The sequence below is a fragment of the Pseudoalteromonas sp. XI10 genome (assembly GCF_001469895.1).
Taxonomy (GTDB): Bacteria; Pseudomonadota; Gammaproteobacteria; order Enterobacterales; family Alteromonadaceae; genus Pseudoalteromonas.
The window spans coordinates 1-57,671 of the sequence record NZ_LOPY01000038.1; the positions used below are offsets into that span (position 1 = coordinate 1).

Here is a 57,671-nt window from a genome sequence, read left to right on the forward strand (position 1 = left end):
TATCGGCGGATTTACGCAGCTTTTATAAGCACCAGAGCGGGTCATTAGCTCAGTTGGTAGAGCAGTGGACTTTTAATCCATTGGTCGATGGTTCGAGTCCATCATGACCCACCATTCTTTTTGAATGGTCACATCGGCGGATTTACGCAATTCAACATCCAGAGCGGGTCATTAGCTCAGTTGGTAGAGCAGTGGACTTTTAATCCATTGGTCGATGGTTCGAGTCCATCATGACCCACCATTCTTTTTGAGTGGTCACATCGGCGGATTTACGCAGCTTTTTATAAGTAACAGAGCGGGTCATTAGCTCAGTTGGTAGAGCAGTGGACTTTTAATCCATTGGTCGATGGTTCGAGTCCATCATGACCCACCATTCTTTTTGAATGGTCACATCGGCGGATTTACGCAATTCAATATCTAGAGCGGGTCATTAGCTCAGTTGGTAGAGCAGTGGACTTTTAATCCATTGGTCGATGGTTCGAGTCCATCATGACCCACCATTCCTGATTTATCTTTTCTTTCTAAGTTATCCTTTATTTATCTTAACAGCTCACAGCAATACTGTTCTTTAGCTTAAGATTCTCGTATAATTCGCGCCATGAATGCACTGTGGACTAAGTGGTCGAGAAATGAGTCTAGCTGAACAAATTATGCCTGAAGATTATATCTTCCCTCCAAAGCCAGCTCCGTTATCAAAAGACGAGCAAGCTGAGTATAAGGCACGTATCAAACAATTATTAAAAGACAAGAACGCAGTTCTTGTTGCCCATTATTACACTGATCCTGAAATTCAAGCACTAGCTGAAGAAACAGGCGGTTGTGTTGCTGACTCGCTAGAAATGGCGCGTTTTGGCGCTAAGCACGACGCAGATGTAATTGTGGTAGCCGGTGTTCGCTTTATGGGCGAAACAGCAAAAATCCTAACGCCAAATAAAACAGTTGTTATGCCAACGCTTGCTGCAACGTGTTCATTAGACGTAGGTTGCCCAATTGAAGAATTCTCAGCGTTTTGTGATCAGCACCCTGATCGCAAGGTAGTCGTGTATGCAAATACATCAACAGCTGTTAAAGCGCGTGCAGATTGGATTGTTACTTCTTCATGTGCCCTAGAAATCGTTGAGCACCTTGATGAGCAAGGTGAAAAAATCATTTGGGGTCCAGATAAACACTTAGGTTCTTACATTCAAAAGAACACAGGTGCAGACATGATCATGTGGAATGGCGCCTGTATCGTTCATGACGAGTTTAAAACCAAAGCACTTAAGGATATGAAAGCCTTACACCCAGATGCGGCTGTATTGGTTCACCCAGAGTCTCCTGCGGAGATTGTAGCCTTAGCTGATGCGGTTGGTTCAACAAGCCAACTAATCAAAGCAGCGCAAACAATGGACAACAAAAAGTTCATTGTTGCGACTGACCGTGGCATTTTCTACAAAATGCAGCAGTTATGCCCAGAGAAAGAATTCTTTGAAGCCCCAACAGCGGGTGAAGGCGCAACATGTAAAAGCTGCGCACATTGCCCGTGGATGGCAATGAATGGCTTAAAAGCGATTGAAGAAGCACTGACAGACCCAGAAGGTAAAGAAGTGTTTGTTGATATGGACTTACGCGAAGGCGCATTAAAGTCGCTTAACCGTATGTTAGATTTCTCAGCAACGCTTCAACGTTAAGAACAAATTGTCTATATACAAAAGGCAAGGTGTTCACCTTGCCTTTTTTGTTTGATTACTAATCACTTAACTGCACTATTTTAAAAAGCCCTTGCGTCTGTAGGGTTGTTTTCATACTATAACGCCGCGCTTTACTCTAAGCGCCTTAGGTGACGTGTCCGAGTGGCTGAAGGAGCACGCCTGGAAAGTGTGTATACGGCAACGTATCGAGAGTTCGAATCTCTCCGTCACCGCCATTTCTTAAATTTACCCTACCATCGCAAAGTGCTTTTCAAGATTACATTTAGCGCGCATTGCTATGTGGCTACTGACTTTCCTAGCAAGTTCTATTACTAATAATTCAAGTTGTTCACGGCTATAACCTAGTAATACACAGCGTTTAAGTTGCTCGCTAACTAAGCTGCTGGCATCGTCTAGCGCAAATAAAGCGCCTAAAGAGGCAAGCTCAAATACCTTGTTGTTTTGCTGCTCTATGCCAAAAGGTAGTTGGCCAAATGTGAGCGCGGTTTTTAGTTGCTGCTCTGTCCGTTTAATAAGCAACGTATTTGAACCTTGAATATCATCAAGTGAGTTTAAAATCTCTAGTGCTAGCAATGCTTTTGGCACCCCAGAATACACACTAATATGCGGTAAAATATCACACAACTCTTGCATTGAAACGCCATCATTCAATGCGTGCTGACATGCTCGTTTTAACAAAGGCTTGTCATGAACGGTGACCAAAGCAGCGATCGCGACAAACACAAATAAATCCGTGTTGTTATGGTTCATAATTTCTCTTTTGATTTTAGATATTGAATGTATTGAGGTTTTGTAGCATTGGCTGATTGCAAAGAGCATGCAATCGAAAAATTGAAAATACATTATGGTTGATGATGACAGTTTCTGCTTGCCATAAATGATTTAATTTTTGCCTAAAATAACGAACTGTTACCTAAAATGGTCCTAACCTCAAATTACGGTGATACACTTAATTGAGTATTTCTTAGAGGTAATCTAAATGCGTCAGGCATTAATAAAAGCGGTTAAAGCGATAGCGATTGCAGACGGTAATTTTGAAACGGCGATTCCTGAGTTATTGGTGTTCAGACGAAGCGAAGTTTCATTACCGATGGCCTGCGTGTATGAGTTAGGGCTGGGTATTAGCTTGCAAGGTGCAAAGCGAGTTGTGTTGGGTGAACATAGTTATGATTATACAGACGGCCAATCATTGGTGACCTCAGTCGATGTGCCCGTAGCTTCACAAATAACGCGTGCTAGTAAAGAGCAGCCATTTTACGGCATTTATTTACGTTTAGATGCCCATGAAATCAGCCATATTGTTGCTGAAATGGATTTTGCTGGGCAAGACAAGTTCCCTAAACACCAAGCTATGTCGGTGGTTGATACTGACAATGGCTTGCTTGACGCTTTACTTAGGCTTTTAGAACTCGACAAAGAGCCTCAATTAAAAGCTAACCTTGCGCCACTTATTAAAAAAGAAATCATATTGCGCTTGTTAAATAGTCCGCACAGCCCTTATTTAAGGCAAATTGTGATGTCTGGCTCTGCCCATCAAAAAATCGCCAAAACCTTATGTTGGTTAAAAGAAAACTACACGAGTCATTTTTCAATTGATGATTTAGCCCGTGATGCGCACATGAGCCCGTCGACATTCAGGCTACATTTTCGTGATGTGGTAAAGATGAGCCCATTGCAATACGTAAAAAACTTACGGTTGCAGGCGGCAAGGCAATTAATGCTGAATGAGCGAATTGATGTGGGCTCTGCGGCTTTAAAAGTGGGTTACGAGAGTCCATCCCAGTTTAGCCGCGAGTACACACGCTTTTTTGGTAAGCCACCGATAAAAGATATTTCGGCACTGCGGTTACAACAAATCGCATAAAAAAGGGAGCGCTTGGCTCCCTTACATTTAAAATCGTCTTTTTGGCATTCTCAGTTGTGAGTCAAACTCATCGGGGAATAAAATTGTGCCGTCGTCTTGGTCTGTTGGGAATACAGCAATGAGTAAGTCATCTTGCTCAAGGCCCGGTGTCCAGCGACTTAACCAGTCTTTTACAGGGATGGCTTTTGGTGTGCAGTCTTGCCATTCACCGGTTGCCCAGCTTTGGGCAAATTCGCGGCTAGGCCATACAGGCACGCAGTCGTCGTCTTCGTTAGAGAGCATGACGCAGCCATGTTCATCATTGAGGATCCACACTTGTTTAAACTCTTGAACCGTTTCAAACATATAAGCGAGTCGTTTCTTAGCGCCTAAGGCGAGTACAGCATCAAATTCAGTTTCAACACGTTTAGCAGTTGCATTATTCATGACAGGCTCACTCTTTTAGTTATACACAGCTACACCTTAATCATAAGGTGATAAATTAATATGACAAGTAAAGTTAATAGCTAAATTAATTTACTAATGCGGCAAATAGATCGTCAGCAAGTTGTTGCAGAGATTTAGGGTCTTGATTTGTCAGCGCATAGGTACGAATACCGTATATGCCCATGACTAAAAAGCGCGCCAACTGTTGCGCTGACTTGCTACTTGAAAATTCGTTGTTATCTAGCGCTTTTTGAAGCTGCTCAGCGAGGGCATGCTCATAAGCGTTTAAGTTACCACGCAGTACAGTGCAAATCTGAGGGTCGTTGCCTTCAACCTCAGAAATACTCTTTGTAAGTAAGCACACTTTAGCTACTTCACCTTCAATACACTCATCAACAATTACAGTTAAGTAATGTTTGAGGGTCGATAAAATTGATTGTTGGTCATTAAAAAGGGCAGTAAATTGTTGGTTTCTATCTTTTTGATATTGCTCGGTGGCGGCTAAAAACAAGCCTTTTTTGTTGCCATAAGCCGCGTAAATAGAACCCGGGTGAAGGTGAGTTACTTCTTTTAATTTTTGCATACTGGTCTTCGCATAGCCATATTGCATAAAGGCATGCATGGCTTGGCGAAGTACAAATTCAGTATCAAATTCAGCAGTTCTCATTAAAGCTCCTCACGGTATATAATACCAATCCGCAATAATACTTAGTCATTTTGAGGGATTAAACCTGTCGCTACCCGCGTTAAAAATTTCTGATTTACGACTGCATGGATGCAGAAGGTAGAGCAATGCAGGAGCAATTGCCGAGCACAACTAAATAACGAAATTTTTGCCTTGTTATCAACGAAGTTTTCTTGCCTCAAAATAGACCACTTAATTAAGCGAATTTGTATAAACGAAGTTTACGTAATCTTGAACGATTATTCAAAATAAACCTTGAAGTGTGTATGTTTCGCCCTTATCTTGAATGTATGTTCAAGATAAGGATAAAACCATGACAACCGATTTACTTTCTCCGTTTAAATTAAACGACAGCATTGAGCTGCAAAACCGAGTATTAATGGCACCACTTACGCGCTGTATGAGCGACGATAACCTAGTACCTACACAAGCAATGGTTGATTATTATGCACGCCGTGCTGATGCGGGCTTAATTATTAGCGAAGCAACGATTATCCGCCCAGATGCCCAAGGTTATCCAAATACGCCGGGTTTATTTACTAGTGAACAAATTCAAGGTTGGAAGAAAGTGACCGATGCTGTGCATGCTAAAGGCGGCAAAATGTTTGCTCAGCTTTGGCATGTTGGTCGTGTTGCTCATCCTCACTTTTTTGGTGGTGATGTACTGGCACCATCAGCAATTGGTATTGAAGGTTCGGTACCAAGAATGCGTGAATTAACTTACGTTACTCCAAAAGCGGCAACCATTGAAGACATTCAAGGTTTAATTGCTGACTACGCAAAAGCGGCGGAAAACGCAATTGAAGCGGGTTTTGACGGGGTAGAAATTCATGGTGCGAATGGTTACTTAATTGATCAATTTTTACACTTTGCTGCCAACCAACGTGAAGATCAATACGGTCAAACACCAGAAAACATGTCGCGTTTTGCTCTTGAAGTCGTTGATGCAGTAGTGGCAGCAATTGGTGCAAATAAAACTGCATTACGTTTATCGCCAGGCGCGTATTTTAATATGACTGAAAGTGACGGTGATAAAGCGGTATTTGATTATCTATTAACAGCGCTTGAAACGCGTAACCTTGCGTACTTACATGTTGGTATTTTTGATGACAGCATGCGCTTTGCAAGCTTAGGTGATAAGTCGGCGTCTGAATATATGCGCGGTGCATACAAAGGTACCTTAGTCGGGGTAGGCAGCTATAGCTTTGAGACAGCTAATCAAGCTATCGATAATAACCAATTTGACTTAATTGCGATTGGTCGCCCATTCATTGCGAACCCAGATTACATAAGTAAAGTTAAAAATGGTGAAGCGTTAACACCATACAGCGACGAAATGCTGGCTGAATTGATTTAAGTAAACCTAATAATATTGTTCAACCAACAAGCGCCTAGTTAATTTAACTGGGCGTTTTTTCTAATACTTTCTTATTTATTAAACAGTTAAGTCTTAAATCTGCCATGAAAATGCATTAATTGTTTAATTGTTGTGTCAAAAATTTTGACCCTAAATGTCATACGCGCTCTGCATACTGTGCCCGCTTTTAAATACGTAACCTTGGAAAAACAATGAGCACAGTAACTAAAAAAACAAAGCTAAGCCTTGTAGTCGCAACGCTTTTAGCAACATCGGCAAATGCAAACACGAATAACGAAATTGAAGAAATTACCGTTGTTGCAAAGCCAACCAGTTATGCAAATAACGTTATTGAACCTGCCATGCTTGAGCAACAAAGTTCAGTATCAAGCGTGTTAGCCGTAATTGATAACCTACCGGGTATTAGCATCAACGAAGGTGATGCGTTTGGTGGTGACGATTGGTCAACCACCATTACTATGCGTGGCTTTAGTATTGATGGTAATCAACAGCAATTAGGTATGACGATTGATGGTATTCCTAATGGTGGTTCTAACTATGGTGGCGGTGCAAAAGCAAACCGTTACTTAGACAGCGAAAACTTAGCAACGGTTGAAGTAGGGCAAGGTACGTCTGATATTGCCTCTGCATCACTCGAAGCATTAGGCGGTACTTTCAATTTTGTGAGTGCACAACCAAGTACCGAGCAAAGCACTACGTTTGCTTATACAACGGGCGATCATAACGCTAGCCGCTACTTTGTGAAGCACGAAACAGGCACTGTGTTTGATAATACGCAAGCCTATATTAGTTATTCACAAACAGACACTAGTCGCTGGGTTGGTGATGGTAGCAATGGTGGTAAAGACAACCAACACATCGAAGCGAAGTTTGTATCAGACTTTAGTGACTTAACTGTAACAGGTCGTGTTTCGTATGATGATGTTCACGAAATTAACTATAACAGCATCAGTATTAGCGAGTTTGAACAAAACCCTGATTGGGATCGTTTAACTTGGAATTGGACTGGCGTGCCGCATTTTGATCAAATGTTTGCTGAGGGCTGGGGTACACTGCGTGAAAATACTCTTGCGTATGTAAAGTTTGATTACGCATTAGGTGCCACTTCAAACTTAAGCTTGTCGCCTTACTATCATAAAAACTCGGGTCGTGGCGATTGGATCCCGCCTTATTTAACGTCACCGGTTGATGGCGATGGTAACCCAACAACAATTGGCGGCGAAAACGCTGGCAGCTACGGCTTTACAGATAGCGACGGTAACCCACTTGCACCTGCTGCAGGTTGTACGGCAAGTTTAGAGTGGCCATGGTCTTCAGGCCCTGGCTTAAACCCAGCCTGTTACCCAGATGATGCTATTCCAGTTATGTCGTATCGTCATACTCACTATAAAAAAGACCGCTTAGGTATGACTGGTGAGTATCAAGTAACCCTTGGCAACCATGACATAGAAGCCGGTTTTTGGTTTGAACAAACAGACCGTGATGAGTCACGTGACTGGCATAAAGTTATTGATGCCCGTATTTATCATCACTTTGACCATACGCCGTATTGGACACAGTACAAAAACACCTTCGAAACAGATACATTCAAGTGGTACGTACAAGACTCAATTAGTTTAGGCGAATTCACACTTAATTTAGGTGCTAAACAGTACCTTGTTGAGCTGCAGCGTTATAACCATTTTGAAGATGAATACTCAGATAAAATCGACAGTGATTCAGACGTACTATTCAGCGGTGGTGTGCTTTATCAGCTATCTGCAAGCACAGAACTATTCACCAGCTACAGCGAAAATTTTGCGGCAATTAAAGATGGTGTACTTGAACGTGATTCATCAACACTGACCGAAATTGAACCAGAAACAGCGGAAAACATCGACCTAGGTGTGCGTTACAGCGATGACCGCTTAAGCCTAACGGCAACAGCTTACAGCATTGAGTTTGATAACCGCATTACCTTTATTGCTCCAGGTAGTGATACCGATGGTATTGATTACACCATTGGCACGAACGGTTCTTACATCAACGTTGGTGGTATTGAGTCAACGGGTGTGGAGCTTTCAGCAAGCTATATGCTGACTGACAAATGGAATCTTTACACATCGTATACCTACAATAACTCTGAGTATCAATCGAACGATCCAAGTGCTTACAACAGCGAGGGTGAGTTACTTGAAGATGCATCAGCCAGTTTTAAAGCGGGTGATGAAGTGATTGACTCAGCACAAGATTTATTTGTGGTATCGGCAGACTACTACAGCGGTGATTTCCGCTTTGGTTTATCGGCTAAATACACAGGTGAGCGTTTAGGGGCATGGACTGATGAGCAAACCCGTTCGCGTAATGAGGTTGATGGTTACACCTTGGTTGATTTAAACATTGGTTATAACACCAGTCTTGATTCAGGCGTGTTTAAATCAATCGACCTTGCATTTGTGGTGAATAACCTGTTTGATAAATCATATCTCGCAGGTGGCACAGGTAATGGCTCTACCTACTTTATTGGTGCACCACGTACCGCAGCTTTAACACTTACAGCGCAGTTTTAAGTAATAAGCTAACGTTTAAATAGCCCATCGTTGATGGGCTTTTTTGCAGGTGAAATATGAAAAAATTAATTTTAGCCACGGCGGTGGTAGCAGCATCACTATTAAGCTTAAACAGTAAAGCTGCCGACAATGTAGTGCTCGTGACCCTTGACGGCCTTCGCTGGCAAGAAGTGTTCTCTGGTGCAGATAAAAACCTAATCTATAACACTGATTTTGTTGCAGATACAGATGAGCTAAAGGCGCTTTTTTGGCGAGATGACCAAGCACAGCGTACTCAAGCGTTAATGCCATTTTTTAGCGAGACATTGGCAAAGCAAGGCGTTTTGATTGGCGATAGAACTCAAGGCTCATTGATGTCGGTAAGCAACCCGTGGTATTTCTCATACCCAGGATACAGTGAAATTTTAACCGGCATGGTAGATGAAAATATCGATAGTAACGATAAAGTGCCTAACCCGAATAAAACCATTTTAGAGAGTTTAAATTCTCAGCCAGAGTTTAAAGGTAAAACCGCGCTTTTTGGTAGCTGGGATGTGTTTCCCTATATTGTAAATCGTGAGCGCAGTGGAGTGTTTGTTAATGCTGGCTTTGAAGCTTTTGATGCTGTGAAGTCAGAGGAAGTGACTCTGCTAAACCAAATGCAAAGCGAGATCCCAAGTCCTTGGCACAATGTTCGCCTCGACAGCTTTACCTACCGATTTGCCAAACAATATCTATTAAATAAACAGCCGCGTTTACTTGTTATTAGCTTGGGTGAAACCGATGACTTTGCTCATAACGGTAAATACGATGCCTATTTAAAATCGGCTAAACAAAGTGATGCGTTTATTCGTGACCTTTGGCAAACAATTCAACAAACACCGGGCTATAAAGACAACACTACAATGATCATTACCACCGATCATGGCCGTGGCAGTCATGCTGATGATTGGCAGCATCATAGTTCTAAGCGTGCTTTAGCTCGTTCAGAGCAAGGTAAGAAACGTTTTCCAAACGGCATTGTTGGCTCTGAGCATATTTGGTTAGCGGCGATAGGCCCAGATATAAAAGCAAAGGGCTTAATAAAGACCAAAAATGAGCTTAAACAAGCGCAAGTGGCTGCAACTGTGTTGAGCGTTTTAGGCATCAACAGCCAGCAAGTTAACCCGAAGATGGCAGCGCCGATTAAGGAGATTTTAAAATGAGTTTAACGCTTAGTTTTTTTAGAAGCGCCTTATCTGGACTAATGCTGGTTAGTTGTGCGAGTGCGATTGCCGCACCGAGTAAAATTTTGTTTGGCTCATGTGGTCATCAAGACAAAGCTATTCCCATTTTTGATGCTATCAACAAAGAGCAAGCCGATTTATTTATGTTCCTTGGCGATAACATTTATGGAGATACCGAAGATATGTCGGTACTTGCCGATAAATATCAACGTTTAGGGCAAAAGCCGGGCTTTAAAACATTACGTGCAAATACACCTATAATAGCCATGTGGGATGACCATGATTATGGCGAAAATGACGCTGGCAGCGAATACCCAAAAAAACAGCAATCACGAAAAATCATGCTCGACTTTTGGCAAGAGCCAGCGGATTCTGCTCGCAGAACTCGTGAAGATGGTATTTACACTTCGTACACGTACGGTGAAGGTGAGCAAACAGTAAAAGTCATCATGCCTGATCTGCGTTTTAATCGTGCACCGTTGAATCACGTATCAGCGATGACCTATCAACTTGAGCGAAAACCTGCAAAACAAGGGCCTTATAGTCCAACAACCGATAAAAACGCCTCTATGCTTGGCGAAAGCCAATGGCAATGGCTCGAACAAGAGCTTAAGTCAGATGAAAAGATAAAAATCATTGCCTCAAGCTTGCAGCTATTAGCTGATTTTACGGGCTGGGAGTCATGGGCTAATTATCCGGCTGATCGTGAGCGTTTATTTGCGCTTATTAAAAAGCATAAAGTAAATGGTGTGATTATTGTCAGTGGTGATACTCACTGGGGTGAGCTGTCTAAGTATCAACAAAACCTAGATTATCCACTTTACGAAATGACCAGCTCTGGGCTTACAGAAAAGTGGAAAGATGTTAGCCCTAATAAACACCGTGTGGGTGATTACACTCATGAGGTTAACTACGGCGATTTAACAATCGATTGGCAAAAAGCAGACCCTACCATTCGTATTGCGCTTAAAGGTATCAAGGGTGATGAGATAATGCACACCGAGTTCGCGTTATCTACGATAAGCCCATACCAGTAAATATTGCCTGCTGTGCATATCCTTAACATATGCCCGCAGTTCATGCCCGTAAACATGTTATAAGCCTTGTTTGCGGGTATTTCTCTCTATCCCATCTAATTAAAATATCTTACACTGTGTCAATTAGTTAGTTTCAAGCAAGGACAGTGTAAAGTGCTGAATATAATTCAATCAAATCGCATGGAAGCACTGCAAGCGCGGTTTCACGCTCTTCTTAAAGTTAATCCATTAACGAGTCCCTTTAAAAAAGAAATTGTGCTTGTGCAGTCACCGGGCATGTCGCAGTGGCTAAAAATAGGTTTAAGTGAACACTTAGGGATTGCCGCTCAGGTTGATTTTCCACTGCCTTCGAGTTTTATATGGCAGCTTTATCAACAATTATTGCCTGATGTACCTAGTGAATCACCGTATAACAAAGCTAACCTTGCTTGGAAGCTGTTTGCTATTTTACCAAACTGCATTGATGAGCCGCTGTACTTACCGCTGAAAACCTATTTAGATGGTGATAGCGAAGGGCAAAAAACCTTTGCCTTGTGCGAGAAAATTGCTGACGTTTATGACCAATATTTAATGTATCGCCCCAATTGGATTGCCACTTGGGAGCAGGGCATCGATGAGCTTGATGATGTTGATGTGGGCATTGCGCCATGGCAGCCAGATCTCTGGCGTAAGCTGGTGGCGCACAGTAAAGAACTTGGGCAAAGCCAATATCACCGTGCCAACATGCAAGACAAACTCCTTGCAGCCCTTGAAAAAATGGACGCAAGCCAATTACCTGAGCGTATTAGTTTATTTGGTATTTCTGCAATTGCGAGCAGCCAGCTTGAAGTATTTCAGGCCATTGCGAAAAAAACGCAGGTGTTTTTGTTTTTCTTTAACCCAAGTGAACATTACTGGGGCGACACACTCGATGAAAAAACAGCAGCCAAGATTGCTGCTAAATATGCTAAACGCCCGCAGTTGCAAGCGCTTCAAGACAGCGCTAAAAACCCTGATCACGAGTACTTTTTTATTGGTAACCCGTTACTCTCGTCATGGGGTAAATTAGGCCGAGACTATTTTGAGCAGTTACTGCAACTAGATGCGCAGTGGCTTGACGGATTCGATAACGAGTTTGATCAAAGCTTGTTATCGCAAATACAGTCTGAAATTTACCAATTAGCCTTCAAGGGTGAGTCATTAACGCCTGATAAAGAATGGTTTATTAATGACGAAGGCAAATTGCCGATTCAGGCTAATGACACCAGTATTGTGCTGAGTGATTGTCACACGCCACTTCGTGAAGTAGAACGATTACATGATTACTTACTCAATTTATTCAATGAAAATAAAGAGCTAACACCGAAAGATATTATTGTAATGATGCCGGATGTTGGCACATACAGCCCGTATATTGAGGCGGTGTTTGGTGGTGCCGAAGGGCGACGTTTTATTCCTTATGCGTTAGCCGATTTAGCGATAGAGCAAGAAAAACCAGTACTTAGCTCGTTTGCTAGTTTAACCGATTTACCTTACTCACGCTTTGGTGTGTCTGACATTCTTGATTTACTGCAAGTCACACAAATTGCCGAGAAGTTTAACCTCGAAGCCCATGAATATGAGCAAATTGGTTTTTGGCTTGAACGCGTTGGCGTTAAATGGGGCTTAGATGCCGCCCACAAAGACAGTTTTGGCTTACCCGCAATAGATTTAAACACTTGGCAACATGGCCTAAACCGCTTGTTACTTGGCGTTGCACAACGTGATGAACAATTGCCGTTTTCGGGAATTTACAGTGCCGATGAAGTTGAGGGCATGGCATTAAATACCTTAAATAAACTCATTGAATTTATTGATGTACTGGCCCGTTATAAAGCCAAGCTGCAAGCTGATGCACCACTTAACGAAAAAGCAGAAATTCTAAAAGAATTATTAAACGATGTGTACAGCGATGAAGGCGAACAAAGCTGGGATTTATTAGTGCTGCAAAAAGTGCTCGATACACTGATTAAGCATTATGACAATGGCGATTACCAACAAGCTGTTTCGCAGCGCATTGTTAGTTACCTTGTAAAACAAGGTATTCAAGAAAAAGGCGTAGGACAGCGCTTTTTAGTGGGGCAAGTTAACTTTTGTACGCTGATGCCAATGCGTGCAGTGCCATTTAAAGTGGTGTGCATGCTAGGTTTAAATGATGCGGATTATCCGCGTACAGTTCAGCCAATTGGTTTTGACTTAGTGCCTTTCTCAAAACGCCAAAAAGGCGACCGCTCTCGTAAGCTCGACGACCGTTACCTGTTTTTAGAAGCGATTTTAAGTGCCCGTGAGAATTTATACATCAGTTATATTGGCCGTTCTTGTTTTGATAACCAACCAAGAATGCCCTCAACTTTAGTGAGCGAGCTGCTGGAATACATAGCCCGTAGTTTTGAGTTTGCTGATCAAGACACTCACTTAAAGCTACCAGAGGCGCTGATTAATTATCAGCACTTACAGCCATTTAACTCGGCTTATTATCTAACAGAGAAAACGGATGACGAGCAAAAAGCAAACAAACCGTTAGCCACACAATTACACAGCTATAACCCTGTGTGGATGCCAACTCAAGCTGTTAACCCTGAGCCACAGCAAGCTCTTAGTGTTAAGCCAGAAAGTAGTGTTGAGTTAACTCAGTTTATTCGCAGTATTTGCCAGCCGCACGAGAGCTTTTATCAGCAAAGTTTGGGTTTACGCTTACCGCAATTTAACGATATCGCTAAAGATGAAGAGCCATTTAGTTTAGATGCATTACGCCGCTACTTTTACCTTGACGAAATTCTCGAAGCGAGCATTCAAGAGCTACCGCTTAACAAAGCGCAAATAATGCAGCGCGGTGAATTACCTCAAGCCCATGTCGGCGATCTTGTGTTTGAAAGTATGCAGCACCGAGTTGATGCGCTTGCAGGGCAAGTAAAAGCGCATATTCAAGGTGATGAAGCATTACCCGTTGAAGTAAATATTAAAATTGCCAACACCACTTTAGAAGGTTGGTTAAATCATATTTATGGTCAAAAACAGGTGTTTTATCGCACCGCCAGTATTAAAGCAAAAGATGTTATTCGCGGCTTTGTGCATCATTTAGCAGCTCAAATAATGGGCCAGCCTGTTGAAACCCTTATTCTTGGTTTAGACAAGCAAATTAGTTTTTCACCCTTGTCAGAAGACGATGCCCGTAGCTATTTAAATGATTGGTTTTCGCTTTATGAAACGCTTTTAACTCGCCCTGTAGCGTTTTTCCCGGTCAGTGGTTACGAGTACATAAAAACAGACAAAGACATGGTTAAAGCAAATAATAAGTTCGCACCGCAATACATAGGCATAGGTGAAGGTGAAAACCCGTATATTCGTTTAACCATAAAGAGCCTTAAAGACTGTGAAGAAGAGTTTATAAAATGGAGCGAGCTGCTGTTATCGCCAATTGTTGAATTAGCACAGGAGGCAGATCATGCAAACGCTTAATCCAATGAGTATGGCGCTGTGTGGGCAAAGCCTTATTGAAGCCAGTGCCGGTACAGGTAAAACCTACACCATCACAGGTTTGTATTTACGGTATTTGTTGGGCTTACAAAAAGCGACCGGTGAAGATGAACAATTAAATACGCCGCTGAGTGTTGAGCAAATACTGGTGGTGACCTTTACTGAGGCCGCAACTCAAGAAATTAAAGACCGTGTAAGGGCGCGTATAATCAATGCCAGAGATGCTCTGCTTGGTAAAAAGCCTGATGATGAGCTGATTGAGCAAATAATTAACGAGGTAACTGACAAACACGCCGCATTTGATTTGCTAGACGCTGCGGCAAAGTCGATGGATGAAGCCGCTATATTCACTATTCATGGCTTTTGTCAGCGAATGCTGAAACAACATGCCTTTGAATCCGGCGTGGCGTTTAACTTAGAGTTTATTTTAGATGAGCGTGAGCTCATTCAAGAAACCCTTAATGACTTTTGGCGTGCCTTTGTTTACCCACAATCAAAAGAGCGCACCCAAGCAATTACCGATATTTTCCCAGTGCCTGCATCACTGTATTCACAGGTGGTGAGTTTACTCAATAAACAAGGGGCAACAATTACCCCTGAGTATGACCTTGACGAAATATGGCAAGCGCGCGACAACTTTGTGGCAAAAGTACCGGCATTTAAAGCGGCGTGCCGTGAGACTGAGTTTATTAATGCCGTAAAAGCATCTGATTTAAGTGGCTCAAAAACTCCAGGTCGAAAAAACAGCCTTGCTGCGCTTGAAGAGTATATAAACAATGATGAGCTATTTTTTGTATTTGGTACCAGTAAATACTCGTTTGAAGTGTGGAGCACAGAAAATTTAAGCGACCCTGCAAATTATAAGAAAAACGGCAGCTTGCTTAGTCATGAAATGCTGGCTCGGTTTGATGAAATGGCGCAACTTAGTAGCCTTATCAATAACGGGTTGAATATTGCGATAGTGCAATATGCTGCTAAATGGGTGGCAAATGCATTAGTTAAACGTAAGCAAGAACAAGGCGTGATCACCCCTGATGACTTATTAAGTAACTTGCATCAGGCACTTTTAAGTGAGCAAGGCCAAGCATTAAGTGAAAAAATTGCCGCCTTGTTTCCAGTTGCCATGATTGACGAATTCCAAGATACCGACCCAATCCAATATGGTATTTTTAGCCGCATTTATGGCATTAAAAACACCACCCTTGCCATGATAGGCGACCCAAAACAGGCTATTTATGGTTTCCGTGGTGCAGATATTTTTACTTATATTGGCGCAAAACAAGCCGTTTCAGATGATAAGCAATACACTCTAGATACCAACTATCGCTCAAGTGAAGGGGTTGTTGATAGTGTAAACCGTTTATTTGCTAAAAATGACAATAGCTTTATTTACAACGATGCGATCCCATTTCAAAAGGTTAATGCCAAAGGTAAACAGCAAGACAAAGCGTTTTTAATAAACGGTGAAATGCCAAGTGCGTTTGAATTTTCGGTTTTTGTTGATGAGTACGCCGAAGCGAACAACAAGGCAACCAGCAAAGGGGTGGCTCAACAAGCATTGGCTTTGCAGTATACGAAAAAAATTACTGAGCTACTAAAGCAAGCTAATGCAGGCCATGCAACTATTGCAGGAAAACCACTTACTGCCGCCGATATCTGTGTGTTAGTGCGTGACCGAAACGAAGCACAGCTTATGAAAACAGCACTGGCAGAAGCCGCCATTGCCAGCGTGTATTTGTCCCGTGATAGTGTGTTTAACCAAGAGCTTAGTCATCATTTACTGAACTTTTTAACGGCATTGCATGGACAGTATGATGAGTCATTACTGCGTGGTGTACTAGCAGGGCCATTGTTTTGTTTAAGCTACAACCGTATTTATGAGCTTCACGAAAACGAAAGTGCATGGCAAGAACATCTAAACTTTTTTGCTCAGCTTGCCCACATTTGGCATAAACAAGGCGCAATGGCGATGCTCGAGCGTTTATTAAGCCATAATCAGCTCGCAGCACGTTGGCAAGGCTTAGGCTACAACGTTGAACGCTGGCTCACCGATTTCCGTCATTTAGGTGAAATCTTACAGCAAAAGCAAATTGAGCTTGAGGGCACCCATCGATTGCTGCGTTGGTTTGCACAAAAAGTTAGTCAACAAGATGGCGAAGCGGTGCAAGTACGCCTAGAAAGCGATGCAAATTTGGTGAAAATTGTCACTATGCACGCCTCAAAAGGCTTAGAGTACCCGATTGTATTCATGCCGTTTGCCTGTGGCTACCGTGAAAGCAAAGAAGCCCTTTACCATAAAGACGGTAAGCTTATTTATGACCTTGCTAAAAGTGACGACGCAATGCAAAAAGCAGAGCAAGAGCGCTTAGCTGAAGATTTACGATTACTTTATGTGGCATTGACACGTGCCGTGCATTTTTGTTCTGTGGGGATGTATAACATTGCCCAAGGTCGTAGCGCTCGCCCAGGTATTCAAAGTACCAGCATTGGCCACGTATTATTTGCAGGGTTAGAGATTAAATCGGGCGATGAATGGCGCGCGTTGTTACAACAATTTTGTGAAGGCTCTGCGCACATGCACTATGAGGCGTTTAGCCAAGCAGGTGAACTTGAAAAGTTAACATTTGCTGGTGCAGACAGTGAGCAAGCCTATCAAGTTAATACTGTTAAAGCAGACATTCAGCGTGATTGGCGCTCAACCAGCTTTAGTAGCTTAACGCTGAAAAAGCATACTGATCAAATAGAGCTTGGCCGCAGTGATGAAGACCACGAAAAAGATGAGTTTTTAGCCCAAAATGCCAATGCTTTAACACCTTACAGCTTCCCTAAAGGCGCAAAGCCAGGTAGTTGTTTGCATGAAATATTTGAGCAATTAGACTTTACCGACCCTTATGCGTTAAAGCGTCCAGCCATGGAGCAAGACGACCACGCCCTTGATAAAGTGATCAAAACGTTATTCGAAAAATACCATATTGACGATAGCTGGCAGGAAATGACCGAGCAGTGGATCCTTGCTGCACTGAATTGCCCATTAAACGATAAAGGGCTTAGTTTATCAGTACTTGAGCCTGATACCTGTTTGGTCGAAATGGAATTTAATTTACCGCTGTTATCGCTCTCAAGCGATAAGCTTAACCAAGTTTTAGTTAAACATTTCAATTTACCCGGGCAGCTTGATTTTAGTGAGGTGCAAGGCTTACTGAAAGGCTTTATCGATTTAATATTTTGCTGGCAGGGTAAGTATTTTATTCTTGATTATAAATCGAACTTTTTAGGCAATAGTGCGGCTGACTACCAACATGAGCAACTAGAGCAAGCCATGACCAGTCATCAGTATCATTTACAGTATTTGATATATACCGTGGCATTGCACCGCTTATTAAAACAACGTATTCAAGATTACGATAGCGATACGCATTTAGGCGGTGTTTACTACACCTTCTTACGTGGTATGAGTGAAGGGCAAGGGGTGTATTTCAATCAGCTAACAAAACAGCAAATAACTGAGCTTGATAGCTTATTCGCACAAGGAGCCATGCTATGAGTCAAATGACATTCGGCTTTGATGACCATGAGCCAAACGAGCCAATGAATAAGCAACCAGAACAACCAGCACAACATGCCCAAAGCGATTCAGTGTTGCCTGCTACAGAGGTTAAAACGCAGCCTTTACTGAGTTATTTGCTTGAGGCAAAACGTATTCGCTTAGTTGATGTGAAACTAGCAGAGCTATTGACTGGCACAGAAACAGTAGCCGGTTCACAAACACTGATAGAGAATAACGATGCAGCGCAAAATGAGGTTTTTTACCTGATTTTATTGCTTGCGGCTGCGCAGCAAAGTCAGCACAGTTGTTTAGAGCTGGTGAATATAAACTGGCAAAACCCGTTTGAAATTAAACAGCAAAGCCTAGCTGATGCCAGCATTGCAGCCCCTGATGTTTTAACCCCGTTTGATATGGAATTTGGCCTTGCTGAAGCCGTTAATAAACTAATGAATGCTGAGTGTGTAGGGGACGACAAACCACTGCTATTGTTTGCGAATAAACTTTATTTTGCCCGATTGGCAGAGTACGAAACCACACTGGCCTCGCGTTTACATCATTTAGCAACGAAAGAACTCGCACTTGATGAAGCCGCATTAACGTCATTACTTGAGGTGTATTTTCCTAGCAGTGAACATACAACCAACCCAAGCGATCCCATTAAAACATTAAACTGGCAAAAAGTAGCCTGTGCGATTGCTGCAACAAAAGGCTTTAGTGTGATCACTGGCGGCCCGGGTACAGGTAAAACCACCACTGTAACTAAGCTATTGGCCATATTACAATCTTTGTATGCTAGTGCGCCGCTAACAATTAAGCTGGTTGCACCGACAGGTAAAGCGGCAGCGCGTTTAACCGAGTCGATTTTAGGGGCAAAGCAAAAGCTTAGTATGATCCCTGATAATATCGCCCCACTTATTCCTGACAGCGCGCAAACGATTCACCGTTTACTGGGCGTTATTCCGCATACCAATAAGTTTCGCCATAACAAGCGTAATCCGCTGCATTTAGATGTACTGATCATTGATGAGGCATCGATGGTAGATTTATCGCTTATGGCAAAACTAATCGAGGCATTACCGAGCCATGCAAGACTTATTTTACTGGGTGATAAAGACCAATTAGCCTCGGTTGATACGGGCAGTATTCTCAGCGACCTATGCCAAGGGTTAGAGCTTGGCAAAATGCCTGATTACAGCAGTGAAAGAGCAGCGCAGCTTAATCGCGTTTGTTTTAATAATCAGAGCGAAATACCCGCGGCGAGCAGTCATTTTGTACTTAACGATTGTATTGCGTTTTTACAGCAAAGTTATCGTTTTGATGGCAGCAGCGGCATTGGTCAATTAGCACAAGCTGTAAATACCAATAACAGTGGCTTACTAGGCTACGTTGAGCAAACGATTAATCAAGGTGGCTTTAAAGACCTTAAACTTAATTACAGCGTAATTAGTAAACCGATTGAGCAATTTGTGCAACAAGCGGCGTTGCAATATCACGATTATTTGCAGCTTATCCAGCAAGGGGCAAGTGTTGCCAGTGTGCATAAAGCATTTGCGCATTATCAGTTGTTAGCTGCAGTCAGAGAGGGAGATTATGGTGTAAATAGCCTTAATCAGCGTATTGAAAAAGCACTGGCTCAACAAGGTTTAATCTCGCCATATCAAAGGCATTACGTGGGTATGCCAATTATGATCAGCCAAAACGACTACCAGCTAAAACTGTTTAATGGCGACATAGGTATTTTAATGCACGATGAGCAAGGTCAGTTAAAAGCCATGTTTGTTGATGAACAAGAAAATATTCGTGCCTTTTCGCCCGCACGTTTACCTGCTCACGACAAAGTGTATGCCATGACAATTCATAAGTCGCAAGGCTCTGAATTTGCTTACACAGCGATGATTTTACCGCCAATAAAACAGGCTAATCAGGGCATTAACAGACAATTGGTTTACACGGGGATCACCCGCGCGAAAACCACATTTGAGCTGGTGGCCGATAAAAATGTATTGCTCATGGCGATGAATAAATCTGTTACTCGTGCATCGGGTTTATACGATAGGTTAAAACATGAGGCTAGTTAAAGTAACGAGTGACCAACTCAACGAGTTAATGGGTTGGTTTAACTCCGAGGCTGAACTGCGTATTTGGTCTGGGCCATTTTTTAATTACCCATTTGATACGCAAAGCTTTAAGAATGATTTAAACCTAGATGCGCTGAGCTCCTTCGCGTTGATTAATGACGAAGGCCAGATGTTAGGGTTTGGTCAATACTATTTACGTGAAGGTCGTTGCCATTTAGGGCGGCTAGTTATCGCGCCAAGTGAACGTGGTAAAGGTCTTGCAAAAGTGTTGATAAATTTACTAGGAGAGCAGGGCAAACAGCAATTGAACTGCGCTAGCTTGTCGTTGTTTGTGTATAGCCACAATACCCTTGCTAAAACAGCCTATGAAAAACTGGGTTTTATACAAACCCAGTATCCAGCGGACATGCCACTCGATGGCTGTATTTATATGACTTGCTAAGGGCGCTTAAAGCTGCTTTTACGAAACAGATTAGGTTGCCAGCCAAAGTGTATGGCGCCTAATCTTAAACATACCGTCACAGCAAATGCGCCAAGAATGCACCAAATATAACTCACCTCAAGGGTGAATAAAGCCGCGTAAGTTAACCCGCCAGATAAGCAAGCGGTTGAATAAAGTTCTTCGCCCATTACTAAAGGCACTTCTCGGCAGATCACATCACGCATCAGGCCACCAAAAATACCTGTGGTCATGCCCATAGTGATAGCCACAACCATATCAGCCCCTTCAATCAGTGCCTTTTCGATACCAATAATGTTGAAAATCGCCATCCCTACGGCATCAACTAACAACATGCTGTAGTTACTTAAATCGGGTAAGTGACGAATAGATAAAATAGAGGCGAATATGGCTATGTAAGTTGCGTACAAATAATCTGGTTGTGCTATCCAAAATACTGGTTTGTTGAGCAATATGTCTCGAAGTGTGCCACCACCCAGAGCTGTGACTGTGGCAACAACCACCACACCAAAACCACCGACACTTTTTTCATGGCCCAGCAAGGTGCCAGAAATAGCAAAAAACGCTACACCGATAATGCTTAAAAAATGAAAGTATTCTGATGTCATGGGGCTTCCTTACCTGTTTATAGTAATCTAACCCTAGCAAAATGAACTTTATTGATGCTTAACAGCTAAGAAAATAGGGCGGGTAGTGATGTCACCCGCCGGTAAGAAAAATTTTATTATTTTAGGTAATCAACCACTAATTGCGTCATTGCATTTACGCCAAGCTGTAAAGCTTTTTCGTCTGCAAAAAAATGTGGTGAATGGTTACTTGGTGCTGTAACCGCATCTTGACCTTTTGGTGTAACACCTAAGAAAAAGAACATACCTGGTGTTTCTAAGGCGTAGTAACTAAAGTCTTCGGCACCTGTGATAAGTGGCGTTGTGATCAGGTTTTCTTTGCCAACCACACTAGCAAGAGTTGGTGTCATTTTCTTGGTTAATTCAACATCGTTCACTGTTACTGGGTAACCATGATCAATGTGAACATGGGCTTCTGCGCCACCTGATTCAGCTACCATCTCAGCGGTTTTAGCTAAACGTTTTTTAATGTCAGCACGCATTTCTTGGTCAAAAGTACGAATTGTGCCAACCATTTCAACTTGATCAGGGATGATGTTGTTACGCACACCGCCATTAATGGCACCAAATGAAACCACAGAAGGTGCTTTAGTTACATCAACTTGGCGTGAGGCAATGGTTTGTGTTGCCATAATAATTTGTGATGACGCCACTATTGGGTCAACCCCATTCCAAGGGCGTGAGCCGTGAGTTTGGCGACCTTTTACTGTGATTGTAAATTTGTCGGCGCTGGCCATTAGCGGCCCTTCACGAAAACCAATTTGTCCGGTATTAAGTGAGCTGGTTACGTGTAAACCAAATACGGCTTCTGGCTTTTCTTTAAATAAGCCTTCTTTAAGCATCAGCTCAGCACCACCTTCTTCGCCATCAGGAGCACCTTCTTCAGCAGGTTGGAAGACAAACAGAATATCACCCGCTAGCTGGTCTTTAATTTTTACTAAAGACTCAGCTGCTGCCATTAAAATAGCCACATGGTTATCATGACCACAGGCATGCATTACGCCAACGGTATTGCCTTTGTACTCTGTTGTTTGAGTTGACGCGAAAGGTAAGTCTACTTGCTCTTTAACAGGTAGTGCATCCATATCTGCACGTAGCGCAATAAGCGGACCTTTTTTGCCCCCTTTAAGTTTGGCAACCACACCGGTATGAGCCACACCTGTTTGAACCTCAAGGCCTAACGAACGTAAATGCTTAGCCACGTATTTGGCTGTTTCAAACTCACGGTTACTAAGCTCTGGGTATTGGTGTAAATGACGGCGCCATTTAATAACTTTTTCGCTGACACTTTTATTGGCAGATTTAAGTTCAGTATTAATGTCACTCGCAAATGCAGGGGTAGAAATAGCACTGAGAAGTAGGCTGGTCGAAAGTAGTTTGTTTAACATCCCGTATCCTTTTATTATTTGTATGCACACTACAACAATGTAAAGGATAAACACTTGAATGAACAAGACCTTTCGGTAATTAACCAAGACAAATGGTTTAAAAATCGCACACAATTATTTAGGGACAAGCTAGTAAAAAATGCTAAATTAATCACCTTAAATGCGGGTGATGCATTGTTTTTGCGTGGTGATGAAAATACCGGTCTGTATTGTGTTATTAATGGCGTGCTTAGAGTTTCTGGGGTTAATAGCCAAGGCAAAGAAGCCGTGCTCAGTTTTGTAACCAGTGCTATGTGGTTTGGTGAAGTTGCTCTGTTTGATGGTGGTAAGCGGACCCACGATGTGTATGCTCAAACTGCGGTACGACTTTTACACGTACCTGAGCGGGCATTAACTCAGTTATTACAAAAGCATCCTGCTTATTGGCATGATTTTGGTCTGCTGCTTACCAATAAAGTGCGAAACCTGTTTGACTCATTAGAAGATCACGCACTCCTTACAGCAAAGCAAAAGGTGAGTAAGCGTTTATGCATGCTTTATCAATCGTCACACCAAAGCTGTTTGCCGCTTACCCAGCAACAACTTGCCGATATGACCTATTTAACACGGCAAACCATTAATCAAATATTACAATCTCTGCAAGCTGATTCAATTATTAATCTTAAATATCAATCGATTGAAATTATTGATATCGATAAATTGCAATCTCAATGCTAGCTTGGAACTAAAATTGCTACAAGGTTGTAATCAAGCTTAAATGGAAGACAACTTGTGGTAATTACATTTCATAATCAATATAACCCTTATCACGCTTCGACTGATGCTAAGCTGTCGCAAACGGCTCGCACTGAGGGTGTGAAAGCCATGCATACGCCAGCATCTTCAGCACAACAACTTTTACAAAAGCAGTCTGAGCCCAGCTCTTTTTTAGCACAAGCTCAAGAAGCTTTGGTTTATCAGCGGCTCGGGGTTGATAAAGAGAAAGTTGATGAAATAAAAGCGAAAATAGAGAAGCTTGCTGAACAAATGCAACAACAAGGTGCCGATACTAAAGCACTGCAAGAAAAAATGAATGAGCTGCAAGCGATGCTCGATGAAGAGTATCAAAAAGGTCGCGAACGCATGGATATGCGACCAGAAGCTGAAAAAGGCAAAGTTATTGATGCGCTGGTTTAATGTGTGAGATTAAGCTAGCAACTTTAAATGTCGGCTAGTTGACATTCTTGTTGGTGAATTTTCTGCTAATCTGAATTTTGAACACAGTTTTGGCAGGAAAAACAATGAAAACATTAAAACAACAACTGACAAATTACGCCCTCTATCACCGTTCTAAACGCAATATTTACACTCACTTTATTGGCATTCCATTAATTGTGTTTGCAATTATTTGTTTATTGCAACGCATCACGCTTATCTCAGAGCCTGCCGTTATCTCTTTAGCAAACGTGGTGATTGCACTCACCTGTCTTTATTACTTAATGCTTAGCTTATCTATGGGGTTAATTATGGCTGTATGCTTAAGTTTGTTAAGCATAGCTGCTGAGCCTGTGGTGTCGCTTTCAACAGAGTTATGGCTAGCTGTGAGCATTGGCAGTTTCGTTGTTGGTTGGGTGTTTCAGTTTATTGGTCACTATTTTGAAGGTAAAAAGCCAGCCTTTGTTGATGATTTAATTGGTTTGGTCATAGGGCCGTTATTTGTATTAGCAGAGTTCTTGATTATGCTTGGCTTTTATAAAGATATTGCTGATCATATCGAACAACATGCTGGGCCTAACAAAGCATAACAACAATAATAAGGAACACACATGCAATTAAATGGTAAAACAGTTTGGGTTACTGGGGCATCTTCTGGAATTGGTGAGGCACTTTGTGAGCAATTGGCGGCAAAAGGGGCTACGCTGGTACTGTCTGCCCGCAATGAGGAAAAACTCAACGCTCTTAATACAAGACTCGGCGGTAATCATCATGTGGTCGCTCTTGATTTGGCAAAGCCCGAAGCCTTGCTTGAAGATATGCCAGCAGTGATTGAGCGAATTGGCCGCATTGATGTGCTTATTAATAACGGTGGGGTGTCGCAGCGTAGTCTATTTTTAGAAAACGAATTTACGGTTTATCGCCAACTGATGGAAGTAAATTACTTTGGTTTAATTGCTTTAACTAAGGCGGTCGTACCACAGATGGTGAAGCAAGGTATGGGCATGGTGGTATCAATTAGCAGTGTAGCGGGTAAAGTCGGTTCAAAGTTCAGAACTGGGTATTCGGGTTCTAAGTATGCGGTTGTCGGCTTTATGGATTGCTTAAGAGCAGAATTGGCCGATAAGAATGTGAATTGCCTGACTATTTGCCCGGGTTCAATTAAAACAGCCATTGCGCATAATTCGTTAGATGGCCAAGGTAAACCGCAAAATAAGCCAGAGGAATCAATCGAAAACGGTATGGATGTGGCAAAAGCGGCTGTAAAAATGATTAAAGCCATTGAAGCCGAGAAAGATGAAGTTGTTATTGGTGAAGGAATAAGTGGTTTAGCACCGACTATCAAGCGTTTTTTCCCGGGCTTTTTTAATCGCCTCACAGCAAAAATGAACTACAGATAATTTATAGTCATTTGTTAGCGAATGATTCTCAGTAAACAATGCGCAGCTTAGGTTGCGCATTTTTTGTACCAAATGGTCGGATTATTATCACTTTAATCGATAAAAGGCACTAGTTTGCTATGGTTAAACGGGGATGGATTAGCATACAATGGGGTAAAAGTAGTCCAAACAAGAGAGAACAACAATGGCCGCATTTGGTACTGTATTTATGCCACAAATGATCCAAGCACGTTTTGCTGATAACTCATGGAGTGAAAGCGCGCTGGTCCCATCTGATAAAATCGAATTACATGCGGGTGCTCACGTATTACATTACTCAAGCACCTGTTTTGAAGGATTAAAAGCATTTCGTCACGAAGATGGCTCGGTCTATATCTTTCGTATGGATGCTAACATTGCTCGTATGAAACAAAGCTCTAAGTTACTAAACTTACCTGACTTTGACGAAAGCATGCTTGAGCAAATGATCAAAGACATTGTAAAAGAGTACGCAGACGAAACACCAACACCGCCGGGTTCAATGTATATTCGCCCAACTCACATTGGTACAGAAGCGGCAATCGGTAAAGCGGCTGCACCGTCAATGAGTTCCTTGCTTTATGTATTGCTTTCGCCAGTAGGTGATTATTTCTCAGGCGGTGCTACAGCATTACGTGTATTACTTGAAGAAGACGGCATGCGCTGTGCACCACACATGGGTATGGTTAAAAGTGGTGGTAACTATGCAAGTGCATTAGGTCCAATCTTAGAAGCTCGTTCAGAGCATCAAGCAGACCAAATTTTATTCTGCCCTGGTGGTGATGTACAAGAAACTGGTGCTGCAAACTTCATTCTAATTGATGGTGATGAAATCATCACAAAAGCACTTGATAGCACATTCTTACACGGTGTGACGCGTAATAGTATTTTAACGATTGCTAAAGATTTAGGTATGACAGTATCTGAGCGTAACTTTACTGTGTCTGAGTTACTAGAAAGAGCCGCTAAACCAGGTACTGAAGCTGCGTTATCAGGTACCGCTGCGGTACTTACCTCGGTTGGCACACTTATTCATAACGACCAAGAGTTTAAAGTGGGGTCGGGTGAACCAGGTGAGAAAGTTGCTAAATTACGCCAAGCATTGAATGATATTCAATGGGGTAAATCAGCAGATACTCATGGCTGGTTAACAAAAGTATAATCGCTGAGCAAATACATGCTTTGAAGAGCCACGTTACTACGTGGCTTTTTTGTTTTTACATTGGTTTACAGCACTTCCTGTGTTTAACCGCAAATTACTAGACATTCTAATGCTTTAATTTTACTTTCATTTTATTAACAATAACTAAAAGTAAATTTATTATGATCAAGAAAACACTAGCATGTGCAATTGTTGTTGCATTGGCGGGCTGCGGTGAATCTACCCCAACAAAAACAGAACAAACAGTAAAAACTGCAGAGGTTAAAGCTGCTGTGAATTATCCAGAAACTAAAAAAGGCAATGTTGTTGATGAATATTTCGGTGAGAAAGTAGCCGATCCGTATCGTTGGTTAGAAGACGATATGAGCGACGAAACAGCTCAGTGGGTGAAAGCCGAAAATGACGTTACCTTTTCTTATCTAAAAAATATTCCTTATCGCGATGAGCTGAAAACTACGCTTGAAAAGCTGATGAACTATGAAAAAGTCACAGCGCCATTTAAAGAGGGTGAGTACACTTATTTTTATAAAAACGATGGTCTGCAAAATCAGTACGTAGTTTATCGTAAAAAAGGCGACTCAGAAGCTGAGGTGTTCTTAGATCCAAATACTTTTAGCAGCGACGGCACAACCTCAATGTCGGGCTTAACATTCACAGAGGACGGCACGCTAGCGGCCTATCAAATCTCTGAAGGCGGCAGTGACTGGCGTAAAATTATCATTATTGATACAGCGACTAAACAACCAATTGAAGAAGCATTAGTCGATGTAAAATTCAGCGGTATCTCTTGGCTTGGCAATGAAGGATTCTATTATTCGAGCTACGATAAGCCAAAGGGTAGTGAGCTGTCTGCAAAAACAGATCAACATAAAGTTTACTACCATAAGTTAGGCAAGGCACAAGCAGATGACCAATTAGTTTATGGTGGCACAGAGGCTCAGAAACATCGTTATATTGGTGCTGATGTAACCCGTGATAATCGTTATTTAATAATTGCTGCAAGTACTTCAACTTCAGGTAATAAACTGTTTATCAAAGATTTAACTAAGCCTGACAGCGAGCTAGTGACTATTTTAGATAACACTGATTCAGATACCTCAATTATTGATAATGACGGCTCGAAACTGTATTTAGTGACTAACTTAAACGCGCCAAATAAACGTGTAGTGACTGTTGATGCCGCTGATCCAAGCCCTGAAAATTGGCAAGATTTAATCCCAGAAACTGACAATGTGCTTAGCCTTTCAAAAGGTGGTGACTACTTCTTTGCTAAGTATATGGTTGATGCGATTTCACAAGTAAAACAATACGATAAATCAGGTAAATTGGTGCGTGACATCAGCCTGCCAGGTGTGGGTACTGCATATGGCTTTAGCGGTAAGCACGATGCACAAACGCTGTATTACTCATTTACTAATTACACTACACCAGGCAATACCTATTCGTTCGATGTTGAATCAGGTAAGTCTGATGTGTACCGCAAGTCGGGCGCTAAATTTAATAGCGAAGAATACATCTCTGAACAAGTGTTCTATACATCAAAAGATGGCACCAAAGTTCCGATGATTATTTCGTACAAAAAGGGCACCGAACTTAACGGTAAAAATCCGACTATTTTATATGGTTATGGTGGATTTAACGTGAGCCTAACACCAAGCTACAGCCCTACAATTGCGGCATGGCTTGAGCACGGTGGTATCTATGCTGTTGCTAATATTCGTGGTGGTGGCGAATACGGTAAAGAATGGCATGTAAATGGTACACAGCTTAAGAAGCAAAATGTATTTGATGACTTTATTGCTGCGGCTGAGTACTTAAACGAAAAACAATACAGCTCACCTGATTACCTAGCGGTACGTGGTGGCTCAAATGGTGGCTTATTAGTTGGTGCGGTTATGACACAGCGCCCTGAGCTATTTAAAGTTGCGCTTCCTGCTGTAGGTGTTTTAGATATGCTGCGTTACCACACCTTTACAGCGGGTGCTGGTTGGGCGTATGACTACGGTACGAGTGAACAAAGTAAAGAAATGTTCGAGTACTTAAAAGGCTATTCACCAGTTCACAATGTAAAAGAGGGTGTTAGCTACCCTGCAACCTTAGTAACAACAGGGGATCATGATGACCGTGTTGTGCCTGCGCATTCATTTAAGTTTGCAGCCGAGCTACAAGAAAAAGGTGCGAAACAAAATCCGTATCTTATTCGCATTGAAACAAATGCAGGCCATGGTGCAGGAACACCAACAAGTAAGATCATTGATCAATACGCTGATATTTATGGCTTTACCCTATATAACATGGGTGTTAAATCGCTATAAGATATTTATTAACTAAAATGAAAACGCCGAGCTAAGCTCGGCGTTTTTGTATCGAATAATCGAGATGTTTATAAATCGATACCCAGCGCGAAAATCATTTTGTAATCTTCTTTTTCTGGTACTACACCGTTTTCATCGGCAATCGGGTCAGCTAAATAGTCCCATACTAATGACATATCAAAATCAATATCATCAGTGATCTCAAACTCAAACGCAGCCATCGCATATTGAGAGTCACCACCTGCATCACTGTTTGCAGTTAGGTAGCGATAATTAAAGGTAAAATCAATTTTCTTGGTGACCTCTAGCTCGTAATTAGTGCCGACAAAATATGACCAAGATGAATTTGATTTTTCTTCACCCGTAGCGACAGTATCAAACTCAGTTTTTTGATAAGCAGGGCCTGTTGAAAAATCCCATTCTGTTTTATCGGTATCCATTACATAGTAACCAACACCGGCACCCACAGTGTACTTGTTAGCGATATTTTGAAACGGATCACGGTAGTACTCAAAGAAGATAGGGCGGTAATACATTTTTTGGGTCTGGAACCAGTCGAAGGTACCGTTAGCGCGAATGTTGTTTTTAGTGACTTGCTCATCGCTGGTGGTGCGATAACCTAAAAACTCTGCGAGGAAACGGCTAGACGCCGTACGGCGCTTGATATCTGCACGAGCCGAATATTCGGTTTGGTCAGTATTACCTTTTGATATATCGGCACCTAGTGATATTTTCACTGTCCATGCACTGAGTTCGCTTTCAACTGAAGGAGCAATAGAGACTAAATCGCGATAACGGTATTTAGCTTCTTGTTCGCCAACTTTCACATAACCACCAGAGATATTTAATGTGCCGCTTAGCTCATTACCATCGTTAAAGCGCACAGTATGGTGGCGATCTGAGATAATCATGTAGACATCTTCGCGATCAATAATTAATGTGTCGAGCACATCACTGTCGAACTCAATCTCTTTATCATACATGGAGACTAGCTCGCCTTTGAGCCATTCGCCCGAATTCAGCCGTACCCAATCGAAATGAGTGGCATCTTTTATGATTATGCCGCGTTCTTCAAGAAGCGGATCAGGAAGTGATTCTGCACTATGGCAAGCAAATGAGCTTGCTACAGCAGCACTAATAAGCAGGTATTTTTTGAGCATTATTTCAATCCATGTTAAATAAAATGCATTCAAGGGGTGAGGTTGTTATTACTATAACCTGTTTAATTTTAGAACAATTTCAACTGCTGTTCAAAAATTACTTAAGCAGATGGCAAAAACAAGCGCTGATAGGTTTTATAAGCATATTCATCACTCATCCCTGATAAGTAGTCACATATTATGCGCATTGCATTATCACCTTGCTGGTGCGCATTTAGCCACATTTCTTGGGTTGTTTCAGGTAATAAGCGCATAGGGTCGCTGGCAAAAGCACTAAATAACTCAATCAACAGGTTTTGTCCTTTAAATTCAACTTGCTGCATCTTTGGCTCGCGAATCAAACGTTTAAAAACAAAATGTTTTAGCACGTTAAGAATTTCAGCAAATTCATCCGGTAGGCTTACTGTGTACTGCAGTATTTCAGATTCGAAATCTGCGTTTTGTACAACTAATTGAGCGTTAATAATAAAGGTGTTAACCAACTCACCAATAGCGTCTTTACGCTCATACTCGTGATGAGAAAAGAGTCTGGCAGTTATCGAGCTCAAATGAGTGGTTAGCCATGCAGAGTCAAGCTCTTGTAACTGAACAAGGGCATGGTTTTGCCAATCAGCCAGCGTTAAAACTTCGGTGGCTATGGCATCTTCTAAATCGTGAACGGCATAAGCAATATCGTCGGCTAATTCCATAATTGCTGAGTCTATCGATTTATAATGGGTTTTAGCTCTAAACTCATCAACCTTATAATGACTACTCAGCAGCGCTTTATCGTTATTCGACAGTGGATCAATGATCCAATCGAAAACATCTTTATCGTCTTTATATAAGCCTTTGGCAGGGCGCCAATGGTCAGCTTTAATAAAGCTACGCTGTTCACTCAAAGGTGGAATGCTGTGCCATAAATCATCAATAAAGGCTGGGTATTTAATAAAACCTAACAAGGTGCGTCTGGTTAAGTTCATGCCATAGCCATTTGAGTAGGGCTCAAGCTTAGACACAATTCTTAATGTTTGGGCGTTACCTTCAAAGCCACCATGCTCGCGCATCATGTAATTTAATGCTATTTCACCACCATGACCAAAAGGAGGGTGGCCAATATCATGAGCAAGACATAGGGTCTCGAGTAGGCTACCACTCGGAAAATTCGTAAATTCAGGGTTCTGTTTTTTTAAGTGGCGTAATAAACCACTGCCAATTTGAGCAACTTCTAAAGAATGGGTCAGACGGGTTCTATAAAAATCATTTAAGCCAATACCCATAATTTGGGTTTTAGCCTGCAACCGCCTAAAGGCTGCGGCGTGTATGATTCGAGAGCGGTCAACTTGCCAAGCTGAGCGGTTATCGTTTGGACGATATTTTTGTTGATCAATAATGCGAGCTTGCCAAGATTGGCACATAAAAAAAACCTACCTTTTTCTCGTTTGCTTGCTTTTCAGTATACGCAAGCGCTTGAAAATTGCGAGTAAATTGGCTCTAAATCACGCTATTTTGGTAAAGGTTTAGGTAATTTTCTTAGGGCAAATTCGCCAAAAATAGACGGTTTTGGTATACTTCGCCTTTGTGTGTGCGTGACGTTACCGCACATGAGTAGTAGTTTATATGAGAGAATACATGCTTAATTACGTTTTTCGAGCTTTACTTGCTGCTTTTTTTGCATGGGCGTTGTTATCGCCATTTGTAGATAAAGAAGTAGTAGAAAGTGGGTCTGAACAATCGCAGACAACGCCAAAAGGGACCCAGCGCGTAATCAAAAAAGAAAAGCCATTACATAATGTGAAACTGCCAGATTTTGCAGCTTTTACTGATGTGAAAGAAAAGAAACATGCATTTTTTGATTTTATTCGCCCTCATGTTGAGGCCGAAAATAAAAAGATTCTACAGCAACGTGCGACTTTAGAAATCGCGCGCATGATGCTGGAGTACAATGAGCCACTAAGTAGCAAACAGCAATCAGATATTAAAAAAATACTGAATAGCTACAAGTTGCCTACCACCATAGATACTTTATCGCTTACCCAGGCACTTCGTCGTGTAGATATCATTCCTAAAGAGCTTGCGCTTATGCAAGCAGCTAATGAGTCAGCATGGGGTACGTCACGTTTTGCACGTATTGGCTTAAACTTTTTCGGCCAGTGGTGTTATAAAAAAGGCTGTGGCATGGTTCCTCGTCGCCGTGCCAACGAAGCTGCTCACGAAGTGGCTGCATTTCAATCGGTACGTGCTGCTGTAAACTCTTATTTTAAAAATATTAATACCCATGCGGCGTATAAAGATTTAAGATCAATTCGTGCTGATTTACGTCGACAGCAAAAGCCAATTGATGCAACTAAGCTAACACAAGGTTTGCTGTCTTATTCTGAACGACGTGAAGCGTACATTGAAGAATTGAATAAAATGATAAATCAAAACAGAGCTTACTTTGATGAATAAACTCCTTCCATGGTTAAAAGCAGCAACCATCGCGGTTGCGCTAGGTGCAGTTGCTTCAAAGGCCGCTGCAACAGAATTTGTTGTTGCATATGATGGCTTTTACGATCGTTTGAAAGTTGTTAATAAAGGCGAGTTTCAATACGCTCAAGTTAACTTTTATTTGTCTGATATTGCTAGCAACGAAGTATGCACAATTAAATCAGGTAAAATAATTACAGAAAAACAAGAGTTTGACCTAACTTATACAGATAAGGCTCAACTACTTTTACCATTCGATAAGCAGCTTGATACAGATAAAGCCGTAATAGTTGTTCAACCAGAAAATCCAAAACATGAATGCCAATTAAAGTTACAAATTGAAGCAACGGATCTGGCTGATTTTGAACTCAGTAAAGCGAACTTATATACGCTAAATGAAGAATTTGACGAGCTTTTATCTGATTTGTCAGGCTTTTTTGTTAGCAAATTAATGTGGTTTTTACTGCCTGAACAACAAGGTGTTGTACTTAAATTTAATGGCCAAGATGCTATTTCGGCAAATGACGTGAGCTGTAAAGAGCAGCGTTGTTCAATAAAAGTAACAGACGACTGGCAAGACGATAACACAGTTCTTAGCAGTCATGCTGAGCTTATCAGTGCCACACCGTGGATTGTTAAATAGCGACCATATATTGGTAAAAGCGTTTAAACATCGACAAAAGGGACCTTATTAGGTCCTTTTTTCGTTGTGAAGCAGATAGTTCTTATGTCTCTTTTTTTAAAGAGTTTCCTCGTTATTTTGGTTTAGTATCAAAATCTGAAATTCATCGTAAGCAGTGCGGTTACTTTGACTGTTTATTTTATCTACATTATTCCCCTTAATTTATATCTTTTCTAACTATTTGTATTGCTGTGCATTTAAGAATTAGCGTGTTTTTAGATCTGAAAACAGTATGAAGATATGAGTTTTTACTGATTGTTTTTTGCTATAGATAAAAGGTTTAATTTTATTTAGTATCCTTATTTTTACTTAATTATTAAGTGCTAACCTTATATTTTTAAATGATTTTTCAAGAATTAAAAATATAGATTTAGATCAAATTACTTAGCAATAACAGGCTTAAAGTAAAACTATAAAGATCTCAATATAGGTAGTTATAGTTTAAAAGGAGTCGTTATGCAGACAGTCAATGTTGAACCTGTATCAGTTAAACAACAGAAATTAGCCGAAGCCAATGCGAAACAGGATGTGGTTTTTGATCTAAATGTTAAAAACCCAAGCCTAAAGTGGAATGCAGACGGTAAATACCCATATAAACGCAAAATGGACGTAGTTGAATACGAGCGCCATAAACACGAACTGCAAATCGAGCTTTTAAAAATGCAAGGCTGGGTAAAAGAGACCAACCAGCAAATTGTGATTTTATTTGAAGGTCGTGATGCGGCGGGTAAAGGTGGCACTATTAAGCGCTTTATGGAGCATTTAAACCCTCGTGGGGCGCACGTAGTGGCTTTAGAAAAACCATCTGCAAGAGAGCGCGATCAATGGTACTTTCAGCGTTATATTAACCACCTGCCAACAAAGGGTGAAATTATACTATTTGACCGTTCTTGGTATAACCGAGCCGGTGTTGAGAAGGTAATGGGGTTTTGTGATGATCACGAATATTTAGAGTTTATGCGTCAAACACCTCAACTTGAACGTATGTTAGTGAATAGCGGTATTAAGCTATTTAAATATTGGTTTTCGGTCAGTAGAGAAGAGCAATTTAGACGCTTTAAATCGCGCCAAAATGACCCGCTCAAACAATGGAAGCTAAGCCCAGTTGATATGGCATCATTGGCTAAATGGCATGATTATAGTGATGCCAAAGATGCCATGATGTTTCATACCCATACTAAGGATGCACCTTGGACACAAATTCGCTCTGACGATAAAAAGCGCGGGCGTATAAATTGTATGCGTCATTTTTTAAGTTGTTTGGATTACCCAGAAAAAGATCACGAAATTGTGAATCGTCTCGACCCGCTTATTGTCACCGAGCCTACCCGCATGTCTGCACGTCAGTAAAGGAGAATACTATGCAAAATTCACAGTCAGTATTTGAGAAGCGTCTTGCTAAGCTCGAAAAAATTCTCGAAAAGAGTAAAAAAGAAGTGGCCAAAACAACTGCAATTGCAAAAGATGCAGCACTTAAAGCACAAGCCGCTGTAGAGTGTGCTAGTGAAGCTGAGAACCTAGCCGAAAACGCTAAAAAGCGCTTGAAAGCAGCAAAAAAGCAGTTAAAAGAGGCTAAAGTGTTGAAAATAGCTCAGAAAAATGCGTCGAAAAAGTCGGCAATAAAACGTGCTAAACGAATGGCAAAGAATAAAAAAGCTAAAACTAAAAGCGCTTAAAGTTAACAAAGGGCACAGGGCTCATGTGCCCTTTGTTTTTTATTAAGCGTATAGCTGGACATTTTTACGATTCTCGATATGCTAAACCTTACTTTTTCAGGGACTTAAAAGCATCTTAATGAAAACTTCAGCGCCTATTTTTGTTATTTTACTGCTATGTTCAGCTTGTAGCAGTCATTCACCTATCAACCAAGAAATGCAAACTAAGTTGCAAGGCTCATGGCAGTCTACAAATAGCCCAGTTTGTGAATCTAATTTTCATACCATAACGTTTAAAAATAAAACATTAGAAATCTCTTATGATGAGCAGGGCTATATTTCCGCGTCTGAAGCGAGAAAAACCTTCGTTTATAATATTCTCTCAGCAGAGAAAAATTTAATCCGTGTGCAGCTTGAAAATGAAACCCGCTTAGATAAAAAGGGCAAGCCTGTGGTTTGGCATCTAAAACCTCTTAGAAATGATAAATACTGTTGGGGCAGAGATGATTGGCCTGACCTTGCTTGTACAGCTTCTCGTTACAAATGCACTGTAAGCAATTAAGATGATCTCAAAAGAAGTTGCTAGGATTGTGCGTGTTGATCATGCAGGTGAATTTGGGGCGATAAGTATTTATAAGGCTCAGTTATTTGTCTCTAAATTTTTATATCAAGATATCTCTGTACAGCTTAAAGAAATGCTAAATCATGAAATCGAGCATTTCAAAACTTTTGATTGTTGGTTAAAGGAACATAAAATACGGCATTGCTACGCAATCTGGTTTTGGTCTTTGGGTGGTTATTGTTTAGGTTTGATTACTGCTTTATTTGGACGTAAAGCAATTTGGGTGTGTACAGAAGCCGTTGAATCAACGGTTCTACATCATCTAGAATGGCAATTAAGTTATTTAGAGAACAACAATAAAAGCGCATATCAAGCGGTACTAAGCATTCAACAAGATGAAATTGAACACCAGAACCTAGGCAAAGTGAATGGTTCAAGTTCATTTTACTATTCACCAATCAGATTAGTCGTTAAACACTCCACTAAATTTGCTATTTGGCTTTCTACTAAGTTGTAAAACTAAAAATAAGGATAATTAAATGAGATTTTGTTTGCTGATTTTGTTTTCGTTACCATTTATGGTGTGTTCGGCTCAGTCTGAGCCAAATGCAGAATTAGAATTTGAACGGTTCTATAATGCATTGAAAATGGATGAAATCTTTAATGGCCTTGGTGGTGGTAATGTAGAGGTTGATACAAAGCAAATATTAGCAGATACACTAAAAGATTTACCTGAAAGTCAAAAGCAATTGTTGATAAATGCGATGGGGACATCTGTATTGGCAGAGCCAACAGACATGAGTGCCGCCAAGATGGCTTTTAAGCTTAAAATTCTTAGTTTATTAACACCACAAGAGCTTAAAATAGCAGCAGATTTTTATTCAACAAATATTGGTTTAAAAGCGCATCGAGCCATAATCGAGGCGGAAGTAGCTGCTTCGAACGTTTTAGATTAATTGTTGTTTCCTATAAATTAATTAGTAAATCCAGAAAACACCACTTAACCTGTTATAAATATAAATATAAATAACCTGAATCCTTAACCTTTATTCCCAAAGCGCTGTGCTTTACGTGGTATCTCTACGAGTGAAGCGCTTTAATTATCCAATGCTAATCATTTCAACTGGCTCAAAAAGTCCGTATAATCCACGCCGAACTTTTTACTATGAAACATGGCTTACAAAAGCCTGTATGAGCAGAGCAAATGAATCAAACTGATACTAGAAAAGAAACTCTTGAATTTAATAAACTTCAAAAGCGTCTAAGAAGGCATGTTGGTAATGCGATTACTGATTACAACATGATTGAAGACGGTGATGTTGTTATGGCATGTATCAGTGGTGGTAAAGATTCTTTTGCAATGCTAGATATTTTGCTTAATTTACAAAAAGCAGCGCCGATTAAATTTGAAGTGATTGCAGTAAACCTTGATCAGAAGCAACCTGGTTTTCCTGAGCACATTTTGCCTGATTACTTTGAAACGCTAAATATTCCGTATTACATCGTTGATAAAGATACTTACTCAGTAGTAAAAGAAAAAGTACCAGAGGGCAAAACAACCTGTGGTCTGTGTTCACGACTTCGTCGCGGCACACTTTATTCATTTGCAGAAAAAATTGGTGCAACCAAACTAGCACTTGGTCATCACATGGATGATATCGTTGAGACAATGTTCTTAAATATGTTCCATGGTTCACGACTAAAAGCGATGCCACCAAAATTGCGCTCTGATGATGAACGTAACGTGGTAATCCGTCCGTTGTCATATTGCCGTGAAAAAGATTTAATTAAATACGCTGAGCACAAAGACTTCCCAATTATTCCTTGTAATTTATGTGGCTCACAAGAAAACCTGCAGCGTCAATCAATTAAAGCGATGCTGACAGAGTGGGATAAGAAAACCCCAGGCCGTGTTGAAAGTATCTTTAAGTCTTTACAAAATGTTAGCCCAAGCCAGCTTGCAGACAGAAACTTATTTGATTTTGAAAACTTACCGCTTGATAGAGAAGGCAATCGTGAAAGCTATGACTTTAGCGAGGCGGTGGTCTCATCAACAAACATTGATGAATCATTATTTATTGATGTAACAAATATATAAAAAGAAAAAAGCCCCAAAATGGGGCTTTTTTAATGCATATTTAAAAGGTTATTTAGCAAGTGGGCTCACATAGCCGTCTGGTTTTAGTGCTAAAACATCGCAGTCAAGGCTATCAATAACATGCTCTGCTGTGTTACCGACAAGCGCTGCACTTAAGCCAGTACGTCCAACTGTACCTATCACTACTAATTCGCTGTTGAGGCGTGCAGCCACATCAGGAATAACATCTTCTGGTAAGCCTTCTTCAATGTGGCAATGAGCTTTATCAATATCAAACCCTTCAGCTAATGAAAGCGTTGATTCAAAGTGATGTTTTTTAACTGATTCGTTGTAAACACCTGGGTTGAATTCAGGGATTTCAATAGCGATATTAACTGGAGTTGCCGGGTAGGCATTCACAAGGTTAAGCGTTGCGTTGGCTAAATCACAAATGAAACGAGCGTCATTGATAATACGCTTGTTAAGTTCAAGGTGTTGTTCATTCTCACTCACTGCGTTCACAGCAGCTAAAATATTGCCTTTTGCCGGCCACTCTTTCTCTTTAACAAGCAAAACTGGAGCAGGGCACTTACGAATGAGGTGCCAGTCAGTTGGGGTGAAAATAACAGACTTAAGTGTATCGTGTTGATGGGTGCCTTTGACAACAAGATCAAAACCATCGTTGATCACGGTATTGATAATGGCTTCGTAAGGGCGGTTATGCCAAACAACACAGCTATCAATGGTTAGCTCTGGGTAAAGGGCAATTTGTTCATTTAACCATTCTTGGCGGTCTTTTATGACGGCTTCGCGCATTGCTTCACGCTCATCAGCAGAAAGCATTGTGGTCATTTCATAAGAGAAGTCGTAGATACTGAGGAAAGCGGTGATGGTCGCGCCAGATTTTTTGGCTAGATCAATTGAGCGGCTTAAACTATGTTGCTGCTCTTTGGTTGGGTCTATAACTGCTAAAATTCGTTTAATTGCGTCCATGTGCTGCTCCTTAACTGTTCCGCAAAAAGTAGTACTTTGAGTGTAACCTAAATTTAGAACAGTTAAAGGGGCAAACAATATAAAGTTGCGTTAAATCAAACTCTATTTACATTTAATCGCTGCTGTTGCTGCAAGCGCTTGCTGGTCCAAAATGGTGATAAATTTACCTTCAACCTTAATAAAACCAGCTTTTTGGAAGCGGCTTAAAAGGCGGCTAATTGTTTCAACAGTAAGGCCTAAATAATTACCGATTTCACCACGTGTCATGGTTAAACGGAATTCTTTACGTGAGAAACCACGTTCACCAAAACGCTCTGCAAGATTATAAATAAAACTGGCTAGACGCTCTTCAGCTGACTTTTTATTGAGTAACAATAACATTTCTTGGTCATAGTTAATTTCATTACTCATTAAACGCATAATTTGTTGGCGTAGCTTAGGTAGTTTACCCGCTAATTCGTCTAGAGTATCGAATGGAATTTCACATACCATTGAAGTTTCAAGGGCTTGTGAGAAGCTTTGATGAGCCATTTTGTTAATAGCATCGAAACCAACCAAATCACCAGCTAAATGGAAACCAGTAATTTGTTCATCACCTTGTTCTGACAAAGTATAAGACTTAAACGAGCCAGAGCGTACCGCATAAATGGCATTTAAGCTTTCGCCAGACTCAAATAAATAATCACCTTTATGCAGTGGTTTCTTACGTTCGATGATTTCATCGAGACGATCCATTTCTTGACCGTTTAATGAAAATGGCAAACATAGCTGGCTGATACTGCAATTATTACAGCTAATTGTGCATAAGCCTTTTGACTTGTTTTGTGAGAAGTCCATACATCAAATCCATTCAAATAAGTTAACAACCCGTAAGATTAATGAATTAGCTTATCGGTTGCTATAATTAATAAGTATATACCGTACCATATTATTACGCTGCCTAGAATAACCCTAGTCCAAACATGGTTGAAAATAGTGTTTATTTTCTGGCTGACGAGTCCTACGCTTATCATGGCAGGAAAGGTGCCTAACGCGAAAAATAACATCACACCTGCACCATGTGATGCTGATGGGCTAGTCAGTGCCCAGGTTAGCGCTGAATAAACTAATCCACAGGGCAACCAGCCCCACAAAGCGCCATAGAGTAGGGCTTTTGGGGTAGTATCGACCGGTAATAAATAACGATTAAGTTTAGCTAAATGCTGCCATACAAGGGTTTTGCCAAGTTTTTCTAGCCACTGAAGAGTTGCCGCTAAACGCATAATGTAAACCCCAACAAGCAGCATAAAAATACCACTCAAAAACGACAACGCTATCGATATAGAAGTATTTTGCGCTGCAAAGCGACTACTAATTCCTGCTACAAGAGCACCGGCAAGCATGTAACTTAGTGCGCGGCCTAGGTTATAAGCAATCGAAAAGCTCACTGCACGGTTTTTGTTGGCGGCAAGTTGTAAACTACTGGCAATGCCACCACACATCGCTAGGCAATGACCACTACCTAACAAGCCCATTATAAATGCACTAATAAACAGCGGATCAATCATTACTTTTGTTGTGCTGCTCTTTATCGTCTTCGAACAGGATACTGTGGCCCTGTTTGTTTAAATCAGAAAATTGTTCGCTTTTTACAGCCCAAAAGAATACCCCAATGGCAATTAGCACAAATAAAATGGCAATTGGGATAAGCATGTAGATGATACTCATAGTTTTAATAACCTTAATGAGTTGGTAATAACCAAAATGGAGCTTGCAGACATACCAATTACAGCCATCCAAGGAGCAACGAGCCCAAGGGCTGCCAATGGTAAAATCGAACCATTGTAAATAAGTGATAATGCCAAGTTTTGCTTAACAATACGGCGCGTCTTTTTCGAGACAGTAAGCAAATGCTCTATGGCTGTTAGATCACTATTGAGTAATACCACATCGGCACTATTTTTGGAAATATCAGCGCCGGTTTCCATCGCAATAGATAAATGGGCACTGGCAAATACTGGGCTGTCATTCACGCCATCACCCACCATAGCAACAATGGAACCTTTACTTGCAAGTGCTTCGACATGGGTTTGTTTGTCGCGAGGGCTACATGCAGCGTGCACGGTATCTAAATTGAGCTGTTTTGCAATTCGCTCACCACTGTTAGAGGCATCGCCCGTTAACATATGGCACTTAATTTGTTGCGAATGAAGTGTAATAATCAATTTTTCTGCGTTATTACGTAGGCTGTCGGCTAAGTAAAAGCGCGCAACGACTTGTTTATCGATATACAAGGTTGCTTGCGCATCTGCTTTTTCGGTTTCAAACCAACCGCTTTTACCTATCGCAAGGTGCTGATCATTTAGTAAAGCGGTAATGCCTTTACCCGGTTCGATAGTCACATTTTCAATAGGGTTCACTGTGTCGTTGAAACCAGCGAATGCATTAGCAATAGGGTGCTCAGAGAAACTTTCAAGTTGCGCTGCTAAGCGTAATGCATCAGCTTCACTGTATTGGCTGTTAACTAGTTCAACGCGTTCAACGGTAAAGCGACCTTGCGTTAAAGTACCTGTTTTATCAAAAGCGATATCTGTTAATTGTGGAAGCGTTTCTAACACATGGGCTTGTTTAATTAAAACCCCACGTTTAGTAAGGCTTGCTACTGCACACGTGAGAGCAGTTGGAATTGCTAAACTAAGTGCACAAGGGCAGGTTGCAACAAGTACAGAAATAGTAACCCAAAAGGCATGCTCGGGGTCTATTTGATACCAACCAATTGCTGTTATTGAGGCAAACACTAATAAGCAGGCAACAAACCACTGCGCTACTTTATCTGTTATCTCAACTAATCGCGGGCGCTTGGTTAACGCTGTGTGTTGTAACTTAATAATTTGATTAAGCAGGGTATTTTGACCGATTTTGTTGATCTCAATACTGATCACACCATCGTGGTTAATCGTTCCTGCGTAAACTTGATGGCTGACAAACTTATTAACTGGCTGGTGTTCGCCGGTCATCATGGCTTCATCAACGGTTGTTTGACCTTTTGTAACAATACCATCAGCAGGAATAGTCTCGCCTGCTTTGATTAATACAACATCACCCAGTTTTAGTTTTTTAGCGGCAATTATCGATTCTTGATTATTCTCATCGATAATACGAGCTGTAAGCGGCAGTAACTTTTGCAAGTTAGCGGTAAATTCACTGGCTTTTAAACGGGCTCTAAATTCTAAATACTTACCTAATAATAATAAGAAGGTAAACATACAGATAGATTCAAAATAAACTTCGCCAACCGACATTAATGTGGCATAACAGCTTGCCCCATAAGCACCAAAAATAGCTAATGAGACGGGTAAATCCATATTCAGCTGTTTGGCTTTTAGACCATTAATGGCATTGGTTAAGAATGGCAGAGCACTATAAAGAATAACTGGAGAAGCAAGTACTAAGCTTATCCAGCGAAAATACTGCTCGAAGTTCTCTTCCATGCCAGAGAACATGCCAAAATACATGGCAAAAGCAAACATCATTACTTGCATGGTCATCAGACCGGCAACCCCTAAACGGCGGATATAAGCTTTTGCGGCTTGCTGTTTTTGGCTCGCTTCAAGGTCTGCCTGAAACGGATAGGCTTTATAGCCGATTTCGTGTAATGAGGTGATAATTTGGCTAAGCGGTGTAACCGATTTATCCCATTGGATCATGGCACGGTTGGTTGAAGTATTTACATCAACACGTTTGATTGCTTTTAAGTTAAGTAGTTGTTTTTCGATTAACCAAGCACAGGCAGCACAGGTGATGCCTTCAACCGTTAATAGCACTTCTGATAAATCATTAGTGGCTGAAATAAACTCGTCTTGAATATCTTCGTTATCGTAACTTTTAATCAACTCGAGTTGCTCTGGAACAAGTTGTTCAACTTTACCAGAGCGCACAGTTCTAAATTTATAGTAATCGGTCATGCCTTGGGCGACGATATTCTCAGCAACCGTTTGGCAACCAATACAACACATAGGTTGTGCCTTACCGTCTATTTCGACAGTCGCATTAAAGCCTTTTGGCACACTTTCAAGACAATGAAAGCAATTATCGGACATTAGAGTTTACTACTTATATTCAGGGCTAATCGAAATCGTTTTATCAGTTGGTAGAATGACATCTTCTTTAAGTTTCCAACTGTTATCGATTGGTTCAATAAACACTGTGTATGCACCGTCAACATGGGTGTCGAGTAGGGCAGTAAAATCGCCATGGGCGTTTTTCATTAGGCTTACATCAAAGTCATTGGCTTTAATGGTGCGATGATAAAATGACATTTTTAAAGAGTGAACATTGCTTGCATCACCCTTGGTGAAAGTGAAAGTTACTTTGTCGCCTGCAACATTTAAATCGCCATGTAAATAAAGTGCTTTTGCTTTATTAAATTTGCTGAGTTCAAGGTTAATTGCTTTGCCTTTTTTATAGTAATCATCAACAACCATATCTGGGCCGTTGCCAATCGCCATATAAATAAGACCAGCACAGCCGATGATGGCTGCAAGAGGAAAAGAGATTAAAAACCATGGCCAAAAGTTTTTATACCAAGGAGTGGGTTTCATAGTACTTATACCTTTAAAAACGTTGTACGCATTTTATCGGATTTAAAAGCAAAAGACTAAAAAAAAGCCTCCAGATGGAGGCTTTTTTGATCTTAATTAATCTATTGAATTAAAAGATTAATTGTTTATACATTTTATTAACCGCGTGGTTATTTATCTTGCGATAAGCTGTAAACGTACGCTGTTAATAAGTGAACTTTATCTTCACCTAAAATGTCTTTCCATGCTGGCATTACACCAGCGCGGCCATTGATAAGTGTTTCTTCAACAGCACGTTTAGAACCACCGTATAACCAGATGTTATCTGTTAGGTTAGGCGCACCAAATGGTAAATTGTGTGCAACTGAACCTTTACCGTCAGCACCGTGACACGCAGCACACATTGCAAACTTAGCAGCACCTGCAGCAGCGTCTTTTTGGTTAACAGTACGGCCTGAAAGGCTAAGTACGTGAGCAGTCATTTCTTTAATGCCTTGCTCGCCAAGTGCATCACCCCAAGGTGGCATCGCAGCAACACGACCGTAAAGAAGTGTTTCTTTGATCTTGTCTGGTGTACCGCCGTATAACCAATCGTTATCCGTTAGGTTAGGGAAGCCTTGACCACCACGTGCATCTGAACCATGACATTGTGCACAGTTTTGTGAGAATAAACGTTGACCAATCTCAAGCGCTTTTTCATCTTTAACTAGTGTTTCAATATCTTGTTTTGCGAATGACTCAAAGATTGGGCCAAAACGCTCATCAGCAGCGATAAATTCTTGGTCTAATTGAACGTTCTCACCGTTAGCTAATGCTTGTTCAGTCGCTTCTTTAGACTCAGCTAAAGAAGTAATACCTTGGTTAGAACTTGTCCATTTACCTAAACCTTCCCAGTTACCTAAACCTGGGTAAGCAGCAAGGTAGTATACAGACCAAATGAATGTCGCGAAGAACATGTAAGTCCACCATTTTGGTAGTGGGTTGTTTAGTTCTTCAATGCCGTCAAACTCGTGACCACAGCTTTCGCCTTCTTTAACACCTGTGTAGTTTTTTAAGTTCCACAGAAGTAGGCCGAAGATGATAGCAAGACACGCTAGGGTTAATACGATAACCCATATACTCCAAAAGCTAGTCATTTCTCAGACTCCTTTTCCTCGTTAGAGATTGTGTTGTTGTGTTTTTTTTCATCTTCAAATATGGCATTAGCAGCGTTATCAAATCGGCTTTTGCTACGCTTGCTGTATGCCCATACAACAATCACAATAAACAGTACTAAAATTACCAGAGTCAAAATGCCTCTGTATGTTCCGTAATCCATAATAATTACTTCAAGTGTGTGCCAAGCTGTTGTAAGTAAGCGATTAGAGCTTGCATTTCAGTTGCGCCTTCACCATTGTTCATGGCTTCGATTTTCGCAATGTCAGCTTTTAGCTCTTCATCACTTCCGTAACCTTTACCATCGTAACGGTCGCTTGCTTTGTCGATTCCGAAGCTATCACGGAATACTTGAAGCTTTTTAAGTGTATGGGTCGTATCGACTCTGTTTTCGTCTAACCAAGGAAACGCTGGCATGTTTGACTCAGGAACCACAGCACGTGGGTCCATTAAGTGAGCATGGTGCCAATCGTCTGAGTAACGCTCACCAACACGAGCTAGATCAGGACCAGTACGCTTAGAACCCCATTGGAATGGGTGATCCCATACTGACTCACCAGCTACAGAGTAGTGACCGTAACGCTCAACCTCGTCACGGAAAGGACGAATCATTTGTGAGTGACAGTTGTAACAACCTTCACGCACGTAGATATCACGACCTTCCATTTCTAACGCTGTAAGAGGGCGTAAGCCATCGACAGGTTTAGTCGTATCGTCTTGGAACATTAGTGGAGTAATCTCAACTAACGCACCAAAGCTGATTGCAAAGACAGTCAAGATAGCCATTAGGCCAACGTTCTTTTCGACTATTTCGTGTTTGTTTTGTGAATTATTATTGCTCATCGTGCTACTCCATTATGCCAATTGTGCGTCAGCGTCTAATTGAAGCGAATCTTTCTTCGCTGCAATAGTACGATAAACGTTGTAAGCCATAATTAGCATACCTGTTACGATGAATACACCGCCTAGGAAACGCATGATATAGAACGGATACGAAGCTTCTAATGACTGTACAAAGCTGTACATTAACGTACCGTCTGAGTTTACTGCACGCCACATTAGACCTTGCATTACACCTGAGATCCACATTGCTACGATGTATAGAACAACACCAACAGTGTGTAACCAGAAGTGCGTGTTAACTAGTTTAACACTGTACATACGGCCTTGTGAGAATAGTGCAGGGATTAGGTGATAGATAGCACCGATAGAAATCATTGCAACCCAACCTAGTGCACCTGAGTGTACGTGACCTACAGTCCAGTCAGTGTAGTGAGAAAGCGCGTTAACTGACTTAATAGCCATCATTGGGCCTTCGAACGTAGACATACCGTAGAAAGATAGAGAAACAACTAAGAAACGAAGTACTGGGTCAGTACGTAGTTTATGCCATGCACCTGATAACGTCATGATACCGTTGATCATACCACCCCAAGATGGAACGAATAGGATAACTGACATAACCATACCTAAGCTTTGCGTCCAGTCTGGAAGCGCAGTGTAGTGTAGGTGGTGAGGACCTGCCCAGATGTATAAAGAAACAAGAGCCCAGAAGTGAACTACCGATAAACGGTAAGAATAAACAGGGCGACCTGCTTGTTTTGGTACGAAGTAGTACATCATACCTAAGAAACCAGCAGTTAATAAGAAACCAACAGCGTTGTGACCGTACCACCACTGAACCATTGCATCTACAGCACCTGCGTAGATAGAGTATGATTTAGTTAGTGAAACTGGAATTGCCATGCTGTTTACAATGTGTAAAACGGCAACAGTAATGATGAAACCAGCGTAGAACCAGTTCGCAACATAGATGTGCGATACTTTACGCTTGATTAACGTACCAAAGAATACAACTGCGTAAGTTACCCAAACAACGGCGATAAGAATATCGATTGGCCATTCAAGTTCTGCGTATTCTTTTGAGCTTGTGATACCTAGTGGTAAGGTAATCGCTGCTAGTACGATAACAAGTTGCCAACCCCAGAAGGTGAAGGCTGCTAGTTTATCTGAGAAAAGGCGCGTTTGACATGTACGTTGTACGACGTAATAAGACGTCGCAAAAAGTGCACTTGTACCAAATGCGAAAATTACTGCGTTCGTGTGTAACGGACGTAGTCGAGAGTAAGTTAACCATGGTGTATCAAAGTTAAGTGCTGGCCAAGCTAATTGGGCAGCAATCAGAACCCCAACACTCATGCCAACGATGCCCCAAATCACTGTCATAATAGCGAATTGGCGTACAACTTTATAATTGTACTCAGTTTGTGATGCTACTGTTTGGCTCATTTTCTGGCTTCCGCTGCAATAAATGCGTTTTAGAAATGAATTACCCACTTTTATTCAAAGTGGGGCCTACTATTACTTCACAAGCGTGTTACCTAAAGCCAACTTAGCGGTGCTAGCTTCAGAAAACAAACTCGAGAAACCCTTATTTTTGCGATGGAAATGATAAAATTTTTGACCTTAAAAAGATAGGTCAATTGCATAAAATTATGACATCAATCAAATTTTAGCGCTTTGTTGGTTATTTTTTGTCAGAGATTGTATTTTTATTAGCTTATTCCATCTAGCATGGTTGTCTTTTCGCGGGTAGCTCACTAGTATCCGCTTTTATTTTATACAGGCAAATAGAGTGCGAACTAGTTTTTTACCCGTTTTCCTTTTCAGTGTATTTTTAGCTGCATGTGATAGCCAAAGTATAGAAGAGGGCAGCACAAGTACAAGTTGTGAGAACAATAGTCATTGTTATTACCCTAATAATGCAGAAGTTTGGCTGAGCAACCCAGCTATCAGCCCTGAGTTGCCTTTTGCAATCAACCTAAAGCTGCCGAAAGATGCTAAAAACCTCTCTGCAAAACTTGAAGGGGTCACTATGTATATGGGGTTTATTCCGCTGCAGTTTAAACAGAAAGGGCAAGTTTGGGTTGCTGATACTATGGTTGGCGCATGCTCTGAGCCTGTAATGACCTGGAAAATGATGCTCACTTATACTACTGGTGACAATCAACCACAAACCTTGCTTTATTATTTCGATTCACTGCAAACTCGATAACATCTTCCCTTATTATTGTTGATCACAGCTTTTGATTATTTAAAAGCTGTGATTGTCGTCATCCCTACGTCATCTTTTTCTACTTTAATGTTCTTTATTAGCCGTATCTTTATACGGTATTACAAATTTAAGGAACAAAAACAAAAATTCTTCCTCTAATACACTGTTTAACGGGCTAACTTTGTCTATTTAGTTAATTTAAGTGAATAACTATGGTTAGCATTCTTACCAAGCTTTTACGGTTTTTATAACGTTGTGTGATCAACTTGTAAAAATTTCATTTGTAGCACTAATTGGGCTTTAGTTACACTTGATTACAAAGTGCGTGCAATTGATTTCAATCGTGTTTTTTTTGCTACTTAATAATGTTACATTGCTGATGTAGAAGTGTTTTTTTCTGTTAACATTGATACATCGTGAAACCTTATTACCTAAAATGGATACGCCATTTTGGGGTTGTTTTTTCTTTAACCTGCCATTCAGTTTTCGTTCAGTTAACTGAGCCTAAGTTGCCCTCCGCTGACTCGTGATTCTAATAATAACGAGCGCTACCTAACTAAAGGTAAATTTCCAACAAGTAGGGTTTTCACATGAAAAAATCAATTCTTGGTTTAGCTGTTGTTTCAGCAATCCCAATGTTCTCAAGCATGCAAGTTTTAGCTGCTGATGATGCAGCAGAGTCTATTGAAAAAATTCAAGTTACAGGTTCTCGCATTAAGCGTACCGATATGGAGACGTCTAGTCCTGTAACTTTAATTGGTGCAGATGACATCAAAGCAATGGGTGCATCAAGCATCGATGGCGTTCTACAAAAAATGACTGCAGCAAGCGGTGCGATGACTAACCCTGCTGTTAACAACGGTTCAGGCGGTAACGCACGTGTTGACCTACGTGGTTTAGGCGCACAACGTACTCTAGTACTAGTAAATGGTCGTCGTATGATCAACTCTGGTACTGGCGCAGCATCTACTGTTGACTTAAACACAATCCCAGTATCAATGATCAAGCAAGTTGAAGTACTAAAAGACGGCGCATCAGCTGTATATGGTACTGACGCGGTAGCTGGTGTTGTTAACATCATCTTAAAAGACGACTTCGAAGGTCTAGACATGAACCTTAACGGTGCTATCACTGGTGAAGGCGATGCAGACGAAACGTCTTTCGATATCACAATGGGTTCAAGCTTTGACCGTGGTAACGTTGTAATTGGTTTACAATACACAGACCGTGGCGACGCTTCTCAAGCAGACCGTGATTTCTCTGATTGTCCAATCGAAGAAGATTACGAAAACGGTAGCTTCTACTGTGGCGGTTCTTCTTACACGCCTTTCGGCCACGTTTGGGCTGAAAATGCAGACCTACAAGGTCAAGCAGACGGCGAGTGGCACGACTTCACTTCAGCAGGTGATGCTTACAACTACTCAGCAACAAGCTACCTTTACACACCAATGCGTCGTTTAAACCTTACAGGTATCGGCCACTTTGACGTAACTGATGAAACGCGTTTAGTTTCTGAGTTCACTTACTCTAAGCGTTGGTCAACTCAACAAATGGCTCCACAGCCAGTATGGTTTGACTTCACTTACGATGCAGACGCAATGGGTGATTCACTTCTTTCTCACGGCGTAGCTGATGGTGAAGACATCTCTTACGGTCGTCGTATGACTGATGTTGGTCCTCGTGGTTATGAGCAAGTTGTTGATACTGTACGTGCTGTAGTCGGTCTTGACGGTGCATTCGACAACGGTTGGGGCTGGGATACTTCAGTAGTATTCGGTCGTAACGACTCAGTTGACCGTGCAACTAACCTACTTAACATGGGTTCAATCCAAGATGCAATCGAAGAGGGTACTTTCAACCCACTTAACCAAGCTGATTGGTCAGGTAGCAACCTTGCACAGTACAACTACACTGAGAACAACTCAGGTGGTAGCCAATTATTAGTTCTTTCTGCTGGCCTTAACGGTGAAGTAATGGAACTTCCTGCTGGTTACGTTGGTTTCGCTGCTGGTATCGAGCGTCGTGAAGAAAAAGCATGGTACGTTCCAGATTCACTAACTTCACAAGGTCTTGCAAATGACCCACGTGTTGAACCAACTGGCGGTCGTTTTGACGTAAACGAAGCTTACGTAGAATTCGCTGTTCCACTTCTAGCTGATGCACCATTTGCAGAAATGGTTGACTTAAGCGCTGCTATCCGTGCATTCGATTACAGCACATTTGGTTCAGATGAGACTTGGAAACTAGGTCTAACTTGGCGTGTAAACGACGAACTAATGCTACGTGCTGTTCGTTCAACTGCATTCCGTGCTCCTACAGTATCTGAGCTTTACCAAGGTAAATCACCTTCATTCGAACAAGTTAACTTCCCTGGTGCACAAGACCAAGCTGAAGTAACTGTTGGTGGTAACGACCAATTAACTCCAGAGCTTGCTGATACAGTAACTGCTGGTTTCGTATACGCTCCAGAATGGTTCGACGGTTTCTCAATGACTGTTGACTACTACGAAATCGAAATTGAAAACTCAATTTCAAGCGTAAACAACCAGTACATCGTTGAAAACTGTCTTGATGCTTCTACTGGCGCATACAAGAACCAAGATACTGCACTATGTCAGTCTTCTGCAATCAACTTCAACCAAAGCACTGGTCGCATTAGCTTCAACAACCAATTACAAAACATTGGTAATGAATCTACTAAAGGTTACGACGTAAACTTCAAGTATGCATTTGAAGCTGCAGGTCTTAACTGGCGCACAGGTCTTGATGTAACTATCCTTGATGAGTACATCGTTGATTCAGGCACAAGCACAATCGATTACACAGGTCTTGTAACTTCAGGTATCGGTAGCTACGCGAAAGTTAAGTCTAACTTCACTCTTAACGCGTCTGGCGACAACTGGGATGCACAATACCAAGCACGTATGATCGACGGCCTAGACAGCTACGCATGTCTTGCTGACGACAGCGAGTGTCTAGTACCAAGCGTTGGTACTGTTGTATACCACGACATCAGCGGTTCATACATCCTGAACGACACAGTGTCATTCTCTGCAGGTGTTAACAACTTATTCGATAAGCAAGCACCTTACTACTCAGGTAACAATGACTCAAACACTGACCCGTACACATACGATGTACTAGGTCGTCGTTTCTTCGCTGGTATGAACATCAAGTTCTAATCTAGTTTGAAATGATTACTAAGGCCCAGTTTTTACTGGGCCTTTTTTATTGTCTGAAAGCCTATCAACGCGTAAACTAATAGAGCATTATTAAAAAACGAGGTGATATTGCTTAAACAAGACGAAAACTTATCTTTTATTATTGAGCCTGAGCTTAAACCACGCACAGAGCAACGACTCGACCTGTATTTCTCCATTCCGAATGAAATGAGTGTTAATCCACAAACACTTAGCGAAGAATCATTCTTTAACAACAACTTTAAATCGCATCTTGCGTATAACGCTAACAACATTCACTTACCTTTAGTTAGAAGCCGCTTTGTTAGTAAAAACAAAGGTGAACAGCAAGATTATCGGCAAAACTTAAACTTATATTGTTATCAAGTTCGACTCGCGCTTAATGCCGATATTAAAGACACCCTAAAACACCAAGAAGCCGATGAGTTTTACCCTGCAGCCATTGAGTTGTGCCAGCAAACCAAAGGCTTGTTGAAAAAACTAAGACGCTACACCCCAGATGATGAAAAGCTACTGCCATTTTATAAAAACGCCGATAACTACTTAAGCTGGCATGTAGAGCAGTCATTTTTAAAACTACTGGATGAAGGACCGCGCAGTAGCGATTTTGCAAAAGAGCGCAGTGAGCTATTAGAGTTTTGCAAAAATGAAAACAGTTACCGTGAAGAGCAAGAATATAACTCGCAATCGACACTTGAAGATGCCAACCGTATCACCAACAAAATGCGCCTTTTACAACGTTTGATTGAGCATGGGGTGGTGCTTACACGTAGCACTCGTCACTTAAACAGTTATTTAAAACGTATGGTAAAGGGCACGGTGACCGCTGTGATCATGGCCTTTGTGATGTTGGTTGTGTTAAATGCTCGCTCAAACTTTACCGAAGTAACAGCGACGTTAATTTTGATCTTGGGTGTTATTTATGGTCTTCGTGAAATATTTAAAGAAGACATAACACGGGTGATCTGGCGAGCTATCGTAAGAGGGCGACCTAAATGGCGCTTTCAGTTTAAAAACAGCATTACTAAAGACAAAATTGCCAGCCAATACATTTGGCTTGAATACACCAGTTTTAAACGCCTGCCTAAAGCGGTAAGAAGAATTTTTTCAAAGCGTCGTCATCAAAATAAACAGGCTGCTCAGTGGCTGCATTTTGCAAGCGAAACACAAGTTAACGCGAAAGAGTTTTTACCTGGCTACGATACCTTGCAACAAACCATGCAATTTAGCTTGGCACCGTTTGCTCGCTACTTAAAGCGGGGTGAAGGTAAGCTCTATCATCTAGATAGTAATAAAATCTCTAAGAAAGCTGTAGAGAGGCGTTATCAGTTAAATGTGGTATTAGTGTTTACACAAAGCGAAGATGAAACTTTGTATCAGCGCTACAAGATTACGTTAAATCGCAGCAAAATTGTTAATATTGAGCGTATTTACTCACAAACTGACATTCTGAAAGATGAAAGATGAAAGATGAAAGATGAAAGATGAAAGATGAAAGATGAAAGATGAAAGATGAAAGATGAAAGGGTGGCCACGGCCACCCATTTCGGTTTATTTAGCGTCTAAACCTGTTTTGCTGTAAAGCGACACTTTGTCTGATACTAGCGTAATTTCGATGTTTTTATCTTTGTTACCCCAGATACAGTTAGTGTGTAGTGTCTTTTCTTCACACTTATCAGCTGAACCTAAAATAGCTTCAACCTCAGTTTTATCCATACCAATTTCAATTTTTTCGTAGTTCTCTAAATTTACTTTTGAGCAACCAGCTAAAGTAAGTGCCGCAGCCGCTGCTGCAATTGCCATATATTTTTTCATAATTGTATCCATTAATGGTTGTAGCGTCTTATTTGCACGATCATCCCCATACGTGGGTGATCAAAATAATGTATCTCGTTACTGATCACACGTTTAAATTGTGAAAAACGTGCTTTTTCGTAATCACCAGTTTCTAAGCGCTGACTAATATCAAATTCTGCGTTTATAAATAGGTAGTGACGAACATAAATCTTCATTAAACCGTCTAATTCCCACTCTGGCACATTTTGTAGCTGTTCAGGAATATAGCGCTCAGTAGGGCCTACTAAGCTTATAAAGTCGTTATTATCATTCTCAAGTGCTGCTGAGTGTTTTGCTAAGTGTTCACCGGCAAAGAGGCGGATACTTGGTGCTCTTCTTTCACTCATTTCAGGAAAACGCCAGCCGGTATGTAAAATTGGGGTTAAGCCTTTTCTATCAAGCTGATTTTTTTGCTCAACAAACTGTAATTGTTCTGGCGCCATTAAATAAATGTCGTCAGTGTCTTCACGGGGTTCAACAACGGGTGTCACAGGCAGTTGATTATAGCTTGCTAAAAAATCAACACTGTCATCACACACGTTTGAGTGAGGGTTGGTATTAACTAAAGAGTCAGTGAACGAATCACTGCGAAAGCGGCTATCACCTTCAATACAAGCCTGTTTTGCTTGCTCTGTGTATGCAGGGGATAATAAATCTTTGCTACGCTTAGCCTTGATTTCATCGTGTTTTAAACTGAAATCTTCCTGTAAGTAGGGGGCTGGGCGCTGTTTATAAATAAGAACTTCTATTTCGAACCAACGTGTTGCAAATGACGAGCTTGTAAATAAGCAACAAAGCAGTAGTAAACTATTTCTAAACAACATTAATGGCTAACCTTTTTTTCGAAATCTGCAATCATTGCAGTGACCATTTTTAAGCGTTCGCGAGCGTTGGCTTCGCTAATTGCAAAGCGCAGTTTATTTGCGCCATCCATTTTATACACCTGCGGTGCACTTTGTATCAAACCTATAATGAAGCTAGGGTTAACCTTTGTATGCTGGCTAAACTCAAAATAACCGCCTTTCGGGTTTGCTTCAATCTTCTTAATGCCGATATTACTTGCTTGCAATTTTAATTGCTGCAAGCTGAATAAGTTTTTCGTGGCGTTAGGCAGTAGACCAAAGCGGTCAATCAGCTCTACCTGTAACTCGTCCATATCATTGAGGTTAGCACAGCTTGCAATGCGTTTATAGATACCTAAACGTACGTTTACATCATGAATATAATCATCAGGCAATAACGCTGGCAGCTTTAAGTCCACTTCAGTTTGTTGACCGAGCAAGTTCTCAAGGGTTGGCTCTTTACCTTCTTTGAGGGAGTTTACCGCTTGTTCAAGCATTTCCATATACAAACTAAAGCCAATGGTTTGCATTTGACCTGATTGATCATCACCAAGCAGCTCACCGGCACCACGAATTTCTAAGTCATGAGTTGCGAGCGCAAAACCTGCACCCAAGTCTTCAAGTGATTCAATCGCTTCAAGGCGTTTAACCGCATCTTTACTCAGTGATTTTGGGTTACCAGTGAGAAGGTAGGCATACGCTTGGTGATGGCTTCGGCCAACACGACCACGCAACTGATGCAGTTGTGCCAGACCGAGCTTATCTGCTCTGTCCATAATAATGGTGTTGGCAGTGGGTACATCGATACCTGTTTCGATAATAGTGGTACATACAATCACGTTATATTTTTGGTGATAAAAATCACTCATAATTTGCTCAAGCTCGCGCTCTCGCATTTGACCATGTGCGGTTGTTACGCTGGCTTCAGGTACCCACTCACTGATTTCTTCTGCAACTCGGTCTATGGTTTCAACATTATTATGTAAGAAGTACACCTGTCCACCGCGTTTAATCTCACGCAGAATTGCTTCGCGAATTAGTTCTGCATCTCTTTGTCTAACAAAGGTTTTAACCGCTAAACGTTTCGCAGGCGGTGTGGCTATGATTGATAAGTCACGCATACCACTCATTGCCATGTTTAATGTACGTGGGATAGGGGTCGCTGTGAGCGTTAAAATATCGACATCGGCACGTAATGCTTTTATTTTTTCTTTTTGACGCACCCCAAAACGGTGCTCTTCGTCAACAATCAGTAAGCCCAAATCTTTAAATTGAATATCTTGTTGAATAAGCTTGTGAGTACCAATCACGATATCTAATTTACCCTCAGCCATTTTATCTAGGGTGTCTTTTTGCTCTTTGGTTGAGTTAAAACGCGATAAAACGCCAACCTCAATTGGTAAATCAGCAAAGCGGTCTTTAAAGTTTTCATAATGCTGCTGTGCAAGCAGTGTGGTTGGTACAAGTACCGCAACTTGCTTGTTATCATTCACGGCCACAAAGGCTGCGCGCATTGCCACTTCGGTTTTACCAAAGCCAACGTCACCACATACTAAACGGTCCATCGCTTGCTTACTTTGCATATCACCGAGCACAGACTCAATGGCGTTGCGTTGATCGTCAGTTTCTTCAAATGGGAAGCTGTCGCTAAACTGACGATATGCACTGCCATCAAGCTTAAATTTATTGCCAGGCTTTGCTTGGCGTTTAGCGTAAATATCTAAAAGCTCAGCAGCCACATCACGGACTTTTTCAGCGGCACGTTTCTTGGCTTTTTCCCACGCATCAGAGCCTAATTTATGGAGCGGGGCAGTGGCTTCTTCGCCTCCTGAATAGCGGCTCAGCATATGTAATGCAGAAACGGGCACGTATAGTTTTGCCTCGTTGGCGTAGATGATCGTAACAAACTCAGTGATCACACCAGCAGCATCAATAGTTTCAAGGCCTTGGTAGCGGCCTACACCATGATCAAGGTGTACAATCGGTTGACCTTCACGTAATTCAGCAAGGTTACGAATAAGCGCATCTTGGCTGGCTTCGTACTTATGTTTACGGCGTCGACGTTGCGAGACCTTAATGCCTAATAACTCTTGCTCCGTGATAATGGTTAAACGCGGCTTACCGTCTAGCACCACACTTTGCTCAAGTGGCGAAACAATTAGGCCAACATCACTCGAACTATTGGTAAAATCGCTAAACGATTCAAATTCTTTAAGCTTTAAGCCACTTGGCTTTAATAAAGTGAGTAATGATTCGCGGCGGCCATCCGATTCAACCGAGAGCAGCACGCGGCCTTTTTGTTTTTTCTCACTGGCAACATAGTCAATTAAACCTTGGTACGGTTCATGTAACTTATGATCAATACGAACATTTGGCAGCTCTTTACTAGCAAGGTTAGTGTGACCCGCTTTGGTGCCTAATTTTGCTTGCGATAAACGAATGCGCGCGTATTTACCAAATTCACCAAATAGCTCATTAACGCTTTGATACAGTTTTACAGGTTCCAGTAAAGGCCTGAGCGGATCAACACGGCGGTTTTCATAGCGTACATTCACATCATGCCAAAACTGATCAGCAGCATGTTCAATATCGCCAAAATGCATAAAGGTTGTATTACTTGGTAAGTAATCGAAGATGGTTGCCAATTCATCAAAAAACAGTGGCATGTAATATTCGATACCCGCAGGCCAGGTTCCTTTAGTCACCTGCATATAAATTGAGTCTTGCTCAGAGCTTGCGCCAAATTGTTCACGATAGTTGATACGAAAACGCTCAATGTCTGAGTCGTTAGTTGGGAATTCGTGGGCTGGCAGTAACTCAATTTTGTCGACCTTTTCATCTGAGCGCTGGCTTTCAACATCAAATAAGCGAATGCTGTCGAGCTCATCATCAAAAAAGTCTAAACGGAATGGGTGTGGGCTACCCATAGGGTATAAGTCAACGATAGAGCCGCGAATCGCGTATTCACCGTGCTCCATCACTTGTTGTACATGTAAATAGCCCGCTTGTTCTAAGTTTTCACGCAGTGAGTGGGTATCTAGGGTATCGCCCACTTTAAAGTTAAGGGTTGAACCATAAATAAACGAAGCAGGGGCAGTACGCAGCATCAAGGTCGACACTGGCACGATTAATACGCTTTGTTGCTCTTTTTTTAAGGTATTTAACGTGGCTAAGCGCGCTGAAATAATATCTTGATGGGGCGAAAAATGATCATAAGGGAGTGTTTCCCAGTCAGGGAAGACCATGACTGGGTTTTCAGGCAACAGAAATTCGAGTTCAGTTTCAAGACGTAGGGCGCTTGGCGTGTCTGGGGTGACAATCACAACCAGCTCGTTGTGTTGTTTTACACCTTCTGCGATGGCGATGCTAAGCCCGCTACCGGTAAGTTGTCCCCATTGAATTTTATCTTTTTCAGATTTTACCCAAGGCAATGCTGCCCATTGCGCAAACGCCATTTACTACTCCTTTAAACTGTTTTTACTGCTTAGTCTCGATAAATCTTGGTTAAGTCCTGATAGTGATCGATACGACGATCACGAAGGTAAGGCCAAATTCGACGTATGTCTTCACTACGTGCTTGGTCTAATTCAACAACTAATAATTGCTCATCGCTGTTGTTCGCTTCGGCTAAGATTTCACCTTGAGGGCCCGCGATAAATGAGTTACCCCAGAACTGAATACCTTCACTTTGACCGCTTGGATCACTTTCGTGGCCAACACGGTTACAGCTGATCACCGGCACGCCGTTGGCAACTGCATGAGCACGTTGTGAAATAACCCAGGCGTCTTTTTGACGTGTTTGCTCGTCTTTTTCATCACGTGGGTCCCAACCAATGGCTGTTGGGTAAATTAAAATTTCAGCACCGGCCATTGCCATTAAGCGTGCAGCCTCTGGGAACCATTGATCCCAACACACTAATACGCCTAGTTTACCAACAGAGGTTTGAATAGGCTCAAAACCTAAATCACCCGGTGTGAAATAAAACTTCTCGTAAAAGCCTGGGTCATCAGGAATATGCATTTTACGGTATTTACCGGCAATGCTGCCGTCAGTTTCAAGTACCACAGCAGTATTGTGATAAAGTCCTGTTGCACGCTTTTCGAATAATGATGACACGATCACCACATTAAGTTCTTTGGCAAGTGCGCCTAAGGCGTCTGTGCTTGGGCCCGGAATGGTTTCTGCTAAATCAAAAACGTCTACATCTTCGGTTTGGCAAAAATACAAGCTACGATGTAGCTCTTGAAGAACAATAAGCTTAGCGCCTTGGCTTGCTGCATCACGAATACCAGCAATTGATTTTGCCATATTGTCTTGAGCATTATCGGTGTTTGATTGCTGAACAAGAGCAACCTTTAAATGCGTTGGTTTAGTCATTGTTTGTTCCTGCTAAAAAGCCGCGCGGTAATTGCATTGTAATACAGTGTAAGCTGCCAAATTGGTGAATAATTGGTACACAATTAATACCCACCACAGTGTGATTTGGGTATGCTTTGGCAACCTGACCAAGCGCATGTTGGTCGTTTTCGTCACCATAAATTGGCACTAAAACGGTTTTATTGATAATTAAATAATTAGCGTATGTGGCAGGTAGTCTGTCACCATCATCATCGAACACTGCTTTTGGCCAAGGTAAGGCAATCAGCCTGTAGTTTTCACCCTCTGCTGTTTTAAATGATTGCAGTTGTTTTTCCATTGCATTAAGGGCTGCAAAGTGCTCATCATTTTTATCGTCGCACTTAACATAAACAAGGGTGTTGTTTGGGGCAAAACGTACCAGCGTATCAATATGGCTGTCGGTATCATCACCTGCAAGGTAACCGTGATCAACCCAAAGAAACGAGGTCGCACCCAGTTGCTCAACCAGCGTTTGTTCTATATCTGCTTTTGTGAGTTCAGGGTTACGATTTGGGTTTAATAAGCACTCG

At 41.5% G+C, this 57,671-nt stretch carries 48 protein-coding genes, 5 tRNA genes and 1 pseudogene (1 of these 54 running past the window's edge); 32 read left to right on the top strand and 22 right to left on the bottom strand.

The window, feature by feature from the left end:
• Positions 1 to 38 precede the first annotated feature (38 nt).
• The 6 genes from AUR67_RS07755 (at position 39) to AUR67_RS07780 (ending at position 1,906) form a co-directional block, all read left to right on the top strand.
• A tRNA-Lys gene (locus tag AUR67_RS07755) sits at positions 39 to 114 on the top strand.
• A gap of 51 nt (positions 115 to 165) precedes the next feature.
• A tRNA-Lys gene (locus AUR67_RS07760) sits at positions 166 to 241 on the top strand.
• A 56-nt stretch (positions 242 to 297) separates the two neighbouring features.
• Positions 298 to 373, top strand: a tRNA-Lys gene (locus AUR67_RS07765).
• Between the two features lie 51 nt (positions 374 to 424).
• Positions 425 to 500, top strand: a tRNA-Lys gene (locus AUR67_RS07770).
• A 129-nt stretch (positions 501 to 629) separates the two neighbouring features.
• Positions 630 to 1,670 (top strand): quinolinate synthase NadA, encoded by a 1,041-nt coding sequence (nadA, locus tag AUR67_RS07775; protein WP_054561293.1) that lies wholly within the window; start codon positions 630 to 632, stop codon positions 1,668 to 1,670.
• A gap of 148 nt (positions 1,671 to 1,818) precedes the next feature.
• Positions 1,819 to 1,906: transfer RNA gene (locus tag AUR67_RS07780), tRNA-Ser, on the top strand.
• A 10-nt stretch (positions 1,907 to 1,916) separates the two neighbouring features.
• On the opposite strand, the gene AUR67_RS07785 is transcribed toward AUR67_RS07780, so the two are convergent.
• Complete coding sequence (locus AUR67_RS07785; RefSeq protein WP_058584831.1) at positions 1,917 to 2,441, bottom strand: carboxymuconolactone decarboxylase family protein; 525 nt, start codon at positions 2,439 to 2,441, stop codon at positions 1,917 to 1,919.
• 229 nt (positions 2,442 to 2,670) lie between these two features.
• Between AUR67_RS07785 and AUR67_RS07790 the strand changes: the two genes are divergently transcribed.
• Positions 2,671 to 3,555, top strand: coding sequence for an AraC family transcriptional regulator (locus AUR67_RS07790; RefSeq protein WP_058584832.1), 885 nt, complete (start codon positions 2,671 to 2,673; stop codon positions 3,553 to 3,555).
• A 27-nt stretch (positions 3,556 to 3,582) separates the two neighbouring features.
• On the opposite strand, the gene AUR67_RS07795 is transcribed toward AUR67_RS07790, so the two are convergent.
• Together AUR67_RS07795 and AUR67_RS07800 are read right to left on the bottom strand one after the other, a co-directional pair.
• Positions 3,583 to 3,981: a DUF2750 domain-containing protein gene (locus AUR67_RS07795; protein ID WP_054561299.1), complete on the bottom strand. Its 399-nt coding sequence runs from the start codon at positions 3,979 to 3,981 to the stop codon at positions 3,583 to 3,585.
• An 85-nt stretch (positions 3,982 to 4,066) separates the two neighbouring features.
• On the bottom strand, positions 4,067 to 4,648 hold the full coding sequence (locus AUR67_RS07800) for a TetR/AcrR family transcriptional regulator (protein WP_058584833.1): 582 nt from the start codon (positions 4,646 to 4,648) through the stop codon (positions 4,067 to 4,069).
• Between the two features lie 331 nt (positions 4,649 to 4,979).
• Here AUR67_RS07800 and AUR67_RS07805 point away from each other — a divergent pair, with 331 nt between their 5' ends.
• The 8 genes from AUR67_RS07805 to AUR67_RS07840 all read left to right on the top strand — a co-directional run bounded on the left by AUR67_RS07805 (position 4,980) and on the right by AUR67_RS07840 (position 20,397).
• Complete coding sequence (locus AUR67_RS07805) at positions 4,980 to 6,023, top strand: alkene reductase (RefSeq protein WP_058584834.1); 1,044 nt, start codon at positions 4,980 to 4,982, stop codon at positions 6,021 to 6,023.
• A 212-nt stretch (positions 6,024 to 6,235) separates the two neighbouring features.
• Entirely contained in the window at positions 6,236 to 8,593 is a 2,358-nt protein-coding gene (locus tag AUR67_RS07810) for a TonB-dependent receptor domain-containing protein (RefSeq protein WP_058584835.1), read from the top strand.
• A 56-nt stretch (positions 8,594 to 8,649) separates the two neighbouring features.
• Positions 8,650 to 9,777, top strand: a complete 1,128-nt coding sequence (locus tag AUR67_RS07815) for a sulfatase-like hydrolase/transferase (RefSeq protein ID WP_058584836.1) — start codon at positions 8,650 to 8,652, stop codon at positions 9,775 to 9,777.
• 41 nt (positions 9,778 to 9,818) lie between these two features.
• On the top strand, positions 9,819 to 10,835 hold the full coding sequence (locus tag AUR67_RS07820; protein ID WP_235591815.1) for an alkaline phosphatase D family protein: 1,017 nt from the start codon (positions 9,819 to 9,821) through the stop codon (positions 10,833 to 10,835).
• A gap of 153 nt (positions 10,836 to 10,988) precedes the next feature.
• Positions 10,989 to 14,312, top strand: coding sequence for an exodeoxyribonuclease V subunit gamma (gene recC / locus AUR67_RS07825; protein ID WP_058584838.1), 3,324 nt, complete (start codon positions 10,989 to 10,991; stop codon positions 14,310 to 14,312).
• On the top strand, positions 14,299 to 17,874 hold the full coding sequence (recB, locus tag AUR67_RS07830) for an exodeoxyribonuclease V subunit beta (protein WP_058584839.1): 3,576 nt from the start codon (positions 14,299 to 14,301) through the stop codon (positions 17,872 to 17,874). The genes recC and recB overlap by 14 nt, the downstream gene beginning before the upstream one ends.
• A gap of 5 nt (positions 17,875 to 17,879) precedes the next feature.
• Positions 17,880 to 19,955 (top strand): exodeoxyribonuclease V subunit alpha, encoded by a 2,076-nt coding sequence (gene recD, locus AUR67_RS07835; protein ID WP_152996510.1) that lies wholly within the window; start codon positions 17,880 to 17,882, stop codon positions 19,953 to 19,955.
• Positions 19,942 to 20,397, top strand: a complete 456-nt coding sequence (locus tag AUR67_RS07840) for a GNAT family N-acetyltransferase (protein ID WP_058584840.1) — start codon at positions 19,942 to 19,944, stop codon at positions 20,395 to 20,397. The genes recD and AUR67_RS07840 overlap by 14 nt, the downstream gene beginning before the upstream one ends.
• Here AUR67_RS07840 and AUR67_RS07845 read toward each other — a convergent pair.
• Together AUR67_RS07845 and AUR67_RS07850 are read right to left on the bottom strand one after the other, a co-directional pair.
• Positions 20,394 to 21,023, bottom strand: a complete 630-nt coding sequence (locus AUR67_RS07845; RefSeq protein ID WP_058584841.1) for a trimeric intracellular cation channel family protein — start codon at positions 21,021 to 21,023, stop codon at positions 20,394 to 20,396. The two genes, AUR67_RS07840 and AUR67_RS07845, sit on opposite strands and share 4 nt — an antisense overlap.
• 116 nt (positions 21,024 to 21,139) lie before the next feature.
• A complete protein-coding gene (locus tag AUR67_RS07850) occupies positions 21,140 to 22,429 on the bottom strand; it encodes an amidohydrolase (RefSeq protein ID WP_058584842.1) in 1,290 nt (429 codons plus the stop codon).
• Between the two features lie 54 nt (positions 22,430 to 22,483).
• Between AUR67_RS07850 and AUR67_RS07855 the strand changes: the two genes are divergently transcribed.
• The 6 genes and pseudogenes from AUR67_RS07855 to AUR67_RS07880 all read left to right on the top strand — a co-directional run bounded on the left by AUR67_RS07855 (position 22,484) and on the right by AUR67_RS07880 (position 28,518).
• Positions 22,484 to 23,146 carry a Crp/Fnr family transcriptional regulator gene (locus AUR67_RS07855; protein WP_058584843.1) on the top strand — a complete coding sequence of 221 codons (663 nt, stop codon included), beginning with the start codon at positions 22,484 to 22,486 and terminating at the stop codon, positions 23,144 to 23,146.
• A gap of 54 nt (positions 23,147 to 23,200) precedes the next feature.
• A complete protein-coding gene (locus AUR67_RS07860; RefSeq protein ID WP_058584844.1) occupies positions 23,201 to 23,605 on the top strand; it encodes a hypothetical protein in 405 nt (134 codons plus the stop codon).
• Between the two features lie 104 nt (positions 23,606 to 23,709).
• The gene (locus tag AUR67_RS07865) at positions 23,710 to 24,213 is read left to right on the top strand and encodes a DUF962 domain-containing protein (RefSeq protein WP_058584845.1); all 504 of its coding nucleotides are present in this window, start codon (positions 23,710 to 23,712) and stop codon (positions 24,211 to 24,213) included.
• A gap of 21 nt (positions 24,214 to 24,234) precedes the next feature.
• A complete protein-coding gene (locus tag AUR67_RS07870) occupies positions 24,235 to 25,023 on the top strand; it encodes an SDR family oxidoreductase (RefSeq protein WP_058584846.1) in 789 nt (262 codons plus the stop codon).
• A gap of 178 nt (positions 25,024 to 25,201) precedes the next feature.
• A pseudogene (locus AUR67_RS07875) lies at positions 25,202 to 26,203 on the top strand (branched-chain amino acid aminotransferase); the annotation flags it as partial.
• Between the two features lie 161 nt (positions 26,204 to 26,364).
• Positions 26,365 to 28,518, top strand: a complete 2,154-nt coding sequence (locus tag AUR67_RS07880; RefSeq protein WP_058584847.1) for a prolyl oligopeptidase family serine peptidase — start codon at positions 26,365 to 26,367, stop codon at positions 28,516 to 28,518.
• 68 nt (positions 28,519 to 28,586) lie between these two features.
• On the opposite strand, the gene AUR67_RS07885 is transcribed toward AUR67_RS07880, so the two are convergent.
• The gene (locus AUR67_RS07885) at positions 28,587 to 29,678 is read right to left on the bottom strand and encodes a DUF481 domain-containing protein (RefSeq protein WP_058584848.1); all 1,092 of its coding nucleotides are present in this window, start codon (positions 29,676 to 29,678) and stop codon (positions 28,587 to 28,589) included.
• A gap of 101 nt (positions 29,679 to 29,779) precedes the next feature.
• On the bottom strand, positions 29,780 to 31,075 hold the full coding sequence (locus AUR67_RS07890) for an anti-phage deoxyguanosine triphosphatase (protein ID WP_058584849.1): 1,296 nt from the start codon (positions 31,073 to 31,075) through the stop codon (positions 29,780 to 29,782).
• A 214-nt stretch (positions 31,076 to 31,289) separates the two neighbouring features.
• Between AUR67_RS07890 and AUR67_RS07895 the strand changes: the two genes are divergently transcribed.
• From AUR67_RS07895 to ttcA, 8 genes are all read left to right on the top strand, one after another.
• Positions 31,290 to 32,108, top strand: coding sequence for a glucosaminidase domain-containing protein (locus tag AUR67_RS07895; RefSeq protein WP_058584850.1), 819 nt, complete (start codon positions 31,290 to 31,292; stop codon positions 32,106 to 32,108).
• A complete protein-coding gene (locus AUR67_RS07900) occupies positions 32,101 to 32,769 on the top strand; it encodes a DUF2987 domain-containing protein (RefSeq protein ID WP_054561320.1) in 669 nt (222 codons plus the stop codon). Before AUR67_RS07895 ends, AUR67_RS07900 begins: the two co-directional genes overlap by 8 nt.
• A 495-nt stretch (positions 32,770 to 33,264) precedes the next feature.
• Positions 33,265 to 34,158, top strand: coding sequence for a polyphosphate kinase 2 (ppk2, locus tag AUR67_RS07905; protein WP_082665603.1), 894 nt, complete (start codon positions 33,265 to 33,267; stop codon positions 34,156 to 34,158).
• 11 nt (positions 34,159 to 34,169) lie between these two features.
• The gene (locus AUR67_RS07910; protein WP_058584851.1) at positions 34,170 to 34,484 is read left to right on the top strand and encodes a hypothetical protein; all 315 of its coding nucleotides are present in this window, start codon (positions 34,170 to 34,172) and stop codon (positions 34,482 to 34,484) included.
• Positions 34,485 to 34,602: 118 nt separating this feature from the next.
• The gene (locus AUR67_RS07915; protein WP_058584852.1) at positions 34,603 to 35,025 is read left to right on the top strand and encodes a hypothetical protein; all 423 of its coding nucleotides are present in this window, start codon (positions 34,603 to 34,605) and stop codon (positions 35,023 to 35,025) included.
• A 1-nt stretch (position 35,026) separates the two neighbouring features.
• Complete coding sequence (locus tag AUR67_RS07920) at positions 35,027 to 35,542, top strand: demethoxyubiquinone hydroxylase family protein (protein WP_058584853.1); 516 nt, start codon at positions 35,027 to 35,029, stop codon at positions 35,540 to 35,542.
• A gap of 22 nt (positions 35,543 to 35,564) precedes the next feature.
• Positions 35,565 to 35,981, top strand: coding sequence for a hypothetical protein (locus AUR67_RS07925; protein WP_058584854.1), 417 nt, complete (start codon positions 35,565 to 35,567; stop codon positions 35,979 to 35,981).
• A 248-nt stretch (positions 35,982 to 36,229) separates the two neighbouring features.
• Positions 36,230 to 37,123 carry a tRNA 2-thiocytidine(32) synthetase TtcA gene (gene ttcA, locus AUR67_RS07930; protein ID WP_054561325.1) on the top strand — a complete coding sequence of 298 codons (894 nt, stop codon included), beginning with the start codon at positions 36,230 to 36,232 and terminating at the stop codon, positions 37,121 to 37,123.
• A 48-nt stretch (positions 37,124 to 37,171) separates the two neighbouring features.
• Here the strand turns inward: ttcA and uspE are convergent, their stop codons facing one another.
• The 10 genes from uspE to ccoN form a co-directional block, all read right to left on the bottom strand.
• Complete coding sequence (gene uspE / locus AUR67_RS07935; RefSeq protein WP_058584855.1) at positions 37,172 to 38,095, bottom strand: universal stress protein UspE; 924 nt, start codon at positions 38,093 to 38,095, stop codon at positions 37,172 to 37,174.
• Between the two features lie 102 nt (positions 38,096 to 38,197).
• Positions 38,198 to 38,932: an FNR family transcription factor gene (locus AUR67_RS07940; RefSeq protein ID WP_054553050.1), complete on the bottom strand. Its 735-nt coding sequence runs from the start codon at positions 38,930 to 38,932 to the stop codon at positions 38,198 to 38,200.
• Positions 38,933 to 38,970: 38 nt separating this feature from the next.
• Positions 38,971 to 39,642, bottom strand: coding sequence for a sulfite exporter TauE/SafE family protein (locus AUR67_RS07945; RefSeq protein ID WP_058584856.1), 672 nt, complete (start codon positions 39,640 to 39,642; stop codon positions 38,971 to 38,973).
• Positions 39,635 to 39,802, bottom strand: a complete 168-nt coding sequence (gene ccoS / locus AUR67_RS07950; protein ID WP_054553052.1) for a cbb3-type cytochrome oxidase assembly protein CcoS — start codon at positions 39,800 to 39,802, stop codon at positions 39,635 to 39,637. The genes AUR67_RS07945 and ccoS overlap by 8 nt, the downstream gene beginning before the upstream one ends.
• Complete coding sequence (locus AUR67_RS07955) at positions 39,799 to 42,174, bottom strand: heavy metal translocating P-type ATPase (RefSeq protein ID WP_058584857.1); 2,376 nt, start codon at positions 42,172 to 42,174, stop codon at positions 39,799 to 39,801. Before AUR67_RS07955 ends, ccoS begins: the two co-directional genes overlap by 4 nt.
• A 9-nt stretch (positions 42,175 to 42,183) precedes the next feature.
• Positions 42,184 to 42,675, bottom strand: a complete 492-nt coding sequence (locus AUR67_RS07960) for a FixH family protein (RefSeq protein ID WP_054561329.1) — start codon at positions 42,673 to 42,675, stop codon at positions 42,184 to 42,186.
• 149 nt (positions 42,676 to 42,824) lie between these two features.
• Positions 42,825 to 43,790 carry a cytochrome-c oxidase, cbb3-type subunit III gene (ccoP, locus tag AUR67_RS07965; RefSeq protein ID WP_054561330.1) on the bottom strand — a complete coding sequence of 322 codons (966 nt, stop codon included), beginning with the start codon at positions 43,788 to 43,790 and terminating at the stop codon, positions 42,825 to 42,827.
• Positions 43,787 to 43,972: a cbb3-type cytochrome oxidase subunit 3 gene (locus AUR67_RS07970; protein ID WP_054561331.1), complete on the bottom strand. Its 186-nt coding sequence runs from the start codon at positions 43,970 to 43,972 to the stop codon at positions 43,787 to 43,789. The genes ccoP and AUR67_RS07970 overlap by 4 nt, the downstream gene beginning before the upstream one ends.
• A gap of 5 nt (positions 43,973 to 43,977) precedes the next feature.
• On the bottom strand, positions 43,978 to 44,652 hold the full coding sequence (gene ccoO / locus AUR67_RS07975; RefSeq protein WP_054561332.1) for a cytochrome-c oxidase, cbb3-type subunit II: 675 nt from the start codon (positions 44,650 to 44,652) through the stop codon (positions 43,978 to 43,980).
• A gap of 12 nt (positions 44,653 to 44,664) precedes the next feature.
• The gene (ccoN, locus tag AUR67_RS07980; protein ID WP_036967883.1) at positions 44,665 to 46,098 is read right to left on the bottom strand and encodes a cytochrome-c oxidase, cbb3-type subunit I; all 1,434 of its coding nucleotides are present in this window, start codon (positions 46,096 to 46,098) and stop codon (positions 44,665 to 44,667) included.
• A 346-nt stretch (positions 46,099 to 46,444) separates the two neighbouring features.
• Here ccoN and AUR67_RS07985 point away from each other — a divergent pair, with 346 nt between their 5' ends.
• The 3 genes from AUR67_RS07985 to AUR67_RS07995 all read left to right on the top strand — a co-directional run bounded on the left by AUR67_RS07985 (position 46,445) and on the right by AUR67_RS07995 (position 51,531).
• Positions 46,445 to 46,864, top strand: coding sequence for a hypothetical protein (locus AUR67_RS07985; RefSeq protein ID WP_058584858.1), 420 nt, complete (start codon positions 46,445 to 46,447; stop codon positions 46,862 to 46,864).
• A gap of 590 nt (positions 46,865 to 47,454) precedes the next feature.
• Positions 47,455 to 50,046, top strand: coding sequence for a TonB-dependent receptor plug domain-containing protein (locus tag AUR67_RS07990; protein WP_058584859.1), 2,592 nt, complete (start codon positions 47,455 to 47,457; stop codon positions 50,044 to 50,046).
• 108 nt (positions 50,047 to 50,154) lie between these two features.
• A complete protein-coding gene (locus tag AUR67_RS07995) occupies positions 50,155 to 51,531 on the top strand; it encodes a hypothetical protein (protein ID WP_058584860.1) in 1,377 nt (458 codons plus the stop codon).
• Between the two features lie 84 nt (positions 51,532 to 51,615).
• On the opposite strand, the gene AUR67_RS08000 is transcribed toward AUR67_RS07995, so the two are convergent.
• The 5 genes in view from AUR67_RS08000 to AUR67_RS08020 are tightly spaced (at most 29 nt apart) and all read right to left on the bottom strand, a layout consistent with a single transcriptional unit that may run on beyond the window.
• A complete protein-coding gene (locus tag AUR67_RS08000; protein WP_055198739.1) occupies positions 51,616 to 51,879 on the bottom strand; it encodes a hypothetical protein in 264 nt (87 codons plus the stop codon).
• An 11-nt stretch (positions 51,880 to 51,890) separates the two neighbouring features.
• Entirely contained in the window at positions 51,891 to 52,724 is an 834-nt protein-coding gene (locus AUR67_RS08005; protein ID WP_058584861.1) for a peptidoglycan binding protein CsiV, read from the bottom strand.
• Positions 52,724 to 56,197 (bottom strand): transcription-repair coupling factor, encoded by a 3,474-nt coding sequence (gene mfd, locus AUR67_RS08010; protein WP_058584862.1) that lies wholly within the window; start codon positions 56,195 to 56,197, stop codon positions 52,724 to 52,726. Before mfd ends, AUR67_RS08005 begins: the two co-directional genes overlap by 1 nt.
• 29 nt (positions 56,198 to 56,226) lie before the next feature.
• The gene (locus AUR67_RS08015; RefSeq protein ID WP_058584863.1) at positions 56,227 to 57,120 is read right to left on the bottom strand and encodes a carbon-nitrogen hydrolase; all 894 of its coding nucleotides are present in this window, start codon (positions 57,118 to 57,120) and stop codon (positions 56,227 to 56,229) included.
• Positions 57,113 to 57,671, bottom strand: partial view of an agmatine/peptidylarginine deiminase gene (locus AUR67_RS08020; protein ID WP_058584864.1) — the 3' portion only. The gene runs 500 nt beyond the window's last position; 559 of the gene's 1,059 nt are visible here — the last part of the coding sequence; its start codon lies off the right edge, out of view; it ends in the stop codon at positions 57,113 to 57,115. The genes AUR67_RS08015 and AUR67_RS08020 overlap by 8 nt, the downstream gene beginning before the upstream one ends.

Excerpts from the sequence above, each read along its gene's own strand:
- AUR67_RS07810 (WP_058584835.1), top strand. The coding sequence starts at position 6,236 with ATGAGCACAGTAACTAAAAAAACAAAGCTAAGCCTTGTAGTCGCAACG.
- nadA (WP_054561293.1), top strand. The coding sequence starts at position 630 with ATGAGTCTAGCTGAACAAATTATGCCTGAAGATTATATCTTCCCTCCA.
- AUR67_RS07960 (WP_054561329.1), bottom strand. The coding sequence starts at position 42,675 with ATGAAACCCACTCCTTGGTATAAAAACTTTTGGCCATGGTTTTTAATC.
- recB (WP_058584839.1), top strand. The coding sequence starts at position 14,299 with ATGCAAACGCTTAATCCAATGAGTATGGCGCTGTGTGGGCAAAGCCTT.
- AUR67_RS07920 (WP_058584853.1), top strand. The coding sequence starts at position 35,027 with ATGATCTCAAAAGAAGTTGCTAGGATTGTGCGTGTTGATCATGCAGGT.
- AUR67_RS07865 (WP_058584845.1), top strand. The coding sequence starts at position 23,710 with ATGAAAACATTAAAACAACAACTGACAAATTACGCCCTCTATCACCGT.
- AUR67_RS07885 (WP_058584848.1), bottom strand. The coding sequence starts at position 29,678 with ATGCTCAAAAAATACCTGCTTATTAGTGCTGCTGTAGCAAGCTCATTT.
- AUR67_RS07890 (WP_058584849.1), bottom strand. The coding sequence starts at position 31,075 with ATGTGCCAATCTTGGCAAGCTCGCATTATTGATCAACAAAAATATCGT.
- AUR67_RS07945 (WP_058584856.1), bottom strand. The coding sequence starts at position 39,642 with ATGATTGATCCGCTGTTTATTAGTGCATTTATAATGGGCTTGTTAGGT.
- AUR67_RS08000 (WP_055198739.1), bottom strand. The coding sequence starts at position 51,879 with ATGAAAAAATATATGGCAATTGCAGCAGCGGCTGCGGCACTTACTTTA.
- AUR67_RS07795 (WP_054561299.1), bottom strand. The coding sequence starts at position 3,981 with ATGAATAATGCAACTGCTAAACGTGTTGAAACTGAATTTGATGCTGTA.
- AUR67_RS07790 (WP_058584832.1), top strand. The coding sequence starts at position 2,671 with ATGCGTCAGGCATTAATAAAAGCGGTTAAAGCGATAGCGATTGCAGAC.
- mfd (WP_058584862.1), bottom strand. The coding sequence starts at position 56,197 with ATGGCGTTTGCGCAATGGGCAGCATTGCCTTGGGTAAAATCTGAAAAA.
- AUR67_RS07820 (WP_235591815.1), top strand. The coding sequence starts at position 9,819 with ATGCTGGTTAGTTGTGCGAGTGCGATTGCCGCACCGAGTAAAATTTTG.
- AUR67_RS07970 (WP_054561331.1), bottom strand. The coding sequence starts at position 43,972 with ATGGATTACGGAACATACAGAGGCATTTTGACTCTGGTAATTTTAGTA.
- AUR67_RS07955 (WP_058584857.1), bottom strand. The coding sequence starts at position 42,174 with ATGTCCGATAATTGCTTTCATTGTCTTGAAAGTGTGCCAAAAGGCTTT.
- AUR67_RS07925 (WP_058584854.1), top strand. The coding sequence starts at position 35,565 with ATGAGATTTTGTTTGCTGATTTTGTTTTCGTTACCATTTATGGTGTGT.
- AUR67_RS07840 (WP_058584840.1), top strand. The coding sequence starts at position 19,942 with ATGAGGCTAGTTAAAGTAACGAGTGACCAACTCAACGAGTTAATGGGT.
- AUR67_RS07910 (WP_058584851.1), top strand. The coding sequence starts at position 34,170 with ATGCAAAATTCACAGTCAGTATTTGAGAAGCGTCTTGCTAAGCTCGAA.
- AUR67_RS07880 (WP_058584847.1), top strand. The coding sequence starts at position 26,365 with ATGATCAAGAAAACACTAGCATGTGCAATTGTTGTTGCATTGGCGGGC.
- AUR67_RS07805 (WP_058584834.1), top strand. The coding sequence starts at position 4,980 with ATGACAACCGATTTACTTTCTCCGTTTAAATTAAACGACAGCATTGAG.
- AUR67_RS08005 (WP_058584861.1), bottom strand. The coding sequence starts at position 52,724 with ATGTTGTTTAGAAATAGTTTACTACTGCTTTGTTGCTTATTTACAAGC.
- ttcA (WP_054561325.1), top strand. The coding sequence starts at position 36,230 with ATGAATCAAACTGATACTAGAAAAGAAACTCTTGAATTTAATAAACTT.
- AUR67_RS07900 (WP_054561320.1), top strand. The coding sequence starts at position 32,101 with ATGAATAAACTCCTTCCATGGTTAAAAGCAGCAACCATCGCGGTTGCG.
- ccoS (WP_054553052.1), bottom strand. The coding sequence starts at position 39,802 with ATGAGTATCATCTACATGCTTATCCCAATTGCCATTTTATTTGTGCTA.
- ccoN (WP_036967883.1), bottom strand. The coding sequence starts at position 46,098 with ATGAGCCAAACAGTAGCATCACAAACTGAGTACAATTATAAAGTTGTA.
- ccoP (WP_054561330.1), bottom strand. The coding sequence starts at position 43,790 with ATGACTAGCTTTTGGAGTATATGGGTTATCGTATTAACCCTAGCGTGT.
- AUR67_RS07940 (WP_054553050.1), bottom strand. The coding sequence starts at position 38,932 with ATGGACTTCTCACAAAACAAGTCAAAAGGCTTATGCACAATTAGCTGT.
- AUR67_RS07870 (WP_058584846.1), top strand. The coding sequence starts at position 24,235 with ATGCAATTAAATGGTAAAACAGTTTGGGTTACTGGGGCATCTTCTGGA.
- AUR67_RS08015 (WP_058584863.1), bottom strand. The coding sequence starts at position 57,120 with ATGACTAAACCAACGCATTTAAAGGTTGCTCTTGTTCAGCAATCAAAC.
- AUR67_RS07895 (WP_058584850.1), top strand. The coding sequence starts at position 31,290 with ATGCTTAATTACGTTTTTCGAGCTTTACTTGCTGCTTTTTTTGCATGG.
- AUR67_RS07800 (WP_058584833.1), bottom strand. The coding sequence starts at position 4,648 with ATGAGAACTGCTGAATTTGATACTGAATTTGTACTTCGCCAAGCCATG.
- AUR67_RS07990 (WP_058584859.1), top strand. The coding sequence starts at position 47,455 with ATGAAAAAATCAATTCTTGGTTTAGCTGTTGTTTCAGCAATCCCAATG.
- AUR67_RS07785 (WP_058584831.1), bottom strand. The coding sequence starts at position 2,441 with ATGAACCATAACAACACGGATTTATTTGTGTTTGTCGCGATCGCTGCT.
- ppk2 (WP_082665603.1), top strand. The coding sequence starts at position 33,265 with ATGCAGACAGTCAATGTTGAACCTGTATCAGTTAAACAACAGAAATTA.
- AUR67_RS07815 (WP_058584836.1), top strand. The coding sequence starts at position 8,650 with ATGAAAAAATTAATTTTAGCCACGGCGGTGGTAGCAGCATCACTATTA.
- uspE (WP_058584855.1), bottom strand. The coding sequence starts at position 38,095 with ATGGACGCAATTAAACGAATTTTAGCAGTTATAGACCCAACCAAAGAG.
- AUR67_RS07915 (WP_058584852.1), top strand. The coding sequence starts at position 34,603 with ATGAAAACTTCAGCGCCTATTTTTGTTATTTTACTGCTATGTTCAGCT.
- AUR67_RS07845 (WP_058584841.1), bottom strand. The coding sequence starts at position 21,023 with ATGACATCAGAATACTTTCATTTTTTAAGCATTATCGGTGTAGCGTTT.
- ccoO (WP_054561332.1), bottom strand. The coding sequence starts at position 44,652 with ATGAGCAATAATAATTCACAAAACAAACACGAAATAGTCGAAAAGAAC.
- AUR67_RS07850 (WP_058584842.1), bottom strand. The coding sequence starts at position 22,429 with ATGTTAAACAAACTACTTTCGACCAGCCTACTTCTCAGTGCTATTTCT.
- recD (WP_152996510.1), top strand. The coding sequence starts at position 17,880 with ATGACATTCGGCTTTGATGACCATGAGCCAAACGAGCCAATGAATAAG.